The organism is Phormidesmis sp. 146-12 (assembly GCF_052939495.1).
In genome coordinates, this window is the sequence record NZ_JBJPHS010000002.1 from 57,672 (window position 1) to 115,342 (window position 57,671).

Genomic DNA, 57,671 nt, shown 5'->3' on the forward strand with positions numbered 1-57,671 from the left:
ATTAGCGTAAATCCTTGATTTCGAGATGGGCCAAACTGTAGCTTTGAGTCAGGTTTGAATCTTACTCCAATTTTTTGGAAACTTGAAGGGTGCAGATGCATGTTCGATCGCCCTGATGCTGAGAGTATTTCACAGATCAGAATTCCCTAAAAATCGAGCCTGCTTGATCTACCACGCAAGCTTTCTGCATGAGATGCGGTCAGACAGCACTTGAATAGCACAAAGCCCAGTCCTTACAAAAGTTTCAGGCACCGGGCTTCATTTTCAACGCTTCATTCTTAACGATGACAAGTGTCGCTAAACCGGACAGTCGTCTCCAGATCCGTCGATCATCGCTCCTAAGAGCGTTCTGATAGTCACACACCGCCGCGGATTTGGGGCAGCTCCAGGTCGAATCGTGATGGTATAGCCAACCGCAGCAGAAGTTGGAATCAAGTTGCCGTCTGTGTCGAAGATGACTCTGGATGTGGCAGGAGTTGCACTGAGTCGAATCGTTCCGGGCTTGAGGTTGCCGATCGACTGCCAGGTGTTGATCGTCCGGTTTGCACAGGTGACGGTGTTTGTGGTGTATTGAACGGTTGCTACTCGTGGGTCGTTGCCGTTGTTGTCAAAGCAGACTTCTCGACTGAGTTTGGTGCGTTTTGCTTCGGCTTGAGCCGATCGCAGCACTTCAAAAACTTGACCTCTCGCCGCACCGACCCGTTGATTGTTGACAAAAGCGATCCAACTCGGAGAGGCGATCGCAAACAGGACGGCGATCAACAAAATCACAACTAATAGTTCGATCAGGGTGAAGCCTGCGATCGAGTTCTTTGATTTTCGCCTTCTCATCTTCTTCTCCAGTAAAAGCACAGCAAATCACAGCCCTCTAAATCTTATTCAACACGCCACGAACCAACACTCGCGTCTCCATCGGAATCGGAACACTGCCTCTAAGGGGAATTCCAGGTCTCCCTGCGGCGTTGCCTTGAATCCGCACAACAACTTCCTGGTTGAGGGTGCCATTGCTGACCGCTCCTTTGACGCAGACGTAAAACCCTCTTGCAGGCGTATTGGTCAACGGATTGGTCGGCGCGGTAGTTGGGGTGAGTACGTAATCTGTAGTGGGTGCCGGGCAAGTAGGGGTGGCTTGACTGCCACTGAGATCAACAAAATCGACAAGGACTTGGTTGGGTGTATTAACACTCATCCCAGGTCTAGCTACTAAAGGAACTCCGTTAGAACCGAGCGGCCAACGAGAAAATGTAGTGTCTTGACCTGCGGGATAATACCAGCCAGGAGTTGGTTGAGGATTGCCACCTGCACTAGCGGTGGGCGTAAAGGTAAATTGTGGAAGCTGATAGCGCTTGATTCTAGCTTTACCTCTCCAGTTGTTTTCAGCCCGTCCACTCAGTGAGTAGACAACTAACGTGTACATCTGACGAGAAATACAGGGAACCCCAACAATTGCTGGGGGCAAGTTGGCATTGTTTGCAGTCGTGGCGATCGCCCGTGCATTTGTCGAACAAGCTGCAATCAGAGGGTCAGGTAAGGGGTCAACTCTCCAGAACGCTAGAACGGGAATATTTTCCGTGTTTCCGCTTCCAGCAATTTCGGTCGGAAGCGCATTCGTTAGTCCTGGGCAGGTCGGATCACCTGATGGTGTCAAGCATCTGCCGTCATAAACGAAGACCGCCTCACGTAAATCACGGGAGATATAGTCGATCGCCATTTGCATTTCGCGCTGGGTGTCGCTTCGGGAGGCTTCTCGCTGGTTGGTTTGAAGAAGCTGTACTACGGTAAAGAGCAGCAGCGTGACGATGATTCCTCCAATGAATAGGGCCACTAGAAGCTCGATCAGGGTGAACCCTTTGAGGTTGCCCTTTTTCCGATAGAACCAGAGCCGAAGAGGGTGCGATTTTTGTTGTTTAGCCATCATTCTTTCCTGATTCGATCGTCCTGATTCATCGGGTGAGGGACTGCCTTTTAGCATTGTCCAGTCGTCCTGGCGCTTAATGGGCAGAGCGTACGGAAAATTTGCAAGTTTTGGCTGGCACCACTTTTAACGATCGTGGTGTATTGCACTGCTAACGGGCGGATACGTTGAGCACCCAATCCAGAGGTGCCTTTTAAGGTGGCTTGCTGGGTTTGACCGCGACCCGCTCTTAGCGCATCCTCCGCTACGCTGGCATAGACCCGAACGCCTACCACGAATCCATCGGGGACAGCAGTACCAACTGGGGTAAGTTCTCCGTTTGCATCAACACCAGGGCTGCGAAAAGTCTGCATTAGAAATTCGGGTCTACAATCGCCTTCGGTGTCTAGGGGGAGATACTGCGCCACGGGAAGTGGAGTGCCTGTATAAGTGTTGCAGGTTGAGTTTGAGGACAATACAGTACCACTGGAAATCGTTGGGGCAGGCACCGTACCGTCTCCACGAATGGTTGCGTTTGTGGCGGTGGCTGGAGGGAGTTGAGCAAGGGTATATCCTCCCCGTTCGACGAATGTACGAACTCGATCGACTTCGCCTTGAGCGAGTTGAGAGGCTTGCTCGGCTTTGCGGTTTTGGACTCGTGTGCCCGTGGCCCAGAAGATGGGCGGGAGGATGCTAACCAGGGTGACGGTGATCACGATGATGGCTACGAGTCCTTCGATGAGAGTCAGCCCCCGGTCTGAGTGGCGGCGATTTGCGCTTAGTTGGCGGGTGAGACTCAGAGCAAACCGCATTGCCAAACGGGGAGACCGTGATTCTGAGGTCATAGAACTTGAACCTTGTAACATCTCAGTCTCCTTAAGACGGTCTGGGACAGTTGATTCTGGCATCGGCTGGCACCCCAAGGCGCTGACGATTTGCTGAGAGCGCAACGGTCTCACAGAGATTGTTGATGTAGGGGTCGTTGGCGGGTGGCTCAGTGTAGTATTCGTTGCGGTTTTTGCTGGCAGTTACAAATCGAGAGGCTGCGGGGCTGGCAGGATTAAACTGGAGCGCTACGTCATAACCCCAAATCCGAGTGGGCGGTTCATAGTATCTATAGCTGTTGCTGCCAGTTTCAGGGGTTTGTCCAGGCTCCCAGGCTTCTGATTCGTAAGGTGCGGTTGCGTAATTGGTAAAGCTGAGTTGCAGAAATGACCCCGAAAAGTTGAGTCTTCTGTTGTTTCCGGCTCCCCATCGTTCTAAAAAGCGAGGGAAGTTGTGCAATCCACCATAGCCCTGGTTTAAGCGAGAAGGATTGATGCCACCGACGATGATCGTGTTGACCCTAGTATTTGCGGGTAGAGTGAACTGTCTCCCTACGTCAAGGGTCTGTCCAATTGGGAAGTAACTGTCTCTGTTGTAGAGAGTAGGGAGGGGTAATGGGGGCTTGGTGCCAGCCGTCACTTCCGCTGGTGTTGCCGCAGTTGTTCGTGAGGCTTCGGTCAGAGGCAAGCCGAGGCGCGAGATTTTGATCGGTGAAGTGAAGTCAACATGATAGTTAGAACTACGTTGAGGCAGCGTTGAGGGAGAAGAGTTTTCTCTCACCCAGTCGGCGGTAGCGGCGATCGGTTGGCTAGGGCGATTTTGATTATGGAATGAGGTGCCGTAGTTGCTGTTTCCATTAATGCAACCGGGGCCGTACAAGCCAAATTCTCGTCTGCCGTAAGGCGTGTAGTTACCCCCAGGATTATTTACTGCTCCTGCATCGGCGAGAATACCGAAGTCCGGTGATGGATAGGCGGCTGTGGTGCCAGAGGTAGCTGTGGGTGTTGGAATGCTTGCTGCGGGGCGGACAAAAGAGTCAGCGATACTGCCGTCACAGAAGGTGTAAGAGAGGACGGTGATGCTGTCAGCTAAGATTTCTGAGGGTCGCCAACGGTCTTTCTCAGTAGCTGCTCTGCTGGGGTCGGTGTTGGCAAAGCGATCGTCAATGTTTCTCCGACCGTAAAACTGGGCTGGGGTATAGGCAGCGTCAGCAGGGAGGAGGTCTCTAAATTCTTCTAGAATTGTGCCTGCTTCGGTGTCTGCTCCGTTTTGGTGAAGGTTAAAGTCTCCTTGAATGTAGACGGATTGGTCACTAAAGAAGGAAAGACCTCGATCGTTTTGATCGCTGCCGACCCCTGAAATAACGTTGCCTTCAAAACTGCTGTTGCGTTTGACCTGTGAACCGTTGCGAAGGCGGAAACCGTGAACGCGGCGATCGGGATCGGGCAACTGGTCGATCGGTTTATCCGTAACCCCTCGATTGGTCGCAGTTAGAGGAATCGTTGGATCGATTTGGGCTGCTAGGTTGGTGAGATTCATACCAGTGCCAGCAGGACGGGCGATCGCGTCTTCTCTAACCGCATCTTCTCTAAAGGCGTAGACAATACCGCTCTTGGGTAACCAGATGTCTGTTCCAGCTTGCTTGCTGCGGAGCATCCCCAGATCGATGTCCATTGTGCGAGTGAGCATCAGTTGACGACCGTCAAAAAAGGCGCGATCGAGGAAGCCCAACGCAACGGGTCGGGGAGTCATTTTGCTGTCTCTGTCGGTGCCGCTGGTGGGGGCGAGAATGTAATTGGTTGGGATGTTGGGCCCACCGCTAATGGCTGGAGCCGGAGCCGCTGCTAATATCGCTGGGTTTGTCTCGTAGGGCAACTTCCAGTCTGAGAAATCTACCCTTCTTGGAATCAGTGCAACCGCATTCACAGAGCGATCGGGTACAGGAAAAGGAGCCAGATTTTCATCCGGGTAACGGTTGGGTGCGTTGGCGACAGTGCCTCTCAGCGTGACTCGTCCATTGTTGGCAGCGACGCTATCGACAGGAGTCAGTCTAGGGAAGTAGATAGAGGAATTATTTGCTCTGGGGTTTTCGGCGGGAGTGGTTGGAGCCGTCGAGTCTACAACACGGAATCTAGCTCCAGTACTGTTTACCGGACGCACAGTATTTCTGATGTAGTCATCAACTACATAGGGTTCTTTGTCTTGAGCATTGAAAGTTCCAATGGTTGGTTGCGGTTGCTGTGCAGCGACCGTGATACTTCCAGGCTGACGAGTGTCATACTCACCGCGTCTGTCAGCAGTAAAGTTAGCGGCGGGATCGGGAACCGCTGGCGTAAGAGAACCAGCTAGTGGAGGGATGGGTCGTGGCTCATTAGGCTCATTATTGATTGGGCCAGCCAGTTCGTGGTTTTCTTCGGGGAACAGGTAGTAGAGTGCCGGAAACTTGGGTAAGACGGATGCCCTTTCAGCCCTTTCAGGGCTACCAGGTGTGTAATTGTTGATTGCGCCACACAAGCGAGATAGGAAGAACCTGTAGTTACCCAGTCGTCCTCCTTGAGCATACCCAGCAGGGTTAGCGGTTAATGCGGTTGTGCCCTGAGTAGAGGGAGTTGTAGTAGCAGGGGTAGACATGCCTCGACTTGTGGGGGCAAAAGTAAATTCGTCAGGGTCACAAGCGGATGGGAACATGAACAGGCTAGTAGAACTAGAACTAATTGGATTCTCAGTCCGGTTGAAGATGTATTCACCAAATATGGGCGATGGTCGAAACCCAAAGGTACGATCGCGGCGAATCTGATACTTGAGCATGATCAATTCAGCCATCCGCACCACAGGATCTTTGGTGATGTCTATGCCTGCTCTTAGACGAGCTTGTCTGATTGCCCCGACCCAAGCCTCTGGCGGGACATTGTAGTAGTCTTTTGCATTCCAATTATTTTGGCTGAACTGCGCGTCTGTCGCAGCAGGATTGTACCCATAAGATGCCAATTGACCGCGTGGCAAAACGCCGATAAAGGATCTGGTGGCATCGTTGGTCTGCATCAGATTCTCAATGGTTTCTGCCAACTCATACATGACGTTCTTGCTGGCATCGGATGTGACTCCTGTCAGTCCAAAGTTGTACTTAACGTCGTTGGCTGGGTTAGCGGGGTCAAATCTGCGAATCTGCTCAATGTTGTAGGCCAACATACCCACCGTACAAGCAGCCGTCTGCAAATAGGTCTTGTCAGCGATGCTCAAATCTGCGTATGTAGTCCCAGCTTCAAGCCTCTGGAGAACTCGCCGCAAGTTAGAGTAGTTCCCCCACATAGTCAGGGCTGGGTAGGGGTGAATGATCGAACTTCCAGCAGCCTCTTGTCTGGGTGGGTAAGCGCCATCAGGGTCGCCAGCAAAGTTTGCTAGGTTGGTCAGCGCGATTCTCAAAGCACTGCTCGGATCACTGACATTTCTTATAAAGGTTGCAGCACTTTGACCTAACGTACTGGTGTCGCTTGCCGAACCAGGAGGCAGAAACTCCCAGCCGTTGGTGCCCCGACCCGTAAAGAAATCGGTCATTAGCATTGGGTCGGTTGCGCCGCCGATCGTCGTTCCGGTTGCGCCTGACGCAAACAATGTGGGCAAGAAATTAACCGACTGGCGCAGCGTCGTCAGCGTTCCGGGGTGAACCGTGCTGGCAAGACAAGCGATCGGGAAATCAGGATTCCCTTCATTCAAAGTTCTATCTGAGTGATAGACAGCAGTCGCTTGCACAGCGGACACGTTATCTCTCAAGGTGCGACGCTGCAAATCGATGTGACGGACACCACTTGCTCCGGTTGCGGGTGTCGCTGGGTAAGGAATGACAGTTGGCGGAATCAGCGGATCACCTTCTCGCTCGGTAGCCGCATTAATTACATTATCAGCAGCGTCATATCGCGGAGTGACCCATGTGTTGACGTTGCCTAGCTCTAGTCGCTCACCGACGAGGATACGCATCCCTTCATTGCGGGCGCGCCGCTCCCAATAGCCATCCAGCCCGACTCCTTCAGCAGGTTGGTTTGGATTTGAAGAAGCGCTCGAAGTTAACTCAGGCTTGCCAACAATCGGCTCACCCATCCTCAAAGGAGCAGTAATCCTATTTTCTTCTTTTGAGTCATATCTGGGTTTAGGGCCCCAGCGATCGTCTGCCCGATACAAGTCATCCACATAGGGCGCAACCTGCGGGTCTGTACGAAGTCGCTGCGGGAACGTTGCCTCAACTCTTGCCCAGTCGTTGCGGTTTCCTTCCCGATTGTTTCTGCTGCCTTGCCCCGGTCTGACCTGATAGCCGTCTTCAGTCAGAATGAGCGCTGGGTCGATCGAGATTTGGATGGGACTAGCGACTCCGTTGCCCACTCCATCTGATGCCGTATTTAGCGTTACGCCAGTCGGATTGGCAGTAGGAAGATAAACTGTTGAACTGCCGCTGCCAGCAGTATCCGTTACGCGACCAGAAGCCACCAACCCCAGGAAGTCACGATTTGGTTGCTCCGCAGTCGGAGTAATGTTGGTGACGGTGATCTCAGATGCATCGGGCGTAAATAAACAAGATGCAGGAGAGCTAATGAGATGCGCGTTGAAGTTGTTGTCTCCACCGATCACCAGACTCCCCTCGGTGTGCATTGCACCATTCCAGTTAAAGGGGGCACCTGGATAAACTTCCAAGTCGTTGCGGAACCAAGCTCCCCACTTGTTGCCCCGGTTTAGCTGGCGATCTTGCTGAAATTCTAAAGTGACAGCAGTTGCATTAGGGTTATCAGGGACGACAAAAGCATCAACCTGAAAGTTTTTCTTCAAGATTGACGTGTTTGACCTGTCATCAAACCAGCCTCGCAAACCTGATTTGGTGCCTGTATTAAAGTTGCAATTCTGCGCCCTTGTTTCGTTACTGAGTGGCCCCTGCCGAATCCACAAGCTTCTAGCTTTTTCTTGGTCACTCAAACGAAGCAGCAGTTCGTTGGGGTCTGCTTGACTCGCAGGGTTAGCCTGGTTTGCCGTGTCGGTCGGACTGCTAAAGATGACTGAGTAGATGACCGTCGCATCAGCCCTACCGTCTCCATTGGTATCGGTACGGAAAGACCAGGCGTTGTCATTTCTACCGTCGCGATTGATGTCAACTCGCTCCTCATCTGGCAACTGGTAAGGATCAAAAGCATCAGTAACTGCTCCCCCAACTGGGCGAACTCGTAGAGTAGTCACACTACCGCCCCCCGGCAGCGGCTGACCATCATTGAGCATCATCCCCAACAGCGTGGACTCGGACGGCACCCCACCGGGATAGCGTGTGTCTTTGCTAGGGTCAAACAGAAACTCGATTTTGGCACGGGCCCGATCGATCGCTGGCGTGGCGGCGTTGTAGATCACGCGCTGTTGACTTTGCCCGATCACCTGGGTATTGCGGTTAAAAGCCCGAAGGGTCAGGGCCCCCACCGTCAGCGTCACCACCAAAATCAGCAAAACAGTCGTTGGCAAAATAAAGCCCGCAGCCGATCGCGTCCTACGTTGGGTCATCAATGCGGTGCGGATGTATCCCAAGATCACCCGTTTGGTGAGGGATTGGTAGAGCTTCCAGATCTGGCGAAATGGCCCCTGGATTGCCTTAGCGAGTTTACGGTTTGACATAGCTGCTAGTTGTGGCAGAAAGAAAAAGGGTCGGATGCAAAGAGTCTCGTTAGAACGGAGCAGTAGATGGCACGCACAGTCAAGGAAAAAAATTCAGTAATCAGTAAAGCAATCAGTAATTTGATCGCACTGTCAGTATGGTCAGACATTGCCCCGCTATCTAGTCAAGGGGCGATCGGTGAGTTCATCAAAACTCTACATTGGTTGACTTATCTTCTTACTGTCTTAATAACTCAACCTCATCGTCAACGGGGAACTTACGTGAGCGACCTGCTAGAGAAAAGCTTGACTATCCGGCAAGTTACGGAAATTGTCAGTCAGTAGATAATCAGTGGATGTGGAGAAAAGAGGTCAAAATCGATGAATTTTTCATGATCAAGCAGTCGCTCTCGCCAATATCATACTCGGATTGAATTTTATTTTAAGTCGATCAGCGGATTACGGTTGTTGGAACAATATTACCCAGGTGCTTTGAAATAGCGATCAACTGAACGAAAAAAAGCTTGGAATCCGTAGAAATTGGGTTGACTTAACAAAATCTTGACCAATCCTAAGCAGAAGTCCTAACTATATTGAGTTTTCTGAGTTAAATCATAGATTTTGGACAAGATAACTACTTTGAACGGTAGGCAAACAGGTTGACTTTGCCCTAAACCTACCCGTCAAGCGCCATAGATAGATCAAAACTGGGGCAGACGTACTTCATCCACCCCAGAGTCAGGAAAATAAAATGGTTGCAAGCACTGTTGCAAGCCCTACAGACGGCTCAAATCAATCCCGGCTTCTTTAGCAAAAGCACTGAGACTCTTGCGCTCAAGCGTTTTGATGGCTTTGGTCGAAAGGCGCAGTTTGACCCAGCGATTGCCTTCTTGCCACCAGACTCTCTTAGACTGCAAATTGGCTTCTTGCAGCTTTTTGGTGCGACGGTGAGAGTGAGAAACCGCCATTCCATTATTGGCAGTCTTGCCCGTCAGTTGGCATTTGCGTGACATTGTTTGGCTCCGAGTTCGTAGGATGGGTTGGGTACAGTCCCTTATTCTATACAGGTTCTTTCCCGCTGTGAAAGGGATTGCAGAAAATCAGGCTTTGGTCAGGGCGGTGAAGGCTTGATCGAGCGATCTCAGCGCCAGATAAATCTCCTCAGCCGTCACAATCAACGGAGGCACAAATCGCACCACCTTGGGGCCCGCCGGAACCAGAAGAACGCCTTCATTCATCGCTGCTTTGACCACCTCGATCGACGTAAATGATGCATCCGCACTCAGTTCTAACCCGTTGATCAATCCCCAGCCGCGCACTTCTTGAATCAGAGTGGGAAACTTTTTGGCGATCTTTTGCAATCCTAAACGCAATTGTCCGCCTCGATACTCAGCGTTCTTTAACAGATTTTCTTGTTCGATCGTTTCACACACCGACAACGCCACAGCACAGACAAACGGATTGCCCCCAAAGGTGCTGGCGTGATCTCCAGGTTTAAAGACATCACAGAAAGATTTGCAGAGCATTGCCCCGATCGGGATTCCTCCACCCAGTCCTTTTGCCGCAGTGAAAATATCTGGCTCAATGCCCAAATTTTCGTAGCCCCAGAGTTGCCCTGTGCGACCCATGCCGACCTGTACCTCGTCCAGGATGAGCAAAATGCCCGTCTCGTCACAAATTTGGCGAATCCGCTTGAAGTAGTCGAGATCACCCGGACGCACGCCACCTTCTCCTTGAAGCCCTTCGAGTAAGATGGCAGCGACTTGACGATCGCCCTGATCTAGTTGCGCGATCGTGGCTTCCAGCGCGGCAATGTCGTTGTAGGGGACATATTGGAAACCGGGCACCAGAGGACTAAAGTTTTGCTGATATTTGGGCTGACCTGTGGCGGTGATGGTGGCGAGGGTGCGACCGTGGAAGCTGGCGTGAGCCGTTAGGATAATGGGATTCTCAATGTTGAGAACCGTGTGAGCATATTTACGAGCCAGCTTGATCGCCCCTTCATTCGCTTCGGCTCCCGAATTGCAGAAAAAGGCACGATCGGCGCAGGAATGCTCGACCAGCCACTTGGCCAGCGCTCCTTGTTGAGGAATGTAGTACAGGTTTGAGACGTGGTGTAGCGTTTGGATCTGCTGAGTGACCGCAGCAACCATTGCAGGATGGGCATGACCTAGGGTACAGGTGGCGATCCCAGCGACAAAATCGAGGTATTCACGCCCCTGATCGTCCCAGACGCGACAGCCTGCCCCGCGCTCTAAAGTCAGTGAGAAGCGTCCGTAGGTTGACATCACATACTCATCAAACTCAGCCGAAGAGAAAGGGCTGGAAGTAGCGACTGGAGCAACAGTAGGGAGAGTTAGGAGGTCTGGACTCACTGAATTTATTCCTTAAGCGCAAGAATTCTGATCAAGAGGTCATGGGTAAACCTCTGCTCAGTTTAGTTTAAGAAACGGATCGCAGAATAGGGGGTCTGTGTTAGGGATTTTTGACAGGGAGACCGAACCGTAGGTAGGAGATGAGGTGTATGAGACAAGTGATGGCGATCGTCGGCGGTGATCAGGGGCAATTTTCTGAGTTGGTGACGGTGCTGATTGTGTTGCTGCTGGTGGCGACGATCGTGGCGTTGTTGTCTCGACGGTTACGGGTGCCCTATGTAACAGGGTTGGTTGTAGCGGGACTGGCGATCGCTGAGTGGCTCCCGCGTCGGATTGGACTGGATTCTTCGCTAATCATTAATTTATTTCTGCCAATTCTGTTGTTTGAGGCGGCGATCAACACGGATATCAGCCGTTTGCGAAGTACTCTCAAGCCGATTTTGATGCTGGCTGGCCCCGGTGTCGTGATTTCTTGCGGGGTGACGGCGATCGGGCTGAAATATGGGCTGAGTCTGGAGTGGATTCCAGCGCTGTTGGTGGGGGTGATTTTGGCGATTACTGACACGGTTTCTGTAATTGCGGTCTTTAAAGAAGTGTCGGTGCCGTCGCGGTTGATCACGATCGTCGAAGGCGAAAGTCTGTTTAACGACGGGATTGCGCTAGTGATTTTTGGGCTGATCCTTAAGTTCAACAATACGGGCAGCGTCACGGCGATCGAAGGACTTAGGGAACTGGCGATCGTCCTTGTTGGTGGGTTAGCCGTGGGGATCGTTCTCGGATATCTGGGAATTGGGCTGTATGTTCGGTCAGAAGATGACCCTTTAAGCAGCATTTTGTTGACGGTGGCGATCGCGCTGAGTGCTTTTCAAATTGGTCAATTTTTGGGGGTGTCTGGAGTCGTTGCGGTCGTGATTGCAGGCTTGCTGATCGGCAATTTGGAACTGTCTCGCAGTGTGTCTGCCTCTAGTCGAGTGACGGTTTTGAGCTTCTGGGAGTATGCCGGATTTGGGGTCAATACCTTTATCTTTTTGCTGATTGGGCTAGAAATCGATTTGCCGACTCTGGGGAGGACGCTGCCTGCGGTTCTTTTGGCAGTCCTTGCGTATCAGACGGGACGGTTTCTCTCGGTGTATTCGATGTTGGCGGTGGTCGGAAAGTTTGATCGCCCCATTCCCTTTCGCTGGCAGCACGTTTTGTTTTTGGGCAACATCAAAGGATCGCTCTCAATGGCGCTGGCTCTGAGTTTGCCATCTTCTCTGGTGGGACGTGAATTTTTGATCGCGATCGTCTTTGGTACTGTTTTGCTCTCACTGGTCGGGCAGGGAGTTAGTTTGCCGTGGCTGGTACAGCGATTAAAGTTGTCTCACACGTCTGAGTCTCAGCAGTGGATCGAGGGATTGCAGTCTCAACTGATGACCTCAAAAGCCGCGCAAGAAGAATTAGATGCCTTGCTCAAAGGCGGCGTTTTGCCCAAATCGATTTACGAAGAGATGCGATCGGGCTATCAGGTCAAAGTGGCGGCGGCAGAACGATCGCTCCGTGACTTTTATAATCGTCGTGAGGATAAATTCTCCAATTTGGAGACAAGTACTCGATTTGAAGCCGTGCGCCGTCGATTGTTGCTCGCTGAGAAAAATGCGCTCAATGATGCCCTTCGCAAGCGAATTCTTTCAGAAGAAGTGGTGCGATCGAGGTTGAAGGCGATCGATGAACAACTCTTGACGCTAGAAGACGATTAAATCTACTCGAAGACGGTCAAATATACCTGGCCTCGATGAAATTGTTCGCTTCGGTTGTAGATCCTGGTAGCCCCCTAAATCCCGCAATTCTGGGGACTTTGAGAGTTGAGAAGAGAACTTTCAACATTCAAAGTTTTCAAGATTCAAAGAAATTGCCGAGGTTCAAAGTCCTCTAATTTTTGGGGATCTAGGGAGCTGAAGGCGACTAAAACGGAGCGAAAAAACTCCATCAAATGGATGCTAAACGCATTTTTGAATGAAGTCGATAATCTCGTGCATGGCTCCTGGTTTGGTGGCAATTAGCACCGTCGATTCGGGGTCTAAAACTGTGCTGCCGTTGGGGATCATTAAGTCCATGTGCGCTTGGGGTTGGTAGCCGATGATTAGCGAACCTGTGGGAAACTTGGGATCTTGGGCGACTTCGGCGAGACTGCGACCGACCACATTGCAGTTTGCGGAGATGGCAAGTTTGACGACTTCGATCTGACCTTGCTCAAAGTGCATCATCGACTCGACTTCGGGATATTCGATGACGTTGACCATTGTGGAAACGGCGAGGTCGATCGCGTTGATCACATGGGTCGCTCCTGCAAAGCGATAAGGCTCTGCAAAGTCGCGATGGCGCATTCTCACCAAAATGTGAGGCACTCCGTAATGTCTAGAAAGCGTCACCATTGCCAGATTGAGCGCATCGTCTCGCAACACGGCGGCCAGCGCGTCGGCTTTGCGAATTCCCGCTTCGATCAGCACCTCGGTTGAAACGGCACTGCCCTCAAATGCCATTACGCCCAGTTGTTCGCGAGCATACCGACAGGCGGCGGGATCAATGTCAATCAGGGCGATCGTGTGTCCTAGCTCGACTAGCTTTTGCGCCAAACTCAGCCCAATCAAGCCTGCGCCCCCGATGAGTACGTACATGACAAACCCTCTGAAAACTTCTCTATAAGTTAAGAGATCTCAGAGAATGGCGCAGAGAGAATTTTTTGACTCAATCAATTTGACTCAATCTAATTTGAGGGCGTTGACGGGCACTTCGTCCCAGGACTCGACGATGCGAATTCGAGCCGTCCAGCCTGTCGCTTTTTGTGTGTCGGTCAGATTTTCTTCAAAAGATTGGTGACACTGCTGGGCTTGAGTTTCGTCACAGCAAGCAATACATGCGTAGAGCAGTCCACCCGGATCGACCTGTTCGTTTACCCAAATTGCCACGATCGCTTCCTCCCAAAACTCCCGATTCTCTGGTTCTACAGGACAGGGGGCCTGAAAATTAAATTAGCTGGAGTCTCTTAAGGATTCTCATTGGCCATTTTGGCGATCGCTTCCCCTGTGACTCGACAGATTCGCCAGTCTGGAAGAACTGTGGCACCCATGCGCTGATAAAAGGCGATCGAGGGTTCGTTCCAGTCCAAGACGCTCCATTCCAATCGCCCATAATCACGAGAGATTGCTAACTGAGCGAGATGAGACAGCAGCGCTTTCCCAATTCCCTTGCCTCGATAGTCTGGCAAAACAAACAGGTCTTCTAGATACAATCCCGGCTTTGTCAAGAACGTGGAATAGTTGGGAAAAAACAGCGCAAAGCCAATAATTTGCTCCGAAGATTGGGCAACGATCGCTTCTACACAAGGTCGAGATCCAAATAAATGTTCTGCCAGCATTTCAGAACTGCCCGTGACCGCATCAGACAGGTTTTCGTAGTCTGCCAGCGCTCGAATCAGCGAGAAAATTGCCAGGACATCGGTAGAATTAGCCGATCGAATCGTAAAAGAGCTTGTGTCTGACATGAATAATTTTGAGTTGAATCCAAAACGAAAGCGCTCTGCTCACATTACTTCAGAAACGCTTTGAATTCTAAATGTACTTTAGAAAATCTGGTTGACTGATACAGCGCTTAAGCCTCCATTGTTGTCAGTGTTGTCAGTCAATTATGGAACGAGCAGTTTACAAAGCGGAACGATCGAGTTCTGAGCGGCAATGTTTCTGTTTTGAACCGCAACGATCGAGTTTTGAACTGCAATGTTTCTGTTCTGAACCGGAACGATCGAGTTCTGAGCGGCAATGTTTCTGTTTTGAGCCGCAACGATCGAGTTCTGAAGTGGATCGACGGAGAAAAATTCTCAAAGCGCTATCACTTCGTAGCTCAACCTTTCAGTTGAGAGCGAATTCATCCCTTGACATACTCACCGCCATAAAGGAACGGTGATTCTTAACGCTTCACCGACTGACGCTACCGAAGTAGTCTTACTCTGTCTCAGCGTCCGTTTAGAGTCTCCCAATGCCCTGTGGCGACTTTTTCGTTTTGTACGCACAAGTAAAACACTTGTTTGCTTCCAGGGTCGGATTCACCGTTGCCCTTTCTGCTTCCCCTATTTCTGATCGCAACTCTGACAGGACTTTCAACCTTGTTATTTGTTTTGGAGTATCTTAAATCCGGGCGGGTCAGTGACCTTCTGCATTGTAGCTTAAAGCCGTCCTCCGCTTCGCTAAAGGACAGGGTTTTAGACCCATTTTTCTGATAAAAATTCAAGTCCTTCTAATGACGCAAGAGACAAAGGACAAAGGATAAGTGCAGTTTTTAGTTCTTTCTCATCCCTCATCCCTCATCCCTCATCCCTATCCCAACCATTCCTTAAGCCGTTCTGCAATCTGGGGCCGCCGCAGTTTCCGCATCGCCTTACTTTGGATTTGCCGCACCCGCTCCCGTGACAAATTAAACATGCCGCCCACTTCTTCTAGCGTGCAAGGCTTACTCGTCGTCAGCCCATAGCGTAGAGAAATGATGTCCTTTTCACGTTGAGTCAGCACATTACCCAAAACATCCCAGATCTCTTGCCGCAGCATCGTCTCGCTCATTTGAGACTCCGGAGATTGAGTATCGCCGTCCTCCAGCAGATCCATTAGCTCTGTGTCTTCCCCTTTGCCGACCCGATGATTGAGCGAGAGCGACTGACGACGCACCTGTTGAAGATGCTGTAACTGCTCAACGGTCAACTCTAGCGATCGCGCCAGTTCTGCCTCGGTCGGATTGCGGCTCAGTTCCCGCTTTAATTCACGGTGAGCCTTCTTCAGCTTGTTCAGCTTTTCGACGATGTGAATCGGCAGGCGAATCGTGCGGGCATCATTGGCGATCGTGCGCGTGATCCCCTGACGAATCCACCAATAAGCGTAGGTCGAAAACTTATAGCCCTTATCGGGATCAAACTTCTCAGTCGCCCGATTTAGCCCCAAAGCACCTTCTTGAATCAGATCTAGAAACGGGACACCACGGTTCAAATAACGCTTGGCGATCGACACCACCAGCCGCAGGTTCGATCGGATCATCTTACGTTTGGCGACCCGACTGCGATGAAGGCGATGGTCTAGCTGCCGTTCGGTCAGCCCCACCTTTGTAGCAATGTCGTGCTTGGATGGAATCCGCCCCAAATCTTGATAAAGATGGCGCTGCACTTCCTCAATCTCGACCAGATACTGCACCCGTCGGGCCAGTTCCACTTCTTCGTCTGCTTTAAGAAGCGGATAGCGGGCCATCTCTTTGAAAAAAGCGCCCACCGCATCATCCGCGATCGTCTTGCTGTATCCTGACGATCGAGCGCTGGCAATTTGATCAATTTCGGTTTCCTCAGAAGCGGGTTCTTCTCCGATAATTTCGGCAACCTCATCTAACTCCGAAAGATCCGGTTCTTCAATTTCGACAATAGGCGCACCAGAAAAGTCAGCATCTCCTTCCATTTGTAGGGAGTCAACTGAATCTAACTCAGTCACGTCCATTGCAAAGTCCAACTCACGATCAGAGAGGATTCCTGTGTTAGAACTGTTTCTTTGTTCGTTCATAAGAATGCAATATCAATGGGGGGTTTACTGAATACTTGAAGGGGCAACTTCAGACCGCTTGAACAGAGATTCAGGCGCTTAAAGTGCGGAGACGACATCCCGAAAAAACTCAAATAACGACTGAGATTGGGAGCCAATTTGGAGTGATCGAACAGCAAAGGTTCTATCTGAAGAAAGTGAAGAAAATGAAGAGTCCTGTCTTCAAATAAGTTGAAATTGGCTTCAAATGTCCTCCCAGAATTAAGATTTTGAAGTCAGTGATACTCTAAATTTGGTTGCTTGAAACCATTTACAGCTTTTGTTTCAGGAACGGTATGAATACCCTAACAAAGGTTAGAAAATTCTGCCGCCGACGCAGCCTAAACCAACCTTTTGTAGAAGACAGAAACCAGCGATCGCACGATAGGTAATCTGCAAGAGATCTCAGCAACGATCACCTAAGTTTCTGTAGTCTTCACAACAAAATAATTGAGAAGAGGAATCTGCTTTTGGCTGTCATAACAGACTCTCATACCCGATCGGGTTTACATCTCTACCGATAGTGGGAAAATCCGATGGTTATTTTTTGAATTTATCTGGTAGTCTTATCATCTCTTGGGCTGAAGAGAGGTAAAGCGCCCCTGACTCTACCAATACACTCGCTAAAATTAAGGAGATCGTTTGAACTACTTCCTGCGGTTTTTCCCAGACATTGCAGCTTAAATAACGCCTCTTAGAGAACCCTGAATTTGAGCCTGTTAAGTTTTTCTATCACTAGTGACTGACGAATTAGCGCTCTCTGCATCGGATGATCGATTATGTCTAATCCCGCACCGCTTTTAGTATTGGCTGAATCTGAAGGAACTTATTGCCCCGATCGCTGGGTTGAGGTGCTGGTCGATTGTCCCGGAGCGCAAGGACTCTATACCTATCGGCTGCCGATCGACCTCTCAGTACAAACGGGTGACATCTTGAGTGTGCCTTTTGGGCCTCAACAGGTGGGGGCGATCGCGATTCGACTCTTGACCACTCCGCCTGATCTTGATGCGGCCCAAATTCGCACTGTGGAGTCGATCGTCAGTCCAGGGTTTTTTGCGCCGACCTACTGGCAACTGCTCGATCGCGTCGCACATTACTATCACACTTCGCTGATGCAGGTCGTCAAAGTGGCGCTGCCGCCAGGGTTGTTGATGCGATCGCAGCGTAGAATTCACCGAGTCAGAGAAGCCAATGCAGGAATGCTGACCGGAACCGCACAGCAGATTTTAGACTTGCTCAACGACAGTAAGACAGGCGACTATTCCTGGGTACATCTCCAACGGCAGGTGTCTGGCGCGAGTCGAGGATTACAAGAACTGCTCAAAAAAGGGCTGGTCGAAAGCTATTTGCTGCCTCCGAGCGCAGTGCGTCCTAAGCTAAAACAGGCGGTCACCCTCGTCGCCGAAGATAGTTGTGAACTGACTCCCCGCCAAAGCGAGATTTTAGACCTACTCAAGCGACAGGGGGGTGAGGCCTGGCTCAATGAATTTTTGCAACAGTGTCACGTCAGTTCCTCGGTGCTAAAAACGCTGGAGCGCAAAGGCTATTTAGTCATCCAGCCCAGAGAAGTTTTGAGAACCGATCGCGGCATCTTGAGCGATGAAGACCGATCGCGTGCGCTAACTTCCGATCAAATCACCGTTCTCCAACAGATTCAGCAGTGTCAAGAATTTACCGAAATTTTGCTGCATGGAGTGACCGGATCAGGGAAAACAGAAGTCTACCTGCAAGCGATCGCTCCCATTCTAGAGCGAGGAGAATCGGCTTTGGTTCTGGTGCCTGAGATTGGGCTGACTCCCCAACTGACCGATCGCTTTCGAGCCAGATTTGGCGATCGAGTCTGCGTCTATCACAGTGGATTGTCCGAAGGAGAACGCTATGACACCTGGCGACAAATGCTCACAGGCAACCCTCAAGTGGCGATCGGCACCCGTTCTGCAATTTTCGCCCCGCTTCCTAAGTTGAGCCTGATCATTCTGGACGAAGAACATGACTCCAGCTTCAAACAAGACCAGCCCGCTCCCTGTTACCACGCTCGAACGGTTGCCCAATGGCGCGCCCAGCTAGAAAACTGTCCGTTGATTTTGGGTTCAGCCACGCCCTCTCTAGAATCCTGGGTTATGGCCAAAGGGTTATCGCAAGCCGCTAATTCTCGCTATCTGTCTTTACCCAAGCGCGTTTACGATCGACCCATGCCTGCGATCGAAGTCGTCGATATGCGTCAAGAACTGCGGGAGCGAAATGGCTCTATCTTTAGTCGATCGCTGCAAACCGCTCTAAGTCAGCTTCAGGAAACCGGACAGCAGGGCTTACTCTTTATTCATCGGCGCGGCCACAGTACCTTTGTTTCTTGTCGAAGCTGTGGCTATGTGATGGATTGTCCCAACTGCGATGTGTCGCTTTCATACCACCACGTTCACGCTGAGGCGCGGCCGCTTTTACGCTGTCACTATTGCAATCATGTCGCTTCTCAGCCGTCAGCCTGCCCAGACTGTGGATCTCCCTACTTCAAAAATTTTGGCAGTGGCACTCAAAAAGTTGCTCAAGCGTTGGTGCGGCAGTTTCCAGATATTAGAGTCATCCGATTTGACAGCGATACCACTCGCAACAAAGGCGCACATCGGGCCCTGCTAACCAAATTTGCTCAAGGAGAAGCCGATCTTCTAGTCGGGACTCAAATGCTTACTAAAGGGATTGATCTGCCGCAAGTCACGCTAGTAGGCATTATTGCTGCTGACGGATTACTCAATCTGCAAGACTTTCGAGCCAGCGAGCGAGCCTTTCAAACGTTGTTACAGGTAGCAGGACGAGCCGGACGAGGCGACGAACCTGGACGAGTGATCTTGCAAACCTACGCGCCCGAACATCCCGTGATCGAAGCGGTACAGCGGCATGAATACGAACCGTTTGTCACCTCCGAACTGGAGCAGCGATCGACCCTCAACTATCCTCCCTATGGCAAACTGGCGCTGTTGCGCTTTAGTGCGATGAATCCTGCGGTCGTGCAAAAAGCCGCCGAACGAGTTGCCCAAACCCTATCGCGATCGCAAGACTACGAACTTTTGGGGCCAGCCCCCGCTACTATTCTCAGAGTTGCCGGACGCTATCGCTGGCGAATTTTGCTGAAGTTTTCTCAGACCGTCGCCCCCGTCATGCCCGATCTAGACGAACTGCGATCGCTCTGTGGGTCTAATGTCAGTCTCACGATTGATATCGACCCCATGAACCTGATGTGACTTAGACTTCCTCCAACTTTCTCGCTCCGCATTAATATACCTTCCAGGGATAATTCTCTGTGATTAACGTGAATCTGAAGCTTTAACCAACGAAGTGGAAAAACCTTTCTGCAACAAAATCCTGGTTAAGAGCAACATTGATGAGAATTCTGTCAATACCCCCCAGGGGGCTTTAGCGCCTTATTTTTGGCATTCTTCTTAATCTCTCAATCTTCCGTGTCTAACTTTTCAGTAGAACTCATCAAAGTGATGTCAGCTATTTGAGAATGAATTGCAAAAACCTTGACAACCTTATCTGAACCGTAATAAGACAATTAGAGACGAGCGCTTGTAGAATACTCTAGGTGATAATGGTTATCATTACTGTATTCTGCCTGTCAGACTGCGATTTTGCGGGTAGAGCGTTGTCCTAAAAAGTTAAATTGGTGTGAGCCTAGGATGAATATGTCAAAAATTTTCTCTCAAGCTTTGTGGCTCAATCCGCTTGTTTTGGTCGCTAGCTTGACGGTTGCCTCCAGTGCGGCGGCTCAAAGTCAGGCACCTGGTAGCGATGTTCAATCCTCTGTTGCCGAATTGAGTCAGAGCGAACCGACTGCCCTTTCTCAAGTGACCTCCGTTTCTCAACTGTCAGATGTGCGTCCGACAGATTGGGCGTTTCAGGCGTTGCAATCCCTGGTTGAGCGCTATGGCTGTATTGCGGGCTACCCTGACAAAACCTATCGCGGCAATCGGGCCCTGACTCGTTACGAATTTGCGGCTGGGGTGAATGCGTGTCTCGATCGCGTCAATGAGCTAATCGCTGCCTCCACGGCCGATCTGGTCAAAAAAGAAGACCTGGCGACTTTGCAAAAACTCCAAGAAGAATTTGCTGCTGAATTGGCGACCTTGCGAGGTCGAGTCGATGCGCTCGAAGCTAGAACGACCACGTTAGAAAAGCAACAGTTTTCGACCACCACCAAACTCAACGGGGAAGTGGTCATTGGCATTGCAGGCGTTGCTAGTGGCGAGACGATTAACGGTCGAGAAGTCTCAAAGAATACGATTTTGGGCGATCGCGTCCGCTTAAACTTTGACACCAGCTTCACGGGCAAAGATCTGCTGAGAACGCGACTGCAAGCCAGCAATTTGGCCGCATTACCCGCCGCAAGAGACAATGGCGACCTGCTCACCCGCGAAGGCAGTTTCCGTTTTGCTGGAGAAGGCAACAACGAAGTGGGCGTGGATGCCCTGTTGTATCAGTTCCCGCTGGGCGAAAAAACCACCGTTACGATCGAAGCTAATGCAGGGGCGATCGACGACTTTACCGATACCCTCAATCCCTTTTTAGATGGAGATGGCGCGACGGGCGCTTTGACCCATTTTGGCTCTCGCAATTCCATTTACTACCTGGTAAACGGAGCGGGATTAGGCATCAGACACGCCTTTGGTGAGCAATTAGAACTCAGCTTGGGCTACTTGGCAAACGATCCGGCCACTCCTACCAGTGGGTCAGGTTTATTTAATGGGGCGTATGGAGCGATCGCGCAACTCACCTTTAAGCCCAGCGACAAACTGGGGGTCGGATTGACTTACATTCACGCTTACAACAACGACTTCAGTGCAAACGGCAGCGTCGGCAGCACCTTGGCAAACTTTAGAGAAGCCACCGGACTCCCAACGTCAGCCAACGCCTATGGGGTGAGTGCTTCCTTTCAACTCAGTCCGCAGTTTGTATTGAACGGCTCTGTGGGCTACACCAATGCTCGTACTCTTTCTGGACTCAGAGGCGACTTTGACATCTGGAACTGGCAAGTCGGTTTGGCGCTCCCTGATTTGGGCAAAAAAGGCAACCTGGCCGGAATCATCGTCGGTCAAGAACCCAAAGTTACGTCGGCGAGTGGGGGATTTGCGCGCGATCGTGACACCTCGCTGCACATCGAAGGCTTTTACCAATATCGACTCAACGACAACATTGCGATCACGCCTGGAGTGGTTTGGTTAACGGCTCCCGATCACAATAGCGATAACGAAGATGTGGTGATTGGTACGGTGAGAGCGACGTTCACGTTCTAAATCCAACAAATCTACTGTTCATTATTAGTTAAAGCTAGAAGTCATGGGGACTTCCTCGCGGCTTCTAGCTTTTTTAATGTGATTTGCTCAGGAATCCTTGTCTTAGAATCCCTCAGAATTGGGGAGGTGAGGCGCAAGAGATTCAGAAAACGCAGCCAAAGAACTTCATCAGTTCCCGTCTAAAATTCAGCCGTCTCCATCGTTGTCAATTTCCAAGTTCAGCACGTAGCACCCTAGCTGAGTCTGGTCGGCCCAAAGCTCATATTCCAATCTCAACTGCTCAGGGATAGGATAGCCATCTAGATGCAGACTGCGGGTATAGTTGCGGAGCTTGATCTGGCTGCCCTGTCTAATTTGACTACCTTGAAGCCAATAGCGAGTCATCCCATAAACTCCACGCTCCCACAGGTGGCGATAACTCAGCTTGCCGTCTCCCTGCATGGTCATTGTGACGCGGTAGGGCGAAATTTCGAGCCACAGCAAACGAGGGGTCGGCATGGGAGGCGCAACGAGTTGAGGATTTTCTAACGCTCGATTTGCAAAAGCGTCGTGTCGAATTTCTCTGGATTCCAAAACTCTCGGCTCAGTTAGCAAAACGTGAAAGCGTTCTTGGTCTTTTTGATAGAGGGTGCCGATCGTCTGTATGTCTGTCCATACGGGCAAGTCCGTCGAAACGATCGAAAGGTGAACGGGTTTGCGGTGATGGGTCAGCATGAGGTGAGGAGTGAGGAGTGGGACGTAGATCTCATTCAAAACTTTTCAGAAAGCGGTACGATAACAACGCAATCCGATGCCCAGTCTAGCTGATTCCTATGGCAACTCATACCGCGATCGCGCTTAAAATTACAAACGAACAGCATGATTTGATCATTCACCGATCGCGCTCTGGTCAACCATTACACGGGAAAATTCGCATTCCGGGCGATAAGTCGATTTCTCATCGATCGTTGATGTTGGGCGCGCTGGCTGAGGGGGAAACGATCATTCAGGGATTGCTGTTGGGAGAAGATCCGCGCAGTACGGCAAGTTGCTTTCGGGCGATGGGGGCAGAGATTTCGGATCTCAATTCTGATGAAGTGCGGGTTAGAGGCGTTGGATCAGGCAACCTACAAGAACCTTTGAATGTGTTGGATACGGGCAATTCTGGGACGACGACTCGCCTGATGTTAGGGATTTTGGCCGCTCAACCGGGGCGTTTTTTTACGGTGACGGGCGATGCTTCGATTCGATCGCGGCCCATGTCTCGTGTGGTCAAACCGCTTCAGAAAATGGGTGCCCAGATTTGGGGTCGCAAAGACGATTCTCTGGCACCGTTGGCGATTCGAGGACGGGCGTTAAAGCCGATTCACTATCATTCTCCGATCGCCTCTGCTCAGGTCAAATCCTGCATTCTCTTGGCGGGGCTGATGACCGAGGGCCAAACGACCGTAACGGAACCGGCCCTGTCTCGTGACCATAGCGAACGAATGCTACGATCGTTTGGCGCAGATCTCAGCGTCGATCCAGATACCAACAGTGTGACCGTGACGGGACAGGCTCGACTCAAGGGACAAATGGTGATCGTGCCCGGTGACATCAGTTCTGCGGCGTTTTGGCTAGTGGCGGCGGCGATCGTGCCCGGTTCTGAGTTGACGATCGAGAATGTGGGCGTAAATCCGACTCGCACCGGAATTCTGGAAGCCTTGGAACAGATGGGCGCAGACATCACTCTCGAAAATCAGCGCGAAGTGGCGGGGGAACCTGTGGCAGATTTGCGGGTGCGTCACAGTTCGTTAAAAGGCTGCACGATCGCCGGGGACTTGATTCCTCGCTTGATTGACGAAATCCCGATTTTGGCCGTCGCTGCTACGTTTGCCAAGGGAACGACTGTCATCCGCGATGCTGAAGAACTGCGCGTCAAAGAGAGCGATCGCATCTCCGTCATGGCCACTCAACTCAATCTGATGGGAGCCAGCATTACCGAACTGCCCGACGGCATGGAAGTTGTTGGCGAAAGATCCCTAACTGGAACCGAAGTAGACAGCTTTACCGATCATCGGATTGCTATGAGTCTAGCGATCGCCGCGCTCAACGCCCAGGGCACGACCACGATTCATCGCGCCGAAGCTGCGGCCGTTTCTTACCCTGAATTTGTGGAGACGCTGAAGAGAGCGATCGGTGAATAACGGTGAAATTGAAGTGTCCGATGATGATTCAATGGTCTGATGAGGACGACTGTTTTTTGGTCGGGTTTCCTGATTTTCCGAGGCAGCGCTGGCGGACTCATGGTGACACTTACGAGTCTGCGGTTGCTAATGGGATCGAAGCGTTGGAGTCCTTAATTATAAACGAACTGAGTAAAATTACTTCATATATCGCCGAGAGCTTTGTCAAAGGCGAGACGCTTAAAATGGGATTTGAGAAGGTGTTTGAGGGCGGCAAATGTCTGCAAAAGATGTTTTTCACAAGGCTGTTCGGTCAGCCCTCGAAAAGGACGGATGGCTGATTACGGCTGACCCCCTTTATATCAAAGCTTCTCCCCAGATTGCGATGTATGTCGATTTAGGAGCAGAAAAGCTCTTGGCTGCTGAACGCAGTGGGAAAAAAATCGCGGTTGAGATCAAAAGCTTTTTGGGATTGTCTGCAATTCATGAATTTCACTTGGCTTTGGGTCAGTTCCTAAATTATCGATTGGCACTAGAAAAACTAGAGTCAGAACGAACCTTGTATTTGGCGATTCCAGAAGACGCTTATCTAGAGTTTTTTGTCGATGAATTCATTCAGCAAGCGGTAGAAGCTTATCAACTAAATCTAATTATTTTTAATCCTGCCCAGGAGACGATCGAACAATGGAAAAATCAACCTACAGACAGTTAATCATAGATTTGTTGAAAGAACATGCAAGCCATCCAGTCAATGACGAGTCTCTTGAAACACAGCTTATCTTTGATGCCGAGAACGATCACTATCAGCTACTGCGCCTTGGCTGGGAAGGTGAAAAGCGAATTTATGCTTGTCCAATTCATGTTGATATTAAAGATGGCAAACTCTTGATTCAACGTGACTTTACCGAATCAGGAATTGCTCAACAGCTGGTAGAGCGAGGTGTACCTAAGTCAGCGATCGTCCTAAATTTTCGATCACCCTTTGTCAGACAATTTAGCGAGTTTGCGATCGTCTAGCGACAAGAGAATATTGCAAGCGATCGCCTCTTGAGAGTAAAGGAACGAGCGACTTCATCAGGAAATAGAAAATGACTGAGATTGTGTTTTTGGTTGAAGATGATCCTGATGGTGGCTACACGGCTAGAGCATTAGGTGAAGCAGTTTTCACGCAAGCGGATGACTTAAAAACGCTGCGAGAGATGGTGCGCGATGCTGTTCAGTGTCATTTTCCTGACGAGCAAAACCGTCCCAAAGTCATTCGATTACACATTGTTCGAGATGAAGTGATTGCCTCATGAGATTGCCAAGAGACTTATCAGGAGATGATCTGGTAAAGTCACTAACAAAATTTGGCTATGTAGTCACTCGTCAAACGGGCAGTCACACTTTGAACTTGATCGAGAAAAACTTCGTCATGCACTTTTCTCCTAACTCCATTGGTCAGGCAAACTGGTAATCAAGACAGGCATCGGGAACGATCGCTCCACTTCATCTACTTTTAGATCTAAGGATTTTGTGTAAAGTTATACGCAATGCTGTTTAGGGTGGGCAACCACTCTACCCTCGGCTTTGTAGATCCGGGCGTGGGGATTGGGGCCGACTCTGTGCAGCTAGTTGTAATGAGCGGGTCAGGTACCGGAAACGATCGCTTCTCCATCAGCGTAAATCTTCGCAGTGCTGCATTATAGGCAAACACGACTCCAGCTTCAATTTCGTACATCCAGGCGTGGAGGTTGAGCTTGCCGCCGTGTAGCTTTGATCGAATGGCGGGATAGGTTTCTAAATTTTCGATTTGCGTCAAGACATTTTGCTCGATCGCAATCTTCAAGAGTTGGTCGGGTTCGGTTCCGGCATAGTTGTCCATCACCACGCGCCGAGTCGTTTCGCCGTGACGCTTTAGCCAGTCATAGACCGCAGGCATCTTCTCAGCCAGGGTGCCAATTTGCAGCAGTCCTTTCATCGCGCCACAGTGAGAATGTCCGCAAACAATGATGTCCTTGATGCCCAAGGCCTCAACTGCGTACTCAATACCCGCCGATTCAGCGCTGCTGGCTGCCCCATAAGAAGGGATGATATTGCCTACGTTTCGCATGACAAACAGTTCGCCGGGAGCCGCTTGCGTGATTAAACAGGGGTCGATGCGCGAATCAGAACAAGTGATGAACAAAACTTCTGGAGACTGCCCACCCGAAAGCCGTTCAAAAAGATCTCGGTTGTCAGCGAAATAGTTGTCGTGGAAAGAGTTGAGTCCTTGGATCAGTCCTGTGAGCGACATGATTTCTTGCCCTAGTTGCGGTGAAGTAGCGGATTGTGGAGCCGATCGATAGAGCCAAATGATTGTCAACCATCGGCATTATCCTTCCCTTCTACAAGAGCAATGTAACACTTTCCGTATTTTTGTAAAGTCGAGTAAAGCTCTACTATTTGACCTTGAACTCAGCTACCCCTGATCCCCGCTTTTGGCAGCGATTCTAGCAAAAACTCTTTGACGTACATAACCGTTGCGTAGAACTGAAAATCGACGTTTTTCTTCTTTGAGAAGCCGTGTCCTTCATCTTTTGCCATCAGATACCAGACGGGAACATTATTTTTTCGCACCGTCGCCACAATTTGTTCGGCTTCGTTGAGCGGCACGCGAGGATCATTTTTGCCGTGGATTACAAAGAGCGGTTTTTTGATGCGATCGGCGTTATTCACCGGAGAAATTTTCAGCAAAAATTCGCGCATTTTGGGATCGCGCTCGTCGCCATATTCCACTCGTCGCAGATCTCGTCGATAGCTTTCGGTTCGTTCTAAAAAGGTGACAAAGTTAGAAATGCCCACAATGTTGATGGCTGCTCGAATGCGATCGCTATAATTCGTCGCCACCGCTAACGACATGTAGCCCCCATAACTGCCGCCCGTAACTAGAATTCGGTCTTTATCGAGATCAGGCTGAGTCGCAATCCAGTCTAATAGTGCGCCAATATCTTTGACAGAATCCTCGCGCAAAAAGCCATTGTCTAACTTCAAGAAGGTTTTGCCATAGCCCGTCGATCCCCGAACATTGGGGAAGATCATCGCCACGCCCAACTCATTCAAATAGTAGTTAGCGCGTCCCAAAAAGACCGGACGAAACTGACCTTCTGGGCCGCCGTGAATGTCAATCATGACAGGACGCTTGCCCTCAAACTTGGCGGGTGGACGATACAGAAACCCAGAAATCGTTTTATTGTCGAAACTCTTCCAGCGTACCAGTTCTGCGTCTGAAAAATTAGCTGTATTCAAGCCGCCCGTCTCGCTCTCTGTCCAGCGATCGACCTGATTTGTCCCCAGATTGAGCGAATAAATGTCAGCCGTCGATCGAGCCGAAATTAGCGTAAAGCCCAAATCCTGATTATTGCGATGCCAGGTGATGCCATAGACCAGACCGACGGGTAGCTTGGGCAGCGTCCATTCTTTGCGGGTGTCAGTGTCCAGAATATGCAGCACACTCGCGCCGTCTTCATTGGTCACAAACGCCAGATGCTTGCCGTCTTCCGACAAATCAAGATCTTCCACATCCCAGGGAATTTGACTTGTGAGATAAGTGGGTTCAAACGTTGCCAGATCCACGTAAGCAAGCCGAGAAAATTCGGACTCACGATCGCTCACCACGTACAATCCCTTGCCATCTTTACTAAACACTGCGCTCTGATAGGCAATTTTTTCTTGGCCGCCTTTGGGAGTGAGCAGTTTCTTCTCGCCTGATTGCGTGTCAAATAGCCACAAATAGCTTTCGTTGACCGAGACGTACTCCATTGCCAGCACCTGTCGATCGTCCGGTGACCAATCCATCGGCCCCCAGCCGCCCCCTTCAACGGTTGCCAGCAGACGATCGCTCTTGGGGTTTGCAGGCTCAAGACTATAAAAATCAGTGTCCTTTCCAGTCCGGCGCGTCGAAGTGTAGATCATGCGATCGCCGCGATTTGACCAGATGCCTCGACTATTCTTAGACTTGCCATCGGTGAGCAGCGTTACATCGCCCGTCCTCAAGTCATAGCGATAGTTTTGATTAAATTCATTGCCGCCGATGTCTTTGCTAAAAACAAAGTAGTCGCCCTGCCCCGGTTGATAGGTCGCTCCGCCCACCCGCTCAGAGAAAAACGTCATCTGCTTGCGAGCGCCCAACGGAAACTTGACTAAATGTACCTGTGGGGTATCGGCAAATCGAGTCGAAATCAGCATCTCCCGACGGGTCGGATGCCAGCTAGAAAGGGCCGCCGATCGAAACTGGGTGTAGCGATCGACCGTTGTCGCCAACTCAGCAGGAATTGCAGGAATGCCCTCGACTACGAGATTCTCGCCAGGAGCGATCGTTTCTTGAGCCAGTACCATTACAGAGGGAAGCAGCACGACTGCCAAAATTGTCGCTAAAACTTTAGTTAAAAATCGCATAGCTCCATCATCGCAAATCCCTAGCCCTTTGAGAATTAAGGATTATCGAATTTGAAGCAGCGTCAACATTACTGGCTCGATACAGATCACGGTTACTTTGCAAATCAGACAAGGCTTTGCGCTCCCATGAATGAGAGGGGGGTGAAAGGTTGCCCTTACTAGACTGCAAGCATCCTGGAATGGACGGTTGAGAAACCCCCTTCAGACGATTGCATCCTTCACCCCATAGCCAACTCTTGGGAACTGTACTCAGGCACGTTCTGCCGTTCTAGCCAGTTGATATTGCGAAGCCACTTCCAAACGCCTGTAGAACGTCTGACGACCACCCCTTTGCTCTGTTCTGCCACAATCTCTTTTAACTCAGCGGTCGTAAAACAATAGCCCAATTGATCCGAGATTTTGAGAAAGTCTTCGGGCGATCGCACCGCTTCAAACCGCTCCCGAATTGACTCATCCTGAGCCACCGCTTTCAAAAACCGAGTTGCACTTTCTACAGACATGTTACGTTCTCCTTGGGCTAGTCAGTATTTGCACCAGATTGCTCAGTGGGGTCGGGGCGCGATCGCAGTTCTCCAAATCAAAACGCTTTAAGCAATCCTCTTCTCATCCACTTTTTCATCCACCATGACGGTGAGAGATGTACTCAGACTTCATCAAAAAATGGACTTGTGGATAAGTGTAAACTACTACGTTACTTAAGCGCTTAGGTATAAACTTGCACAAATTCATTAAAATTTTTTGCTGAAAGCGTCAAACTACTGATAAAACTATATTGCTCCTTTATAAAAGCTTCATTAAACAAGATTGTGACAGTTTGATCGCTTTCTCGGCCCTCTCTCAAGTCAGATGTTTTCCGGCACTCTTACCTAGATGGGAGACGATCGTTCAGAGAATCTAAAGATTTGGGAAATTTGGGGCGATCGTTCTGCTGGGGATACTGAGTCCGCGAGTCAACCTTGAGAAGTCGATCAGGCGATTTAGAAGGACGGCGTAAAAGCTCTAGCTCTCGATCGAATTGCTCTCGTCCCTTTCTGAAAAAGTCTTCAGAACTTGAGGGCACCAGATCACGAGAAAGCCGCTGCAACTGTACCGAACTCAAACCCGTCAATGACTGCGCCTGAGCAGCAGACCCTATCAGCAGAGGCAGCATCCAAACTACAGAGACCGTCCAACAAGATGCTTTCATGAGGTGCGTCGTGGAAAACACGGTCAGAAACTCTACCTACCAGGCTAACGCGCTCGATTAAGATTGTGTAAAGTAGTCTGCCTATTAAAAGCCGTTGGAGTCTAACTTTTTATCCAAACAGCGATTGACTGTTCACTTGGAGTTCGATCGCCTCAATTTATCGCCTCAGCCCGCTGCCTATCTCGAAGTCGGTGCCAAAACGCCGCTGCTCATGCTGCACGGTTTTTTAGGTGACGGACGATGCTGGCTACCTTTAATGGATCAGTTACAGTCTCAATTTCGCTGCGTTGCCTTGGATCTGATGGGATTTGGTGACTCTGCTAAACCGTCTATTCAATACAACGTGGCTAAAGAAGTGGCGTTTGTGCATCAAGTGATTGAGAAATTGCAGCTTGCACCCTGCTATATCTTGGGGCACTCCTTTGGAGGATGGGTCGCCGCCGCCTACGCTTTGCAATATCCCGATCGAGTAAAGGGTCTCGTTTTGGCAGCACCCGCAGGCATTCGAGATGACAGTTTTGCGGGGCGATATGACCATCTCAGACCGCTTCTCTGGCAGACTCCGATCGTCGATTGGGCCTTGACGCTCCTCAAACCGATCGCCACCCCCTTTGGTCAGCGTCCCACTCTCGAACAACTCGCCTGGTTTCGTCGAGAATTAAAGGCTCAACCTGCTGCCCGATCGTTTCTCGTAGATCGGCTCCGCCCCGAAGATGCGATCGACACGGTTGAAAAAGAAATTTATCGATTGAAAGTGCCAACTTTGGTAATCACAGGCGATCGTGACGAGACCATTCCCATCTGGCACTGCGAAACCTATGCTCAAGAAATTCCCAATGCTCAGTTGGTCGTGATCCCCGACGCTGATCACGCCCTGCCACAAAAATATGCGCCTCAGCTTGCCAAAGCGATCGGCCAATTTTTAGAAACTCTTTCGACTATTTAAAATTCTGGTTGCGGTACGAGTTATTCGCGCTTCCGAAGCACTACCCTGCCGTAGATTTTCATCCTTTTACTCGCTATCCCCAGCGGGTTCTTGGCTGATGGCTTCTATTGACTTTGCTTTGCGCGATTCTAGCCAAAGAGGAACCACAATCCAGGCGACGACGATGAGCAGGGCGGCGATCGTAAACTGGGAAGCCAAACTAATCAACTTCTCCAGAGGCACCACCTGTCCCGCAAAATACGCCAGAGACACCATGACCGATGCCCAAGCACAGGCCCCAGCCACGTTGTAAAGCATAAATTTGAGAAATGGCATCTCAGCGATTCCCGCAAGAGGACTGGCAAAGATTCGCAGCAGGGCAATAAATCGGCCCAACAAAACGGCTTTTCCAGCATTTTCGCTAAACTGGCGGCGAATTTCCTCTAGCTGTGCTTCTTTGACTCGAAACACCCGCCCCAGATTCAGCAGTAATGGCCACCCCCCGTAGCGTCCAATCCAGTAGCCGCAAGTGCCCCCTAGAATCGCGCCAGAGGCTGCGTCAGCCAAAACGTACCAGTAGTTAAGCTGATCGTTTCCAGCTAAAAATCCCCCGGCTAGGGTGACGGTTTCTCCGGGAATAGGCAAACCCAAATTTTCTAACAAAATTCCAAAGAAAATCGCCCAGTAGCCGTACTGTTGAGCAATTTCTTGAATAGCTTCGGGCGAGATAAAGTCAAGAGACATTAGGTTAACCTTTACAAAGCTTCATCTTTCCCGTCGATCTTGACTTGATTTCAGAACGGTGTCAATGCAGGGTAATTTGAATTCTGGCTTTTGTTGTCTTGGATGCGACGGAGAGCTTTCTTAATCTTAGAGACATTTCCTTACATTGAGGGCGGACAAATCAGATCCTATACAAAGCTTCCGATTCAGGCGCGTCAGCAACCAGCCAATCATCCTGCCGCAAAATGAGTTGATCAAAAGCCTATTGGGGCTATTTTCAAAAAAGCTTTCGAGGCAAAAACTGCAATTTTTATCACAAAAGAGAAAATTTTAATATAAAGGAACCCAAACGTGAAGATTTTGTGAATCCTCCGGAGAATTCCTCAAAGCCGACGAAGCTAATCTTTATAGTTGTAGCAGCAAGTTACGTATATCTACTTAGCTTGAAAAGTCCCCTAGTCTCTACATCCCAGCGATTTGATTCGGTCGATCGACTGAGCAGTAAAACAAGGTTTATCGGTTTTGGGTGGGGACGAGCAAGTGCTTTTAAAAGTCAACAAAATCTTTTTTAGGAATGAGGCTATGGGTTCTAAAAGCATCAGTGAGGAGTTTTTACTTCAGCCCCAGGGTCGGCTGGATTTGCGAGGCGGCGGTCACCTTCGGCAACAGCTTGAAACGGTCGCATCGCAGGTTTCTCAAGGTAGCGTTTCTCGTTGCCGCAAGCTGTGGGTGGTGGATATGTCGTGTATTGAATTTATCGACAGCTTTGGCCTCGCTTCGCTGGTTGCAGGGCTAAACGTAGCGACTCAAGTGGGGGCCCGGCTCGTTTTGTGTGGTCTGTGCCCATCTGCCCAACTGGTTTTTGAAATCACACAGCTCGATCGTGCCTTCACGATTTTTGAAAGTTATGATGCACTGCTGGCTTCTTTAGAACTTCCTACCCTTCAGGTCTTGCCTGCTTTAGAGGTGGCGTGAAGCGATCGGTTGAATGATCCCGCCTGATGGCCCTAATCGTTCTTGAAAAAGTACGATCGGGCTGTTTTTTATTTTGAGGCTTATTTTGAGGTGGTGAAGCCTACAGACGATCAAACAAAAGGGAACCTTCCCTCCTCTTAAAAAGACGAACCGTTCCCTCTAGCGTCGTTAAAACTTAGTTCCCATCGAAATTTCAACCTCTGCCAGCCAAAATCTGAAGCCTGGTTGAAAGGCAGCCATCCCAAACGATCAGGCATTCCCAAAGCTGGGTAGCGAGATATCTCCCTCCGATCGGGGGAAGCTGGGCAAATCTAGGTGAGACGTGCGGCGAGTTCTAACCGCCAATCGGTAGCTGACACTCTGCAACTCCGCATGAAGCTGACGGTTTTCTCGCTGCACCAGAGCCACCTTTTCGCGAACGGGAGCCATTCGCTCGGCAAACTTTTGCTTGTAGATCTTGGGTAACTCCTGAACGACTTGCTCTAACATGCGAGAGCGATCGGTCAATTCTTGAACCGACTGCCGCAGTTGATAGATTTCAGCATCGCGTTCGGCAATCTGCTCCTGATAAAACGTAACTTGCTGCTCAACCTGCTGTAGCTGTTCTCTGAGCGCCCGCATTTCTGCCAGATGACGCTCCGCAGAAATTTCCGAAGTCGGCACCGGGTTAGCGTTGCCCTTGACTAGACGAAAGAGTTCTTGCGAAAGCTGTTGGACGAGTTGGTCGCGCATTTGCAATTCTTCTTGCAGCCGCACAACCTCTGATTGCAGTTGTTGAATGTGAGGGGTATCCGCTTGGGTCACTTGTTTGTCACTCCAGATTTTAATGGCTTGCCTGTTTGAGGTGTTCTTCCCAAAGACGAGGTGGGGAAGCGCGACGAATATCACGCCAAATTGCAGTTGCCGCTAATGTACCATCTGCGACGGCAATTGAGATCTGGTTTAGGCCCTCTTTTAAATCCCCCAGGGCAAATATTCTTGGATGAGAGGTGCGACACATGCCATCTGTGGTGAGATTACCGCCTTTCCACTGGAGGTCTAGCCCTTTGAGATACTCGTTGTGATAATGAGACCCCATTGAGATGAGTCCAGTTTCAAGGGGAACGATCGTTCCATCCGTCAACTCCACCCCATTCATTTCGTGATTGTCACCCAAAAAGCGGCGAATGGGCGTTTCGACCAGGGGGTAGCCGTGATCCTGAAGTTTTTGGCGCATCTCGGTGCTGACCTCACATAAGCCCTGCGTGAAAACGGTGATGTAGGGCGTGAACCAGTTCAGCACAAAGGCAGTGTTGATCGCGGCTTCGGTATTTACAAACAGTCCACAGTTTTTATCCCCCATCTCGTAGCCATCACAGATCATACAAACGTGCAGATTGTAGCCCGCGTAATCATAGACGTTTTGCATATCGTCTAGCTTGGGCAGATGGTCGATCACTCCGCTGGCTGCGACGAGATACTTGGCTCGAAGCGTCTGATAAATGCTGTCTTTTTTGCCGACCTTGACCTTGACCGCGAAGGTTTCTCCGTCATCCTGGACATCTTCGACAAAGCCGGGGAGATAGTCGCCGTCGAGTGAGAGAAAATGTTCTTGCCCTTGTTGGAGCATGGTGCGTCCCGGAGTTGTCGGCGGCAAGCCAAGATAATTGCGTAAATCTTGCATCCAGAACGATCGCCCTCGTCCTTTTTCGATCACCAGGCAAGACAATCGATAGCGCTGTAGGTAGAGGGCTGCTGAAAGTCCGCCTGCGCCACCGCCGACGACGATCGCATCGTATACATGGTCAAGGCGCTGATCCAGATTCTTTTTTGAGAGCTTCATGACGTGACTGTAAATGAAAGTTAAAGGCTTAGGACGGAGGTGATCTATCAATCACGTTAAACCCTAAACCTCAAACTTTAAACCTGGCCTCAGTCTAACTAACCTTCGACTGCAACGGCCTCAACGTCTTCAGCTTTGGGCACGTCTTGCTTGACGGTCAGGTAGCGAATGACCTCGGTGCTGATCCGCATGGCGCGCTCCATTCCAGCGATCTGGCTACCGTCGCCTGTGTAGTTCATCTGAATGTAAACGCCTTCGCGGTGTTTGGCGATTTCGTAGGCGAGACGGCGTTTGCCGCGATGTTGAGTTTCGATGATTTCTGCACCGTTGTCTTTCAACAGACTTTGATACTTTTCGATCGCCGCATCGATCGCTTCATCGTTGAGATCGGGGCGCAAAATGTACATCGTTTCGTAAATGAAATTCATACCAGCTTTCTCCTTATGGACAAGTCGGCCTTTTCGATTGGCAAACTCAGTAGCAAATTGGGTCAAAAAAATACTTGACCTGCTACCCAGTTCCCCAATAATGAAAAAGCAAGGACTTACCATTCTATCCCAGTTTCTAGACGATCCAGCTAGAAGGTGCTAGACGTTAAGCCTGAGACTCCAGATTTTGCAAGCATTCGCTGTATGCGAGTGGGCAGTCCACGCCCTGAAGTTTTATACGTAATTAAGGTATCTATCCCGGTATGGCACAGCGCTATGTTCGAGTTCAGACCCCAGATGGCAAGATTTTTTATGGGCTGTTGCAGATCGATCGTCGAGTGCAAGTGTTAGATGCGCCTCCGTGGATGAAGGGACAGCCGACGGATCAAGTTTTAGACGCTAATCATTATCAAATTTTGGCTCCCTGCGCGCCTTCTAAGATTGTGGCTGTGGGCAAAAACTATGCAAATCATGCGGCCGAGATGGGGACTCCAGTTCCAGATGAGCCGCTGTTGTTTCTCAAACCGCCGACGACGGTAATTGCGATGGATGCCGAGATCTGCCACCCGTCTCAGTCAGCGCGAGTCGATTATGAAGGGGAACTGGCGCTAGTAATGGGCGATCGCTGTTCTCACTGCACCCCAGAAGACGCTCACAGCAAAATTTGGGGCTATACGATCGCCAACGATGTGACGGCGAGAGATCTGCAAAAAAAAGACGGTCAGTGGACACGGGCCAAAGGATTTGACACATTTTGTCCGCTGGGGCCGTGGGTGGTGCGCGAGATCAATCCAGGGGCGAGGCTGCAAACCTTTGTGAATGACGATCGTCACCCTGTGCAGTCAGCCGCAATCAGCGAAATGGTGTTTCCGCCTGATGTATTGGTGGCTTACATTAGTCAGGTGATGACGCTATTGCCGGGAGATGTGGTGCTGACGGGGACTCCGGAGGGAGTAGGCGCGATCGGGGTGGGCGATCGCATTCGCATTGAGATTGAAGGAATTGGCTATTTAGAGAATTCAGTGATCGCTCGCACTGCGGCAATTGTCGAATCTCAGGTCTAGCGCACTTGCATGTAGACGGCTTCTGAAATCGTAGGGATTTCTGCATACTTTCCGAGCGCAGATTGAACGATCGAAAACCCAACCGCAACCACCATGCCCAAGAAAATTGTGTTAAACAACGTCTGTGTCAGCAAGACACTTGTCCCTAAAATCGGTGCCAAAACATAAGCCCAAACCAGCCCAATCAGGCTCAAAACAATTCCAAACAAAATTGCCTGCATGGTGTTGAAGCGGATGAAGTGAGGCAAGTTTTCGTTGCGAACCACAAGCAGGTAGAGCGCAAAGAAGACGACAAATGAAACGATGCCGCCCAAACTATTGTAAATTGCCAGCAGTGGTGACAGGGGAACCACCAGGACTCTCAATATAGGAGTCAAAAAAGATTCTGTCAGAATCAGGGGCCTTGTAACCAGTCCGATTAAATCAAGGAGTGGCAGAAGGTAAGCGAGACAGGCAAAGATGCGATCGGAAACAGTTGTTGACCCACGCCAAGACATGCGGATTCTCCTAATTTGAGTGTAGGTTTCTAAAGGCCGTAAGACACAGTAGCCGTTTGCTTTCTTTTAGCGGTTGGCAATTTGATTAATCTCATCCTAATGCCTGGACTCAAATTCTGCTCACTGCCTCACTCGACATTAGCAACTCGAAACCCCATCTGACACTCATATTGATTGGGCTGAGTCTCAGACAACTTACGAATCGCATAGCCGCAGCGAAGTTGTCCCTGTTGCCAGCGAGGTTGGCCACTCTGGTCAGCCAGCAAACAGGTCTGACAGACTTTTTGTGGAGAAATAATTTGATCGCCCATCAGGATGACTAACATGCACCACACCTCCCGTAGACTTGGCTGAGATTGACGTTAAATTGACATGAGTAAGCGCTTTAGTAAGAGTTTTCATTGGCAGCAAAACTCTGCGGATCTCCAGAGGTGTCTCAATTTTAGAGTAGCTCTTAGAAGAAGTCGGACATGCTTTATACAGCTTCATGGGAAGGCGCGATCGACGTTCTCGACATCTAGCCTCAAAGCTTGCGGGCGCTTTTGATGTACTTTTGAAACCAGATTGATAGATCACCCTGTTGAATGGTTGGAGGCGTGGCTGGCTGGATTTCGATCGTCCGAATAAACTCACTAAACTTAGTAATTAGCTCCGGGTTGCGCCAGCCCTTAGCGGTTTCTTCCTCGATAATTTTGAGTGCCTCCTCCGGGGAGAACGCCTTTTTGTAAGGACGCTCACTCGTCAAAGCATCGTAGATATCAACCACTTGAAAAATCTGTGCCAAATGTGGAATCTCACCTTCGACCAGCCCATCCGGGTAGCCCGACCCATCCCAGCGCTCATGATGGTGACGAATAATCGGGACAACTCCACGCATCGTTCTTAGGGGCTGACAGATTTTTTCGCCAATCAAGACATGCTGCTGCATCACTTCCCACTCTTCGGGCGTGAGTTTGCCCTGTTTGAGTAAGACCGCATCTGGGATGCCCACCTTGCCAATATCGTGAAGATAGCCGCCCCACATCAAATCGCGGACTTCGGGACGAGACAACCCTAAGAATTCACCAAAGGCTTTGCCCCGCATCACGAGCCGTTCACAATGATCCCCGGTGTTGGGGTCGCGACTTTCGACGGTGCGCGCGATCGAGAACAACACTTTTTCGGCATGGTCGAGATCTTCGTTCAGCCGTTTTTGGCGGATTAGCGACTTGACCCGTGCTGAGAGTTCTAATTGATCAAATGGCTTGGTCAGAAAATCATCGCCCCCTGCTTCGATGCCTCTGAGTCGGGCACGACGATCGTCCAGTGCGGTGACAAATACGATGGGTGTCAAACGAGTTTGTTCATCCGCTTTGAGGCGACGGCAGACCTCGTAGCCATCCATTCCGGGCATCATCACATCCAGAAGAATCAAATCTGGGTTAGTCGCAAAAACCTGTGAAAGTGCCGCAGAGCCGCTTTCTGCCTCCAAAACATCGTAACCCTCAACCGACAAGAGGGCAACGGCGGTCATCCGACTGGACGGGTGGTCATCTACCACAAGAATTCTAGGTCGCTCCAAATCCAGGTCGTTCACGTTGGAAAAACCCTAAACAACTGAGTCAATAAGAGTATGAATAGAGCCAAATTTTTGAGGGAGAACTGCGATCGGGCGTGATCAGGCGTTTTAGACAGCTTTCGACTGAGTATTTACGCACTGTTAACCAACTGCTCATCGCTCAGTGCCTACCTTTATCAACCCTGCGACGTGGCTCCCAAAGTTTAATTTCAGCCATCTAAGTACGCTAAATCGCTCTAGCGCTCTTTTCCCAGTATGGGCAAATGTTTTTATGAAGCAATCAGGCTTTTTACGGAGATCAAGAGATTTTGTACGGAGAAGTTTTGTCTGCTTATTCACGGCTGAATTGAGTACAGGGAAGGAGCTTCGAGAATCATAGCTGAGTTATGCCAGTAGATGGAGATTATAAATTTTACATTAACTAGCTCAGTACTACGGTCTTTGGGGGGTCATTACTCAACCCCTTCGTTGACTGGGAAGCGATCGATGAGCGCGATCGCCCGAAGCGCGTTGGTTTGAATCGGTCTAGCCGCATGGGGAATGTGAGGAATTTGCGACAGAAAATCGAGGGTACGGCGCAAAATCCGCACCACATCGCCTTCATCTAAGCTGGTATTGGCGCAGAGTTCTGTCCATTCGGTGCCTAGGGCCCACTGCTCGACCAGTCCGATAAAATCATATTCGAGCCAGACAGGGAGGGTGACTTGGTGACGACGCTGAAGCTGAAAAAGCTGTCGCCGAATGCCTCTGAGTTCGCTTAGGGCATCCTCGACCTCCGAAGAAACGTCGCAGCGAGTCCAACTATCGGGGCGAGAGACCTCAGTTACCAGAGCTGCACAAGCGGCTGCTAGATGGTGGGGATCAAGGTGGTCAAGATCACCCGACATGATGGCCAATCCGAGCCAAAGTTCGTTGTCTCCCCGAATGGCAGCGGTTGCTTGCCCTAGATCGGTTGGCATGAGTCCCTGGAGACATCCAAAACTTTGCAGAATGGTAATCAGGCTGAGAAATTCTTCCCAATGGCGTTGGGCTTGGCGATCGAGCTTTTCTTGGCGATCTTGAATTTCTGCTTTGAGGGTTTGAATGCGTCGCTGCCGTTTCATCAAGTAGCTGCGATCGCCCCAGGCGTGAACCGGATGAGACTCAATTTGGGCATGGACGGCCTCCATGCGTTGCAGTTGGGCGTAGACTTCGGGGGCATCTTCGTCTGAGCCGGGGACATCGGGAATTTTGCGAGCGATCGCGTCGGTTATTTCGTTACCGCTGCGAGACTGACCGGGTTTGGGTGGCAAATCTGAGGGCGGTAAAATTTCGTCTACTTCACGCAATCTGGGAATATCACCCCGTAAATTCACTACATCGCCGACGGTTGAGATGTACCAGCGATTGTTTTGCCCCAAACAGACGAGATAGGGGAACTGCCCAGATCCCTGAACTTTGGTTACTAAGACCGCTGGAAGGGGATAAGCCATCCGCACATGGTCGCCTTTGAGTGAGACGAGGGTTCCGGCGACAGCAAACGAGAGGGCGATCGCCAGTTCTCCGGAGTGCATTTCGTCGGCTTGATGTTGCAGCGTTTTGAGCAGGCGCTTTTCTTCTTTGAGGCGTTCTTGCAGTTTTTCGTATTGCTCCATCAGCTTCCAATCGACCGAGGCAACCTGGGCTTCGAGTTGGGCAAGTTCGGCTTTGGCGCGATCGACTTCTTGCTGCTGAGGACGTAGATATAGCGTGGAGAGATATTGTCCAAAACTGCGCTCAACGAGTTCTTTGGCTTCGTCAATGGTGTGGGTTTGCAGGAGATTGAGCACCATTCCGTAGCTGGGTGTGAACTGACTCACCAGGGGGTCGGCTCCCGTTGTCGCCAGATAAGAGGCTTCTTTTGCGCCTTCAAAGGGCGTTTGGACGGTCACCACATAGCCTTCCTTATCCATCCCACGTCGGCCAGCCCGTCCTGCCATTTGCAGAAACTCTGAGGGATTTAGCAGGCGATGACCCAAATCGGTACGTTTGGAGAGGCTGGAGATTACGGTCGTGCGGGCAGGCATGTTGATCCCGGCGGCCAGGGTTTCTGTGGCGAAGACCACTTTGATCAGCCCTTGTTGAAAGAGTTCTTCGACCAGTCCTTTCCAGGCGGGCAAAATCCCAGCGTGATGGGCGGCGATGCCTCGATAGAGTGGCTCAACCTGTCCAGCCCGGCCAGCATCTGGATTTCTGCTGAGGAATTCGTCGATCGCCTCCTTTAGTCGCGCCGCTTCGGACGGATTCACCAGAGATAGCGGCCCCAGATTTGTCACCGCCTGATCGCATCCCTTGCGGCTAAAGATGAAGTAGATCGCAGGCAGCATGTCTTTTTCGCGTAGCTTGCTCAAGACAAAAGCAATGTTGGGGGCTTCGGGTCGGGGTGCGCCTCGCTGATTGGCTCCTTTGGGTCGATATTGCCCGCGTTTGGGCTTGAGGCGGGGGTTAATTTTTTGCTGGTCGTCGTCTAGTAAAGGAAACAGCCCTTTAGTATTGCAGAAAGAAAAATGGAGTGGCACAGGGCGAAAATCTGAGTAAATCAGATCAGTCGGGCCGTGAACTTGAGCAATCCAATCGGTAAGCTGATCGCTGTTGGCCACCGTAGCCGAGAGGGCAACGAGTTGAATCTCAGTTGGGCAGTAAATAATCGACTCTTCCCAGACCGTTCCGCGCTGGCGATCGTTCATGTAATGACATTCATCCAGCACGACGGCTTCGACCCCGGTGAGGGAGGTGCCCACTTCTCCGATCGGCGTTCCGTAGAGCATGTTGCGAAAGATTTCGGTCGTCATCACCAGAATTGGCGCGTCTCGGTTGATCGACACATCCCCGGTCAGCAGGCCCACTTTATCGGCTCCAAACTGATCCCGAAAATCACGGAGTTTTTGGTTAGACAGCGCTTTGAGCGGCGTGGTATAAAAGACGCGACCATTGCCCGCCAAGGCCCGATGAATGGCATATTCCCCGATCAGCGTTTTCCCCGAACCTGTGGGCGCACAGACCACAACGGACTTGTCTGCATTGAGCGCATCGATCGCCTGTCGCTGAAAGTCGTCTAGCTCAAAGGGAAATAGGGTTTGCAGATCAAGCCGAGCCGAGGGAGGGGAATTGTTCACACCCAAAAGTCCGAGAAGGTTACTGGAATCAGCCGAATTACCTGAGATTTGGGCAAAAGTTTCAGCAATTTGCTGAGAAACTCGCCGTCTGTGGTAGACGCTAATCTAAATATTAAACCCTTCTGCTAAGACCTGTAGAAAAGCTGAACCCAGGATTTGCAGCGTCTTGAGTCAGCAGTCTATAACGATCGCGAAATTCAGAAAAAAATGGAGTAAATTGTTTTATGCTTTTAGTCCCTTGTGGAAAACGACAGAAGACTAAAGGATGATCGTCTCGATGCTGTCTTCTGTTTGGCTTCACAGTTTGGTGGTCAGTTAGAGGTTTAACCGTGGAAATTGCGATCGAAAGTCTCTGGTCTCAGGTGCTAGAGCGGTTACAAGTTAGATTGAGTCGCCCCACGTTTGAGACTTGGATCAAAACTGCGATTCCAGAACAGCTTGACGATCACTGTCTGGTTTTGCGAACGCCGAATCCGTTTGCGCGGACTTGGATTCAAAAGTACTACATGAAGACGCTCACCGAGGTTGTCCACGATGTGTTGGGGCGGGCGGTTGAGATTCACATCACGGCCGCTCAAGGCGAAGATGGGATGGACATTGACTCTGAAATGTTTTTTTACCCGTTGCCGATCGAGGTGAGTGTTCCTGATCCCGCGCCTTCTGGTCAACGTCGCAATTCTGACCTCAATCCGAAGTACATTTTTTCGCGTCTGGTGGTCGGGCCCAACAATCGGATGGCGCACGCGGCTTCGCTGGCCGTTGCAGAATCTCCGGGACGCGAGTTTAATCCGCTCTTTTTGTGTGGCGGTGTCGGGTTGGGTAAGACGCATTTGATGCAGGCGATCGGGCATTATCGGTTAGAAATTTGCCCCAATTCTAAAGTTTTCTACGTCTCGACTGAGCAGTTTCAAAACGATCTGATTGCCGCGATTCGCAAAGATAGTATGCCGAGCTTTCATGAATTGTATCGGGCGGTAGACGTGCTGTTGGTAGACGATATTCAGTTCATCGAAGGTCGGGAGTATATGCAGGAGGAGTTTTTTCACACCTTCAACACGCTGCATGAGGCGGGAAAACAGGTGGTTTTGGCTTCCGATCGTCCCCCAAATCAAATTCCCAAACTTCAAGAGCGCCTTTGCTCTCGGTTTTCAATGGGGCTGATTGCTGACATTCAACTCCCCGATCTGGAAACGCGCATGGCGATCTTGCAAAAGAAGGCGGAGTATGAAAACATGCGTCTGCCGCGTGAGGTGATTGAGTACATTGCATCAAGCTATACGTCCAACATTCGAGAGCTAGAAGGGGCGCTGATTCGAGCGGTGGCCTACATTTCAATTTCGGGTCTGCCGATGACCGTGGAGAATATTGCGCCTGTGTTAAATCCGCCCGTTGAGAAAGTTGAAGCGTCTCCCAAGGCAGTGATCATGACGGTAGCGGAGGTGTTTGGTGTGTCGATCGACGACCTCAAAGGCAATTCTCGCCGCAGAGAAATCAGCGTGGCTCGACAGATTGGCATGTATTTGATGCGGCACCACACCGAGTTGAGCCTGCCCAAGATTGGGGAAGAGTTTGGCGGCAAAGATCACACCACGGTGATGTATAGCTGTGACAAAATTTCTCAACTCAAAGAGAACGATCCGAGTATGGCTCAAACCTTGAGACAGTTGGGCGATCGTATTAATCTAGCCAGCCAGCCGCGCAAATGATTTTTAGGATCGTGAATTAACGTCAGTCTCCACTGAACGCGCACCATCCGGAGGGACGAAACAAATCTACGGTTTCTCAGAAGTTCGACGATTTTTTCGCTGCCGTGTTCAAGTCTTCTGCCCCGCAAGCTGTCAATTCTGGGGGACTTCATGACCAGATCCGTAGTTCAAAGCTCTCACTCGTGGGGGTTTAACTTGCTCGCCCAAATAGCTTATTCAAGGAAGTACCTTCACAGGCTTGTTGGAGGGCCGAGGTGATTTTTTGGGAGTGGGGGAAGGCGGCAGTTCGATATCTGGCTCTAGCTCACTTGAATCTAGCTGACTGAGCAGTTTGATAATCTGGGCACGGCTAGTCGGTCTTTCTTGAGGCTGTTTTTTGAGCCATGCGATCGCGCTCGATCGGCTTTGTCGAGCGGCCAAAATCAATGCGCCCCAGGTTTGCACATCCTGTCGGACGGGATTGATCCGCAGTGCTGCACTGACTCGCTTCCATAAGCGGCCCGAATCTGTCTTTAACAAGCTGGCCACTTCATTCAGGTCAGTTGGGTTTTGTAAAAGCTGTTGTGCCCTAAACCATCGACCATCTGTGAGATTGACCAGGGCTTGTTGTCCGGCACTGACCCACGGTTTTTCGGCTTGCGATCGCGTCACTTGAGCATGTTTTTCTACCAAAGTCATTTGAGCTTGAGCGGTTAAAGTCCACTCTGAAGGGTTGCGCTGCTTGACCGATTGCAGAATTTCTAAAGCAGTAGACCACAGACCATTTTGAGCCAGATAGAGCGCATCGACGTAGGCTCCATTCTCTAAAGCAGGCTTTTTGAGGTCGATCGGCTGAAGAACGGGGTCAGACCCTTTGCGCGATCGCAGTTGATACACTTGAAAGTCGGGTTCGAGTCCGACGGTTTGATTGACCGATAGCTCAGATGGGTTACCTTTGGCGGGTTTTTGCCAGGTCGGAGGTTCTCCGGGGGGACTTGTCCAACGCAGCATGACGCTCAGGCGAATGCGATCGGGGTTGTAGTGAATAACTTGCCCATAGGTAACAGCGTTGTCCCCAGCATCCATCTGTCCGCTTAGATTGAGCCAGGTGCCCCGTGGAGTGGTCTTGTCTTCAAAGCGCTGTAAAGTGCCCAAAGGAAGCGCGCGATCGGCGGACTGATATCCAGGTCTGGCTTTGGCGATCGGGGCAACGACAAACGATTCTTCTAGCTCATCGACGTTCATCTGACTGATCATCTGTACGGTGTCTCGCGATCGCCCACGGGAGTTGTTGACCGGACGGTAGACGCGCAGTTCAGTAATGCGATCGCAGTTGAGATCACAGTTTTCTTTGCGCTTCAAAACGGGCAGCAAGAGATCGGTTGCTTTGGTGTTGGATCGTTCGAGCAAAATCGGATCGCCTGTTGTCAATCCTGCTTTTTTGAGGGCTGCTTGCACTTCTGCTAGCGTTCGCGGTTCATCGGCTCCGACGGGAATTTTTGCCCCTGCGGGAAGATATTGATTGAGCCAGACAACCGATCGCGGATCGACAATAAACTGCACACTAAACCAGGCACTTCCGGCGACTAACCCGGCTGCACCAATAAGGACGACGATCGCGCCTACGGTGCCCCACCGAATTCGCAAAAGTGTTCTGGAAATGGAATGGTATTTCATGCCCGATCGCGACCAAGTTTAGAGGGGGATTGTTACACGATGGTATACGCGAAGAAAGAATTTTGGACTAAGTTTTGACGGAATTGTTGACTTTTGCGCTTTGCCTCGATCTTTAGGGAAAGTGTTGACTCAGGCGTTCTTTTGCAAGCACTTTCTGAAATGAGAGATGTGCTGAGTGTATGGAACGGTGACAGGGTGAAGACGACTCCTAGTGAATTCCTAGTGTGGAGGTAAGCCGATGTCAAATTTATTGCAAGAAGCCTTGAATGGATTGGCGGCGATCGCGATTGTAGTCGGAAGTCTCGCCATCGTGGTGGTGCCCATAGAGTTAGTCAGACGCTCAGACCTCAAGCAAAAGAAACGCCTCGCCATTCGCACCTATGCCAAACGCCTAGGCCGATTGCTCCGTGCCCGCTATGGGTCACAAAAGAGCTACACACCTGCTCAAGTCAAAAGTATGACTAAAGAGTGGGGATATAGTACTCGTCATGATTGCTATGGGTTAGCGATGTATTGTGATGCGGTTAGCTTTGTGGACTATCACCGAGCGATCGGAGAGTCTTGTAATTATGAATTAATGCGCGGCGAGATCAGGGATTGCTTGTTTCTGGCTGACTCTGCATTTGATATCTCGGATGTGATTGATGCGGGGACTAATTTTGACCAGAGTGGACATCATTATCCCGATCACGGTGGAGATGGCAGTGGGCATCCCGATCACCAGTCCGGCGACTACAGCGGACATCACGATTATGACTTTGGCAACCACGATGGGGGGCACGACGGCGGAGACTATTAACCGTTTGGAAGAGCACCTAGCCAAAGACTCTCATCCTGCTAAAGCTTCTTCATAGAGTCGTCCGGCTTGCTCCCAGGTGTAATCGGCTTCGATGAGCGATCGTCCCGCTTGTGAAAGCTGTTCTCGCAGGGATGGGTCTTCAAATAATCGCCCGATTGCTTGTACATAGTCTTCGACTCGATTGGCTCTCAACGCCCGCAGCGGAACGTCTGATCCATCGACGGTCATGCCTTCTAAGCCACGATCGCTCGATACGACTGGCGTTCCGGCGGCCATTGCTTCTAGCGTTTTATTTTTGATTCCATATCCCGTTCGCATGGGGATGACGCAAACCGTTGCTTGATGAAGATAATCTGACATTGAGGGAACGCGACCTGTAACCGTAATACCGGGACGATCGCCCAGTTGCAGCACTTCTGGAGTCGGACGCGCCCCCACTAATGCCAGCGTAGTGTCGGGGTATTTTTGCTGTAGGACGGGCAGAATTTCTAAACTCAAAAATTGCACTGCGTCAATATTCGCCAGGTTATCCATCGCGCCAATAAAGATCAGTTTGTGACCACCTGGATCAGCCGTCCGATAAGGAAAGTCAGCAAAATCAACTCCGTTGGGAATCACTTGAAACTGAGCCGTTGGATTGAATGCTTGCAGTTGCGATCGATCTTCCTCAGTCGTCACGACAATGTTGGTAAATTTTTTGCAGTAGCGTTGTTCGTAGCGTTTTAGAAGCGGCAAATTTAAGCGATCGCGCAGTGTGTTTTCTGAAGTTCCCGTTTGCAGTTGATTTTTGCAAGATCCGTAAACAGAACTGTGAACATTCACAACTGTGCGGTGTGTTTTTCGAGATTCGGGACGAACGTAAATTTCGTTGACGCTGTGTTCACAGGTGATTACATCATATTTTCCCGACTGCATCGCTCGATCGACATATTCCTGCATCTCTGGCAGATAGCTAGACAAGACATTGGGCGGCGTTCCGGCGTTGAGAAACGTGGCAAAACGACCCAGCTTATCTAAAAATTTTTGAGTCGGCACTGTGTCAGGGCGAGCAAACACCACTAATTCTGAAACCTGATCATGCAGCGCTGCGACTTCAGTATCCGTGGTTTGGGGCGGTCTTTGAGTCAATAAGGTGATTTGATGGTGCTGGCTGAGATATTTGAGCAGATTAAAGGTGCGAACCTGAGTTCCTCCGCCTGTGGGGGGATAGGGAAACGTCGAGGAGAGCATCAAAATATTCATAGTTTGAGGAGCGATCGCATACAACGTTTGATGACGGTCTGCAACCAGAGTTCCCTAAAATTTTTGGAAGTCCAATTTTATGAACTTGATCCGTCGATCGGGTGCCAGCGCCAATCTATTGTAGTGCCGCGATTCAGATGAGGTGAACGATGCCCAATCAAGAATGTCCTCACTTTAGCAATGCGCTCTTTAACGACATCCCACAAGATGGTCGATCGAATTATTTTTCTCCTGTCTGGGAGCAAGTTCTCAGCAAAGTTAAGATTCACAATTTGTTGGATGCAGGCTGCGGAACGGGGGTCTTTTCTTGCGCGGTCAAACCTCAAATTACAGGGCAACTGATTGGCATTGATGCCAGTCGTTTTGCTTTAGAAAAAGCAAGGCAATATGGATTTGATAAAACTCATTTGGTAAAAGACTTCTGCACTCAACCTTTTCCCTTAGAGAATGCGTCTGTTGATTTCATTCTTTGCAAAGATGTGTTTGAGCATCTTCTTGATCCATTACATTTGCTAAAAGAATTTAGACGAGTTTTAACCCCAAAAGGTTATTTATTAATTAACGTGTCCAATCATTTTCCTTTGATGGCTAGGATCAAGTTTTTATTCACTCAAGATATCGGCACCTGGAACTATTTTCCGAGTGCAAACTGCTGGAATTTTCCTCACATTCGATTTTTTAACTATAAGACCGTTTTAGAGTTTTTATCTCAAGAGAAGTTCGACCTGATTGAGAATTACTGTGGCTTTTTTCCAAGTGTTCCTTTAACAAGGCTGTGACGACGATTACCAGGAGCGATCGAGAAACGATTAGCCGCTCAAAATCCAACTCAGTTTGCTGAGGGACTGACAATATTGGTGCAATATTAGTGCAGTAGAAAACGTTTTAGAAGAGAGCTATTTCTTTATTCATCGATTAACCATCCTTAATCTTAGCCTCTTGCCTTGACGTTAAAGTTAAATCAGGGTTAGCCTCATGTACATCCTTTGTGAGCCAAAAGTTAGACGCTATTTTGGTTAATCAAAAACGGTCAAATCATGATTCAAGTATTGATTGATACCTTAATTTAAGAGCTTGCTCCCAGTGTCAAACTTTTCGTCAAACCTTCTACAACTGCTCGACTTTCTACCTTTACTCAGCGAGTTTTAAGTAAGTATGTCTAATCTGCGCGATCGCCCCCCGTCTGAGCCGACCCGCAACAGTGGCAACGGTCTACGTGGCTTCTTGTATGGAATATTATTTACTGCTCTGATCGGTATCGGCGGAGCCGCCTACTTCTTCTTAAATCAGCGCCGTCCTGCGGCTACCGAAGTCGTCACCCCACCCACCACCGCCGTTTCGCCCCAACCTACTACAACGGTCGCTCCTAGTCCACCTGCTGCCTCGGTGGATAGTGGATCGCTCCCAGCCGCTCAAACTTTAAATCTTCAGGCTAACCATCCCAACGGCTCGACTTTGCGCCTGACGCAGCTTACGTTTGCAGAAGATAGTATTACGGCAAGCATCGCGATTACCAATGGTTATAAAGAGGCGATCAAGTTAAATGGCTCTGATGATATGCTGCTTTCGGACAGTTTAGGAAATCAGTATAATCTCGCCGCTCCACCGGAGAATTCTGAAATTACAATTCAACCGGGAACGACGCTCAAAGGGCAGTTTGTCTTTAAGGGACGCATTGCCCCAGGAAATAATACAGTCACGCTAACAACCAATTCTAAATTTGGTAATGATGCATCCTTTAGCACCTCTCCAAAATTTGTTCTTTCTAATATTTCGATCGGAGACACGGCCAAATGATTGAGCGACCGTTCATTTTGGGTGCGATCGCTTCGTGGTTACTGCTAACAGTTTTCGCGTGCTCAAAGCAACCCGAAAAAGCTCCTCAAACGACTACAATTACTCAAACAAGTCAGCCTGCGGTCACTCAGTTAGAACCTCCTCAAGCGATCGCCAGCACTCAACTCGAAGTTCAGCAACCTTTGCAAACTACAACAACTAGCGTTCAGGTTGAGAAGACGCTTTCAGAATTGCAGGCCGAGAAAACTAGTAGTGGAATTCGGATTAATTTGCCCGAAAACATTTTGTTTGACTTTGATAAATCTGAACTGCGACCCACGGCTAAACCGACACTTGCCAAACTAAGTTTGTTGTTAAAAAACTATAAAAACGCTCCGGTTGCAATCAACGGCCACACCGACAGCAAAGGCAGCGACGAATACAATCAGACGCTATCTGAGAAGCGTGCGGAATCCGTCAAAACTTATTTAAGTCAGAACTTTGACATTAATACCAACCGTCTTGAATCTCAGGGATTTGGTAAGAGTCAACCGATCGCGCCCAATGCGAATCCTGATGGTTCTGATAATCCTCAAGGCAGGCAAAAAAATCGTCGAGTTGAGGTGATTATTCGCAATCAAACAGCAACAGGTGGCTAATCATTTAGAGATCGAAAAGAAAAGAAGCATGGGGCTAACTTTTTTCTTGTTTTTAGCTTTTCACCTAACTTCATCCAAACAGATTTCCATCTTTTACCTCATTTTTCATTCGAGAATTGCAAGAGCAAGATGGAATTTCAATTGCTTTTCGCCACTCAATCGAAATCGACAGAAATTTCGACCTTTTAGAGGAAACTACTGATCCTTCTGCGAGAAATCACTTTTGCTCCATAAAAAATAGCTGAAGTTGAAGAGGTAAGGGGAAAATTTCGGGGGAGCATCCGGAGCAGGTTGCGATCGCCCTGAAGCATTTTCTCAGTACATTCACATTTTTGAGAGCCTCCTGCCACAAATTAAGGAGATTGTCATCCGGGTTTGTCGGCTACCTGAGAAGACTTTCAAGTTTTACGATTGAGGCGCTGTGGACGTGCAATTTGGCAGATTCATAGTGTTTCATTCAAAAGGGAGCTTTTTTTATGCGATCAAGAGGCATTTATACGCTGGCAAATGATGGGGTGTACGACCAACTGGTTGCTCTCCTCAACAGTATCGAAGTTAACGTGGGTTCTGATATTCCGGTTTGTGTTATTCCGTTTGATGATCGTCTCGATCGCGTCAAGCAAGCTATTCGCACTCGTCCCAATGTGACATTGTTTGACAATCAGGAATCCCTCGATCGTTGGGAAGAATTTGCGCGTCAATTTGCTCAAGCTCACCCCGAAGCCAACCGCACTCAGCAATCACATCCTCGCTGGTATAAGGGACATTTACATCGAAAGTTTGCGGCATTTGATGGCGTTTTTGACGAGTTTGTTTTTTACGATGGTGACAGTTTGGCGATGAAGCCAATCGACGATATTTTTGAGAAACTACAAAGCTACGACTTTATTTTTAACGATTGGGAACACAAAAAATCTCGTGAAGTTGCGGCTCTAAATATCGCAGAAATTGAACGATCGAGCGATCTTAAAGAATCGGAAATCCGTCCAAAGTTACACTGCTCTAGCTTTTTTGCATCGAAGCGAGGATTGTTCGATCGCCAGGAAATTGCTTCAATGAAAAATCGCCTGATTAACCACCAAGAAGCGTCCTGGGTGAACGGACAGGGCTGGTGGGATGATGCTTTTTTGTTTAACTACATGACGCTAGTTTGTAACCGTCCACAGTTTAACTTTACGCTCAGTGAAACGGGGAGCGATCGCACCGGAAACTGCGCTAATGTTGACCCTTTTGTGGCAATCAATCACGTTCTTTACAATGAGCAAGGCTTAAAGCCAATTCACCGTATTCACTATATGGGGTATTCGTCTAATAGTTTTGCTCGTTTATGTCAGGGAGAACTGAATGATATTCCCTACAAAGAAGTGTTTTTACACTACCGCTTCTTAAAAGAACCCGAACAAAAACCAGCCTTGTTAAAGCCTGCAAGTCCTATTATCCAAGTCGGTCGATTGCTAAATAAAACTGCGGCTAAAATCAAAAAAGTTTTGCGTTAGAGAAGGGGATTATTTCTAATTAGTTGTTATCAATAAATCTTCGTGTCTATCGTTTATGCCTAAAATTAGCGTCTGCATTCCGACCTTCAATCGTGTATCCCTGTTGCCTCTAGCGATCGACAGCGTACTTCAGCAAACCCACTCAGATTGGGAGCTAATTGTTTGTGATGATGGCTCGATCGACAAAACGCCTGAGCTAATGTCTCGCTATCAAGATTCTCGAATTCGGTACATTCGACACCCTCAAAATGTTGGAAAAAGCAATAATATGCGCTCCGGATTTGAGGCAGCGATCGGTGAATATTTTATCAAGTTTGACGATGACGATCGTTTGACTCCAGACTACTTGCTAAAAACGAGTCAAATTCTAGATGAGAATCCTCAAATTGATTTTGTGGGAACGGATCACTGGGTCATTAATTCTGACAATCTTCGAGACCAAAACGCCACTGAACTCAACTCAAAAAAATGGGGGAGAACAAGTCTTTCAGAAGGAATTGTTGATAACTTACTAGAAGTTGTATTTGTCAAACAGAGCTTTCAAATTGGAGCTACCCTGTTTCGACGTAAGGCTCTTCAAGAGTTAGGTTTCATGCGGGCAAATATTCAAAACTGCGAAGACAATGATCTTCTGGTTCGGTTAGCATTAGCTGGAAAGCGAGCCTATTATTTGCCAGAGCGTTTGATGGAGTATCGATTTCATCCTGAACAGCAAGGAATTGATCGAGCCATTCCCTATCTCAAAGACAAACTCAACTATCTAAAAAGCTTTGAATTTGAATCAGAAAATTTGGAAACTGTGCGGCGATCACGCATTGCAGAAACTCAACTTTTACTAGGATTACGGTTAATTGAAAAAGGAGAGACGGCAACAGGTCGAGATTTGGTCTTAGCAGGTCGATCAAACGCTTCATTCAAAGCCTATTCTGGACTGCTGTTATCTTTTATTCCCTCCTTTGCTCGTCAACAAGCCTTTGAGCTTTTGCGGAAGGCCCGAACATAGTTCAAAATTTGGTTTCTTCTAACAAAACTACTGTTGAACATTAATCAGTGATGAAGCGAATCGCGATGCCCAATTGAGCAATATTTGATTGAACTCATGGAAAAAACAGCCCCCAAAGTTTTTGTTCTAATTCTAAACTGGAACGGTCAGAAAGATACGATCGAATGCCTGGAGTCAGCTAGTAAAATTGAATACTCAAACTACGAAACAATCATCATTGATAACGGCTCGATCGACGATTCAGTCATCGTCTTTAAAGAGAAATTCCCTAACATCAAGCTTCTAGAAACAGGAGCAAATTTGGGATTTTCTGGCGGGAATAATGTTGGTATTGAGTACGCTTTAGCCCACGGTGCTGATTATGTTTTCTTATTGAATAATGATGCGATCGTCGATCCTCAAGTTCTCTCAACGCTGGTCGAAGCAGGCGGGCAAAACTCAAAAGCAGGCGTGTTGGGTTCAAAAATCTACTTCTATAAAGAGCCGAATAAAGTTTGGTTTGGGGGCGGAGAATGGCTAGGCAATCAGGCGGAGTTTAATCATATTGATTATGGGAAAATTGACGAATTAAAACCTGAGTTGCCCCCTCAAGAGATTGATTTCGCCTGTGGCTGTGCCTTCTTTATGAAAGCTGAAGTGATTAAAGAAATCGGTCTGCTCGAAGATAAATTCTTTTTGATGTGGGAAGAATCTGACTGGTGTTATCGAGCCAGGAGAGCGGGCTATACCTGTCTTTTAGTCTCTGCTTCAAAAGTCTGGCACAAGATTTCGGCGAGTTTTGAGGGAGGAAATCGATCGCCCCACTATGAGTATTTTTGGTGGCGAAATCGCTTTCTCTGGATCGAACGCAACGCCCCTTCTACGATCGCTGCCCTTCAGTTCTATGCATTTGCCTTTAGAGGCATTTATCGTGAATTACGGAACTATTGGAATCCCCAAACAACCGATCGTCAAAGATTGGCTAAAAAAGCGGCTTTAGAAGGCATCAAAGATTACTTTTTGCGTCGATTTGGTAACTGTCCTGAGTGGGTGATCTCAGCAGCAAGCCAAAAATAAAGACACCTGTTACTTGGGCTTGACTACCCACACCGAACAGGGCGCATCTGCAACAATTTGACCGCTGACTGACCCCAACAAAATACGCTGCATTCCGGTCAAACCTCGGCTACCAATCACGATCAAATCAGCATTATAAATGTTAGCCAACCGAATAATTTCTTCTGCTGGGTCGCCCATTACAATCTCTAATTCGCTGGCACAGGGCAAACTTTTTTGATACGTCTGCAACTGCTTCTCAATTTGGCCATAGGGGAAGCTTTCGAGATCTGCCTGGGGGCGATCTACCATCACATCCACTTCAGCCTCGTTAGCAGGAACGACATAGGAAAAAATCACCTTCATCTCCGATCGCAGGTGCAAATCTCGCAAAGTCTGGATTACTTGTTCAGATTGCGCTTTGGCAAACGATGAAGAATCTCCAACATCCAAAGCCACCAAAATTGTGTTGAGCATGGTCGCACTCCCGCCATCGCGCCAATTCTGTTTGACACGCAGCACTTTCAACCCTACACCTTTCCAAATCTCACTTCAGCCTTCTCGTTGAATCACTTAACACAACTCATTCCCCTTTACATAGCAGAACGAAGTCATCCCTCCCCAAGTGGTGTACTGTAAGGTGAAGAATTATGAACTCCCGTGCAGCAGACTTCTACCGTCTCAAACTCCCCAAGCCGCAGTCAACTCGCCGCCATCCTCTATGATCTCGACGGCACCCTCGTTAACACCGACCCGCTCCACTTTCGAGCCTGGCAAGAAGGATTACGACCCTTTGGGTTTGATATCGACGAAACATTCTACAAAACTCGCATTAGCGGGCGGCTTAACCCTGCGATCGTGCTAGATTTGCTTCCCCAATTGTCCCTAGAAGAGCGCCAAGATTTCATCGATCGCAAAGAGGCTCGCTTTCGAGAATTGGCTCCGCAGCTAATGCCAATGGCAGGTTTGAGCGCTCTGATTAAGTGGGCAACTGATCGTCACCTCAAACAAGCAGTGGTCACCAACGCTCCAACAAAAAATGCTCACTTTATGCTGAAGGCATTGAAGCTAGAAACCACGTTTGATCGCCTGATTGTCTCTGAAGAATTGGGAATTGGTAAACCTGACCCTGCCCCTTATCGACACGGATTGGATGAATTTGGGCTAAACCCTGAGCAAGCGATCGCCTTTGAGGATTCGCCTTCTGGCGTACGATCGGCGGTTGCTGCGGGGATTTTTACGATCGGCATCGCTTCAAGTCAAGATCCTCAAGATTTGTATCAAGTTGGAGCGGCGATCGTCATTCCAGACTTTACTGCTCCTGAGTTGTGGAAAATTTTAGAGTGAAAAATTTGGAACGCTGAGGGCGAAGTTTGAGCTTTTTTCGAGCTTTTAACGATGCAGCATTCGCCCGGATGCGCTGATCGCTTTGATCAAGCTTTAGGCGAGAGCAGAACTTGAGGATTTTGGACTCGATGGAGATTTTGGACAGGGAACTATCACACTTTCTTTCTCGACTTGGCTAGAGTAAGGGACTCCCCAGGACGCAGCCAAAACTTCCATCCAATCCAGTCCAGACTCAATTTCTTCGAGGCTCGTGAAGGCATCAAAGGCCCCCGCAACTTCTATGTGGTGCATGGTCGGTTGATTTGTATTCTGACGATGTTGAAGCAGGGTCTTGAATGAAAATCTCATGAAACGCACCTTAACCTGACTAGTGTTGAAACCGTTGCAGATAAACTGGAATCTTCAGCCGCACAATTGCGTGAAGCCAATGAGGAATCTACGCAGCCTAGTTGCTCATTCTACCAATCTATCTTCCTTAAAGGGCAAACCGGGTTCAGTGAATTTTCAGAAGCTCTTCTGAAAGAATACTTAGAATTTGAAGTCCGCGTCAAGTGTTCTCTCGCGCTCGTGACATTAATCACTAAAACTACAGAGGCTTTTTAAGAATAAATACTGAGACGAAAAGACTAAGAGAAAAAGCTTGGGGTTCTCAACTAATCAAAATAAATATTAGAGTTCGCGGTTTCCTGATCGTCTGAGCCAGGTGACGTAATCTCCATCTTGCAAGCTCAATTTGCTGATCAAGGTTTGGATAGAGACAATCCCTCGATCGCCGACAACTTCTTGAATCGGATACCAGGTACTGCGATCAAAGATCAAGACATCCAAACGAATGTCACGACAGTTAAAAGATCTCACACTATCCGACCAGACTTCCCAAAGACTCCTGGCTTCGGTGCAGTGCATTGTGTAACCGACTGGAATCATCTGCGCCTCGTAACGCATAAAGCCGATTTGAGGAGACAGCCCAGCCATCATAAATCCTTGACTAGACAGCGCCTCATGCAGCAGCACCCAATAGTCACAGCCCTGACGCACATTGACAATGATAGGCTTGGTCGTCAGGTCGATCGTGGCTAACAGGGTTCCAGTTGTGGTCAGCAGGCGATTTGTCCCAAACGCAGGTTCGATCTTTAGGGTTTGATTGGCGGTCAGGATTGCACTTCTAGATAAGAATTGCTCGATCAGAGTCACATCATCGGGGGTGTTCATAGCTCAACGTACAAACGACAAGTCGGTAGACTCCCCAGGTAGAGGTTCGCTCGATTCTATTTAACGTCAGTTCGATGAACGCTTCGCTTCGCTTTTAGATCCAGGAACGCCCCCTAAATCCCCCACGAGTGAGGGACTTTGAACCAGAATTCCTCTCTTAAAGTCCCCCAAAATTGGGGGGTTGGGGGGCAGAAGCCGTGAACAATGAAGCGGAAAACCTCTTATCGAATTCACGTTATTTAGCCTATTTGTTTAACGTAAATTCAACGTAAATTCAATGAGGCTTTTTCGTGTCGTCTTTTTGATGTCTAGTTCGATTGAGGTTTCCGTCAATCTAGAAAGAGCCATGCTTTAGGTATGCGGCTGACGCTTCCGTATTACTCCTGATTTATACTGAAGTATTGTTACATAGTCGGCTCTGGAACGGTGCAAAAATACGGAGTCTTTTGAGAAAAATTGATATTGAATTGATGAAGCTTCTCGCCGTCACGCTTTTCTGACAAAACTAGATTGGCGATCGCCAGTGCGGTATTCTGCTCCTTACTCTTCAAGAATTCGACTTCTTTGCGAAACATTAAGCTTTGTGAGACTCAGCCCTCACAACCGCTTTTGAAGAATCGACAATAGAAATGGAAGCTTTTGAAGCCAGCAATTAGGAGACTGTGGAATATGGTTAGCCAAGCAGATCGCATCTATGAAACCCAAACGCAAGCGATCGCCCGTCAGCTTTTGGCCGCGACGAGAGAGGGGCGCTCTCTGTTTGCCCAGATGCGAGATCAGATGCGTTGGGATGACAAACTGTTGGGCTGGACGATGGGCAACCCCAATCTCAGGGTGCAGCTATTTCGCTTTATCGACTGTCTGCCTGCCTTGAGAAGCAAACCTGAGATCGCCCGTCATTTGCAGGAATATTTGGGCGATGCCAGCGTCGAGTTGCCATCTGCGCTCAAGGGAATGCTCAATTTTGCCAATGCCGCCTCGATGCCGGGACAGGTAGCCGCGACGACCGTTTCTACAGCAGTTGAGACGCTGGCTCACAAGTACATTTCAGGTGAAAACACCAAGCAGGTTCTCAAAACCCTGGAGCGGTTGCGTAAAGACAAGATGGCGTTCACGGTGGATCTGCTGGGCGAAGCGGTGATTACGGAAGCGGAGGCTCAGTCTTATCTCGATCGCTACCTCGACCTGATGACCCAACTCACCGAAGCTTCGCAAAATTGGGGAACGGTGCCTGTGATCGACTTGGCGGACGGGGAGCCGCTCTCAAAAGTGCAGGTATCTGTCAAGCTGACAGCGTTTTATTCGCAGTTTGATCCGTTGGATGCTGAGGGCAGTGAAGCACGGGTGAGCGATCGCATTCGCATTCTCTTGCGGCGGGCTAAGGAGTTGGGGGCGGCGGTGCATTTTGATATGGAGCAATACGCTTACAAGGATCTGACGCTCTCGATTCTCAAGCGGATTTTGATGGAAGCGGAGTTTCGCGATCGCTCGGATTTGGGCATGACGCTTCAGGCTTATTTGCGAGACAGTGAGCAGGATTTACACGATTTGATCGCTTGGGCAAAACAGCGGGGCACACCGTTAACGGTTCGGCTAGTCAAGGGCGCTTATTGGGATCAGGAAACGATCAAAGCGGTGCAAAAAGATTGGCAGCAGCCCGTTTACAATCAAAAGCCTGCAACGGATGCCAACTTTGAAACGATGACAAGACTGTTGCTGGAAAATCACGAGCATTTGTATGCGGCGATCGGCAGTCATAATGTCCGCACTCAAGCTCACGCGATCGCCATTGCCAAAGCGTTAGAGATTCCGCGCCGTCGGATTGAGTTTCAGGTGTTGTATGGGATGGGCGATAAGTTGGCGAAAGCGATCGCCGATCAGGGCTATCGAGTCCGCGTCTACTGTCCCTACGGCGACCTGATTCCTGGCATGTCTTATCTGATTCGTCGTTTGTTAGAAAACACCGCCAACAGTTCTTTTCTCCGCCAAAACCTGGAAGAACGCCCCGTCGAAGAATTGTTAGCGCCGCCGATCGCCGAACCCGCCCCTTCAGAACCCTCCTCACGCCTCACGCCTCACGCCTCACGCCTTACCCCTCTCTTCCAAAACGTGGCGGATACCGATTATGCAGAAGTCGAGGCGCGCGATCGTATTCAAAACGCCTTACAGTCCGTGCGTCAGCAGTTGGGTAAAACTTACTTACCTCTCATTGATGGGGAATACGTCGAAACTGTTGAGAAACTGGATTCTGTCAATCCGTCTCAATTTAATGAGGTCGTAGGACGGATTGGCATGATTAGTGTGGAACAGGCAGAAGGAGCGATCGCCGCCGCCAAAACAGCCTTTCCCGCGTGGCAAAAAACGCCAGCCACTGAGCGGGCTGGAATTCTCAGAAAAGCGGCCGATCTGTTGTCACAACGCCGCGAAGACCTGATCGCCTGGATGGTGTTGGAAACGGGAAAACCAGTCAAAGAAGCCGATGGAGAAGTGTCAGAAGCGATCGACTTTTGCCGCTACTACGCCGATGATATGGAACGGCTGAATCAAGGCTATGCCTACGATCTGCCCGGTGAAACGAACCGTTATCACTATTATCCTAGAGGCATTGTTGTCGTCATTTCTCCGTGGAATTTTCCGCTGGCGATTCCGATGGGGATGGTCGTGGCGGCTTTGGTAACGGGCAACTGTGCGCTGCTCAAACCTGCGGAAACCTCGTCAGTGATTGCGGCAAAAATTACAGAAATTCTCGTGGATGCGGGCATTCCTCGTGGCGTGTTTCAGTTTGTGCCGGGAGATGGTGCGTCTGTGGGTGCCCATTTGGTCAAGCATCGCGACGTTCACATGATTGTATTTACCGGATCTCAGTCCGTCGGCTGTCAAATCTATGCCAATGCGGCCGTTCTGCAACCAGGGCAAAAACATTTGAAGCGCGTCGTTGCAGAAATGGGCGGCAAAAACGCCATCATCGTCGATGAAAGTGCCGATTTGGATCAGGCCGTTCAGGGAGTCATCCAGTCTGCCTTTGGCTATAGCGGTCAAAAGTGTTCGGCTTGCTCACGGGCGATCGTTCTCGACTCGATCTACGACACCTTTTTGAATCGGGTAATTGAAGCTACTCGATCGCTCAACATCGGACTTGCCGAATCGCCCAGCACGCAAGTCGGGCCCGTCATCGATGCCGAGGCTCAACGTCGAATTCGAGACTACATCGAGCAGGGCCGCACCGAAGCAGAAGTCGCCCTCGAAATGCCCGTTCCCGACTCTGGCTATTTTGTCAGT

General features: G+C 49.6%; 54 protein-coding genes (2 of these 54 cut by a window edge). 24 read left to right on the plus strand and 30 right to left on the minus strand.

The genetic code is table 11. The annotated features are described in order from the left end of the window. The 5 genes from ACKFKF_RS01445 to hpsA all read right to left on the minus strand — a co-directional run. Positions 1-101 carry the start of a pilus assembly FimT family protein gene (locus ACKFKF_RS01445; protein ID WP_446866043.1) on the minus strand. It extends 487 nt beyond the left edge of the window, so 101 of the gene's 588 nt are visible here — the first part of the coding sequence; it begins with the start codon at positions 99-101; its stop codon lies beyond the left edge, outside the window. A 196-nt stretch (positions 102-297) separates the two neighbouring features. Continuing rightward, positions 298-831 carry a prepilin-type N-terminal cleavage/methylation domain-containing protein gene (locus tag ACKFKF_RS01450; RefSeq protein ID WP_446866044.1) on the minus strand — a complete coding sequence of 178 codons (534 nt, stop codon included), beginning with the start codon at positions 829-831 and terminating at the stop codon, positions 298-300. Between the two features lie 37 nt (positions 832-868). Continuing rightward, complete coding sequence (locus tag ACKFKF_RS01455) at positions 869-1,915, minus strand: PilW family protein (protein WP_446866045.1); 1,047 nt, start codon at positions 1,913-1,915, stop codon at positions 869-871. Between the two features lie 50 nt (positions 1,916-1,965). Continuing rightward, a complete protein-coding gene (locus ACKFKF_RS01460; RefSeq protein ID WP_446866046.1) occupies positions 1,966-2,739 on the minus strand; it encodes a type IV pilus modification PilV family protein in 774 nt (257 codons plus the stop codon). A 31-nt stretch (positions 2,740-2,770) separates the two neighbouring features. Further along, on the minus strand, positions 2,771-8,359 hold the full coding sequence (hpsA, locus tag ACKFKF_RS01465) for a hormogonium polysaccharide biosynthesis protein HpsA (RefSeq protein WP_446866047.1): 5,589 nt from the start codon (positions 8,357-8,359) through the stop codon (positions 2,771-2,773). Between the two features lie 66 nt (positions 8,360-8,425). On the opposite strand from hpsA, the gene ACKFKF_RS01470 reads away from it, so the two are divergent. Then, positions 8,426-8,683 carry a hypothetical protein gene (locus tag ACKFKF_RS01470; RefSeq protein ID WP_446866048.1) on the plus strand — a complete coding sequence of 86 codons (258 nt, stop codon included), beginning with the start codon at positions 8,426-8,428 and terminating at the stop codon, positions 8,681-8,683. Positions 8,684-9,114: 431 nt separating this feature from the next. Here the strand turns inward: ACKFKF_RS01470 and rpmB are convergent, their stop codons facing one another. Then, positions 9,115-9,351, minus strand: coding sequence for a 50S ribosomal protein L28 (rpmB, locus tag ACKFKF_RS01475; RefSeq protein WP_446856624.1), 237 nt, complete (start codon positions 9,349-9,351; stop codon positions 9,115-9,117). A gap of 87 nt (positions 9,352-9,438) precedes the next feature. Then, positions 9,439-10,713, minus strand: a complete 1,275-nt coding sequence (locus tag ACKFKF_RS01480; RefSeq protein ID WP_446866049.1) for an acetylornithine/succinylornithine family transaminase — start codon at positions 10,711-10,713, stop codon at positions 9,439-9,441. A gap of 149 nt (positions 10,714-10,862) precedes the next feature. Between ACKFKF_RS01480 and ACKFKF_RS01485 the strand changes: the two genes are divergently transcribed. Beyond that, positions 10,863-12,452, plus strand: coding sequence for a cation:proton antiporter (locus ACKFKF_RS01485; RefSeq protein ID WP_446866050.1), 1,590 nt, complete (start codon positions 10,863-10,865; stop codon positions 12,450-12,452). A gap of 240 nt (positions 12,453-12,692) precedes the next feature. Here ACKFKF_RS01485 and ACKFKF_RS01490 read toward each other — a convergent pair whose 3' ends face one another. From ACKFKF_RS01490 to ACKFKF_RS01500, 3 genes are all read right to left on the minus strand, one after another. After that, complete coding sequence (locus tag ACKFKF_RS01490) at positions 12,693-13,370, minus strand: potassium channel family protein (RefSeq protein WP_446866051.1); 678 nt, start codon at positions 13,368-13,370, stop codon at positions 12,693-12,695. An 84-nt stretch (positions 13,371-13,454) separates the two neighbouring features. Next, a complete protein-coding gene (locus ACKFKF_RS01495; protein WP_446856628.1) occupies positions 13,455-13,661 on the minus strand; it encodes a glycogen debranching protein in 207 nt (68 codons plus the stop codon). 77 nt (positions 13,662-13,738) lie between these two features. Then, a complete protein-coding gene (locus ACKFKF_RS01500; RefSeq protein ID WP_446866052.1) occupies positions 13,739-14,236 on the minus strand; it encodes an N-acetyltransferase family protein in 498 nt (165 codons plus the stop codon). Between the two features lie 143 nt (positions 14,237-14,379). On the opposite strand from ACKFKF_RS01500, the gene ACKFKF_RS01505 reads away from it, so the two are divergent. Beyond that, entirely contained in the window at positions 14,380-14,655 is a 276-nt protein-coding gene (locus ACKFKF_RS01505) for a hypothetical protein (RefSeq protein ID WP_446866053.1), read from the plus strand. A gap of 410 nt (positions 14,656-15,065) precedes the next feature. Here the strand turns inward: ACKFKF_RS01505 and ACKFKF_RS01510 are convergent, their stop codons facing one another. Beyond that, positions 15,066-16,283, minus strand: coding sequence for an RNA polymerase sigma factor, RpoD/SigA family (locus ACKFKF_RS01510; protein ID WP_446866054.1), 1,218 nt, complete (start codon positions 16,281-16,283; stop codon positions 15,066-15,068). A gap of 797 nt (positions 16,284-17,080) precedes the next feature. On the opposite strand from ACKFKF_RS01510, the gene priA reads away from it, so the two are divergent. Then, a complete protein-coding gene (gene priA / locus ACKFKF_RS01515; RefSeq protein WP_446866055.1) occupies positions 17,081-19,537 on the plus strand; it encodes a primosomal protein N' in 2,457 nt (818 codons plus the stop codon). Between the two features lie 444 nt (positions 19,538-19,981). Then, the gene (locus ACKFKF_RS01520) at positions 19,982-21,589 is read left to right on the plus strand and encodes an iron uptake porin (RefSeq protein WP_446866139.1); all 1,608 of its coding nucleotides are present in this window, start codon (positions 19,982-19,984) and stop codon (positions 21,587-21,589) included. A gap of 186 nt (positions 21,590-21,775) precedes the next feature. Here ACKFKF_RS01520 and ACKFKF_RS01525 read toward each other — a convergent pair whose 3' ends face one another. Beyond that, positions 21,776-22,303, minus strand: coding sequence for a hypothetical protein (locus ACKFKF_RS01525; protein ID WP_446856632.1), 528 nt, complete (start codon positions 22,301-22,303; stop codon positions 21,776-21,778). Positions 22,304-22,401: 98 nt separating this feature from the next. On the opposite strand from ACKFKF_RS01525, the gene aroA reads away from it, so the two are divergent. The 6 genes from aroA to ACKFKF_RS01555 all read left to right on the plus strand — a co-directional run bounded on the left by aroA (position 22,402) and on the right by ACKFKF_RS01555 (position 25,189). Further along, the gene (gene aroA, locus ACKFKF_RS01530; RefSeq protein ID WP_446866056.1) at positions 22,402-23,754 is read left to right on the plus strand and encodes a 3-phosphoshikimate 1-carboxyvinyltransferase; all 1,353 of its coding nucleotides are present in this window, start codon (positions 22,402-22,404) and stop codon (positions 23,752-23,754) included. Positions 23,755-23,774: 20 nt separating this feature from the next. Next, positions 23,775-24,074, plus strand: a complete 300-nt coding sequence (locus tag ACKFKF_RS01535) for a type II toxin-antitoxin system HicB family antitoxin (protein ID WP_446866057.1) — start codon at positions 23,775-23,777, stop codon at positions 24,072-24,074. Next, entirely contained in the window at positions 24,011-24,445 is a 435-nt protein-coding gene (locus ACKFKF_RS01540) for a XisH family protein (RefSeq protein WP_446866058.1), read from the plus strand. Before ACKFKF_RS01535 ends, ACKFKF_RS01540 begins: the two co-directional genes overlap by 64 nt. After that, complete coding sequence (locus ACKFKF_RS01545) at positions 24,418-24,750, plus strand: element excision factor XisI family protein (RefSeq protein ID WP_446866059.1); 333 nt, start codon at positions 24,418-24,420, stop codon at positions 24,748-24,750. The genes ACKFKF_RS01540 and ACKFKF_RS01545 overlap by 28 nt, the downstream gene beginning before the upstream one ends. Positions 24,751-24,821: 71 nt before the next feature. Further along, positions 24,822-25,031 (plus strand): 2-oxoisovalerate dehydrogenase, encoded by a 210-nt coding sequence (locus ACKFKF_RS01550; protein WP_446866060.1) that lies wholly within the window; start codon positions 24,822-24,824, stop codon positions 25,029-25,031. After that, a complete protein-coding gene (locus ACKFKF_RS01555) occupies positions 25,028-25,189 on the plus strand; it encodes a type II toxin-antitoxin system HicA family toxin (protein ID WP_446866061.1) in 162 nt (53 codons plus the stop codon). Before ACKFKF_RS01550 ends, ACKFKF_RS01555 begins: the two co-directional genes overlap by 4 nt. Positions 25,190-25,237: 48 nt before the next feature. Here the strand turns inward: ACKFKF_RS01555 and ACKFKF_RS01560 are convergent, their stop codons facing one another. From ACKFKF_RS01560 to ACKFKF_RS01575, 4 genes are all read right to left on the minus strand, one after another. Further along, on the minus strand, positions 25,238-26,077 hold the full coding sequence (locus ACKFKF_RS01560) for a carbonic anhydrase (RefSeq protein WP_446866062.1): 840 nt from the start codon (positions 26,075-26,077) through the stop codon (positions 25,238-25,240). Between the two features lie 92 nt (positions 26,078-26,169). Continuing rightward, positions 26,170-28,149 carry a S9 family peptidase gene (locus ACKFKF_RS01565; protein ID WP_446866063.1) on the minus strand — a complete coding sequence of 660 codons (1,980 nt, stop codon included), beginning with the start codon at positions 28,147-28,149 and terminating at the stop codon, positions 26,170-26,172. Between the two features lie 218 nt (positions 28,150-28,367). Next, the gene (locus ACKFKF_RS01570; protein WP_446856640.1) at positions 28,368-28,649 is read right to left on the minus strand and encodes a Nif11-like leader peptide family natural product precursor; all 282 of its coding nucleotides are present in this window, start codon (positions 28,647-28,649) and stop codon (positions 28,368-28,370) included. Between the two features lie 362 nt (positions 28,650-29,011). Then, positions 29,012-29,335, minus strand: a complete 324-nt coding sequence (locus ACKFKF_RS01575; RefSeq protein ID WP_446866064.1) for a hypothetical protein — start codon at positions 29,333-29,335, stop codon at positions 29,012-29,014. 124 nt (positions 29,336-29,459) lie between these two features. Between ACKFKF_RS01575 and ACKFKF_RS01580 the strand changes: the two genes are divergently transcribed. Beyond that, positions 29,460-30,281 carry an alpha/beta fold hydrolase gene (locus tag ACKFKF_RS01580; protein WP_446866065.1) on the plus strand — a complete coding sequence of 274 codons (822 nt, stop codon included), beginning with the start codon at positions 29,460-29,462 and terminating at the stop codon, positions 30,279-30,281. A 66-nt stretch (positions 30,282-30,347) separates the two neighbouring features. Here ACKFKF_RS01580 and ACKFKF_RS01585 read toward each other — a convergent pair whose 3' ends face one another. Further along, the gene (locus ACKFKF_RS01585) at positions 30,348-31,004 is read right to left on the minus strand and encodes a DedA family protein (RefSeq protein ID WP_446856643.1); all 657 of its coding nucleotides are present in this window, start codon (positions 31,002-31,004) and stop codon (positions 30,348-30,350) included. Positions 31,005-31,565: 561 nt separating this feature from the next. On the opposite strand from ACKFKF_RS01585, the gene ACKFKF_RS01590 reads away from it, so the two are divergent. Continuing rightward, on the plus strand, positions 31,566-31,958 hold the full coding sequence (locus ACKFKF_RS01590) for an STAS domain-containing protein (protein WP_446856644.1): 393 nt from the start codon (positions 31,566-31,568) through the stop codon (positions 31,956-31,958). Positions 31,959-32,207: 249 nt separating this feature from the next. Here ACKFKF_RS01590 and ACKFKF_RS01595 read toward each other — a convergent pair whose 3' ends face one another. The 3 genes from ACKFKF_RS01595 to rpsF form a co-directional block, all read right to left on the minus strand. Continuing rightward, a complete protein-coding gene (locus ACKFKF_RS01595) occupies positions 32,208-32,762 on the minus strand; it encodes an Npun_F5560 family protein (RefSeq protein ID WP_446866066.1) in 555 nt (184 codons plus the stop codon). Between the two features lie 19 nt (positions 32,763-32,781). Next, on the minus strand, positions 32,782-33,780 hold the full coding sequence (locus ACKFKF_RS01600) for an NAD(P)/FAD-dependent oxidoreductase (RefSeq protein WP_446866067.1): 999 nt from the start codon (positions 33,778-33,780) through the stop codon (positions 32,782-32,784). Positions 33,781-33,878: 98 nt separating this feature from the next. Next, a complete protein-coding gene (gene rpsF / locus ACKFKF_RS01605) occupies positions 33,879-34,208 on the minus strand; it encodes a 30S ribosomal protein S6 (RefSeq protein WP_446866068.1) in 330 nt (109 codons plus the stop codon). A gap of 263 nt (positions 34,209-34,471) precedes the next feature. Between rpsF and ACKFKF_RS01610 the strand changes: the two genes are divergently transcribed. Beyond that, positions 34,472-35,272, plus strand: coding sequence for a fumarylacetoacetate hydrolase family protein (locus tag ACKFKF_RS01610; protein WP_446866069.1), 801 nt, complete (start codon positions 34,472-34,474; stop codon positions 35,270-35,272). Here the strand turns inward: ACKFKF_RS01610 and ACKFKF_RS01615 are convergent. The 4 genes from ACKFKF_RS01615 to ACKFKF_RS01630 form a co-directional block, all read right to left on the minus strand. Then, on the minus strand, positions 35,269-35,769 hold the full coding sequence (locus tag ACKFKF_RS01615) for a Tic20 family protein (protein ID WP_446856649.1): 501 nt from the start codon (positions 35,767-35,769) through the stop codon (positions 35,269-35,271). The genes ACKFKF_RS01610 and ACKFKF_RS01615 overlap by 4 nt on opposite strands. 128 nt (positions 35,770-35,897) lie before the next feature. Continuing rightward, positions 35,898-36,095, minus strand: a complete 198-nt coding sequence (locus ACKFKF_RS01620) for a hypothetical protein (RefSeq protein WP_446866071.1) — start codon at positions 36,093-36,095, stop codon at positions 35,898-35,900. A 197-nt stretch (positions 36,096-36,292) separates the two neighbouring features. Beyond that, the gene (locus ACKFKF_RS01625) at positions 36,293-37,345 is read right to left on the minus strand and encodes a response regulator (RefSeq protein ID WP_446866073.1); all 1,053 of its coding nucleotides are present in this window, start codon (positions 37,343-37,345) and stop codon (positions 36,293-36,295) included. 434 nt (positions 37,346-37,779) lie between these two features. Next, the gene (locus tag ACKFKF_RS01630; RefSeq protein WP_446866074.1) at positions 37,780-40,461 is read right to left on the minus strand and encodes a DEAD/DEAH box helicase; all 2,682 of its coding nucleotides are present in this window, start codon (positions 40,459-40,461) and stop codon (positions 37,780-37,782) included. A gap of 329 nt (positions 40,462-40,790) precedes the next feature. Here ACKFKF_RS01630 and dnaA point away from each other — a divergent pair, with 329 nt between their 5' ends. After that, complete coding sequence (gene dnaA / locus ACKFKF_RS01635; RefSeq protein ID WP_446866075.1) at positions 40,791-42,167, plus strand: chromosomal replication initiator protein DnaA; 1,377 nt, start codon at positions 40,791-40,793, stop codon at positions 42,165-42,167. A gap of 216 nt (positions 42,168-42,383) precedes the next feature. On the opposite strand, the gene ACKFKF_RS01640 is transcribed toward dnaA, so the two are convergent. Beyond that, positions 42,384-43,823 (minus strand): hypothetical protein, encoded by a 1,440-nt coding sequence (locus ACKFKF_RS01640; protein WP_446866076.1) that lies wholly within the window; start codon positions 43,821-43,823, stop codon positions 42,384-42,386. Between the two features lie 238 nt (positions 43,824-44,061). Here ACKFKF_RS01640 and ACKFKF_RS01645 point away from each other — a divergent pair, with 238 nt between their 5' ends. Next, complete coding sequence (locus ACKFKF_RS01645) at positions 44,062-44,622, plus strand: DUF6559 family protein (RefSeq protein WP_446856655.1); 561 nt, start codon at positions 44,062-44,064, stop codon at positions 44,620-44,622. A gap of 30 nt (positions 44,623-44,652) precedes the next feature. Here the strand turns inward: ACKFKF_RS01645 and ACKFKF_RS01650 are convergent, their stop codons facing one another. Then, positions 44,653-45,864, minus strand: coding sequence for a glycosyltransferase family 4 protein (locus ACKFKF_RS01650; RefSeq protein ID WP_446866077.1), 1,212 nt, complete (start codon positions 45,862-45,864; stop codon positions 44,653-44,655). A gap of 149 nt (positions 45,865-46,013) precedes the next feature. Here ACKFKF_RS01650 and ACKFKF_RS01655 point away from each other — a divergent pair, with 149 nt between their 5' ends. The 6 genes from ACKFKF_RS01655 (at position 46,014) to ACKFKF_RS01680 (ending at position 51,854) form a co-directional block, all read left to right on the plus strand. Beyond that, positions 46,014-46,643, plus strand: coding sequence for a class I SAM-dependent methyltransferase (locus tag ACKFKF_RS01655; protein WP_446866078.1), 630 nt, complete (start codon positions 46,014-46,016; stop codon positions 46,641-46,643). A gap of 376 nt (positions 46,644-47,019) precedes the next feature. Beyond that, positions 47,020-47,661 (plus strand): hypothetical protein, encoded by a 642-nt coding sequence (locus ACKFKF_RS01660; protein ID WP_446866079.1) that lies wholly within the window; start codon positions 47,020-47,022, stop codon positions 47,659-47,661. Continuing rightward, on the plus strand, positions 47,658-48,299 hold the full coding sequence (locus ACKFKF_RS01665; protein ID WP_446866080.1) for an OmpA family protein: 642 nt from the start codon (positions 47,658-47,660) through the stop codon (positions 48,297-48,299). The genes ACKFKF_RS01660 and ACKFKF_RS01665 overlap by 4 nt, the downstream gene beginning before the upstream one ends. A 476-nt stretch (positions 48,300-48,775) precedes the next feature. Continuing rightward, entirely contained in the window at positions 48,776-49,795 is a 1,020-nt protein-coding gene (locus tag ACKFKF_RS01670; RefSeq protein ID WP_446866081.1) for an Npun_R2821/Npun_R2822 family protein, read from the plus strand. A gap of 55 nt (positions 49,796-49,850) precedes the next feature. Then, positions 49,851-50,798 carry a glycosyltransferase family 2 protein gene (locus ACKFKF_RS01675; protein ID WP_446866082.1) on the plus strand — a complete coding sequence of 316 codons (948 nt, stop codon included), beginning with the start codon at positions 49,851-49,853 and terminating at the stop codon, positions 50,796-50,798. A 96-nt stretch (positions 50,799-50,894) separates the two neighbouring features. Further along, positions 50,895-51,854, plus strand: coding sequence for a glycosyltransferase family 2 protein (locus tag ACKFKF_RS01680; RefSeq protein ID WP_446866083.1), 960 nt, complete (start codon positions 50,895-50,897; stop codon positions 51,852-51,854). 9 nt (positions 51,855-51,863) lie between these two features. On the opposite strand, the gene ACKFKF_RS01685 is transcribed toward ACKFKF_RS01680, so the two are convergent. Continuing rightward, positions 51,864-52,355 carry a universal stress protein gene (locus tag ACKFKF_RS01685; protein WP_446866140.1) on the minus strand — a complete coding sequence of 164 codons (492 nt, stop codon included), beginning with the start codon at positions 52,353-52,355 and terminating at the stop codon, positions 51,864-51,866. Between the two features lie 138 nt (positions 52,356-52,493). Here ACKFKF_RS01685 and ACKFKF_RS01690 point away from each other — a divergent pair, with 138 nt between their 5' ends. Next, positions 52,494-53,180: an HAD family hydrolase gene (locus tag ACKFKF_RS01690; RefSeq protein WP_446866084.1), complete on the plus strand. Its 687-nt coding sequence runs from the start codon at positions 52,494-52,496 to the stop codon at positions 53,178-53,180. A gap of 93 nt (positions 53,181-53,273) precedes the next feature. Here ACKFKF_RS01690 and ACKFKF_RS01695 read toward each other — a convergent pair whose 3' ends face one another. From ACKFKF_RS01695 to ACKFKF_RS01705, 3 genes are all read right to left on the minus strand, one after another. After that, positions 53,274-53,528, minus strand: coding sequence for a hypothetical protein (locus tag ACKFKF_RS01695; protein WP_446856664.1), 255 nt, complete (start codon positions 53,526-53,528; stop codon positions 53,274-53,276). Between the two features lie 321 nt (positions 53,529-53,849). Further along, the gene (locus ACKFKF_RS01700) at positions 53,850-54,392 is read right to left on the minus strand and encodes a hypothetical protein (RefSeq protein WP_446866085.1); all 543 of its coding nucleotides are present in this window, start codon (positions 54,390-54,392) and stop codon (positions 53,850-53,852) included. 404 nt (positions 54,393-54,796) lie between these two features. Continuing rightward, entirely contained in the window at positions 54,797-54,967 is a 171-nt protein-coding gene (locus ACKFKF_RS01705) for a hypothetical protein (protein WP_446866086.1), read from the minus strand. 94 nt (positions 54,968-55,061) lie between these two features. On the opposite strand from ACKFKF_RS01705, the gene pruA reads away from it, so the two are divergent. Further along, on the plus strand, positions 55,062-57,671 hold the 5' portion of the coding sequence (pruA, locus tag ACKFKF_RS01710) for an L-glutamate gamma-semialdehyde dehydrogenase (RefSeq protein WP_446866087.1). Its footprint extends 387 nt past the window's final position; the window shows 2,610 of its 2,997 coding nt (coding positions 1-2,610); the start codon lies at positions 55,062-55,064; the stop codon falls past the right edge of the window.

Coding starts and splice junctions, on each gene's coding strand:
- ACKFKF_RS01450 (WP_446866044.1), bottom strand. CDS start 831: ATGAGAAGGCGAAAATCAAAGAACTCGATCGCAGGCTTCACCCTGATC.
- ACKFKF_RS01455 (WP_446866045.1), bottom strand. CDS start 1,915: ATGGCTAAACAACAAAAATCGCACCCTCTTCGGCTCTGGTTCTATCGG.
- ACKFKF_RS01460 (WP_446866046.1), bottom strand. CDS start 2,739: ATGACCTCAGAATCACGGTCTCCCCGTTTGGCAATGCGGTTTGCTCTG.
- hpsA (WP_446866047.1), bottom strand. CDS start 8,359: ATGTCAAACCGTAAACTCGCTAAGGCAATCCAGGGGCCATTTCGCCAG.
- ACKFKF_RS01470 (WP_446866048.1), top strand. CDS start 8,426: ATGGCACGCACAGTCAAGGAAAAAAATTCAGTAATCAGTAAAGCAATC.
- rpmB (WP_446856624.1), bottom strand. CDS start 9,351: ATGTCACGCAAATGCCAACTGACGGGCAAGACTGCCAATAATGGAATG.
- ACKFKF_RS01485 (WP_446866050.1), top strand. CDS start 10,863: ATGAGACAAGTGATGGCGATCGTCGGCGGTGATCAGGGGCAATTTTCT.
- ACKFKF_RS01490 (WP_446866051.1), bottom strand. CDS start 13,370: ATGTACGTACTCATCGGGGGCGCAGGCTTGATTGGGCTGAGTTTGGCG.
- ACKFKF_RS01500 (WP_446866052.1), bottom strand. CDS start 14,236: ATGTCAGACACAAGCTCTTTTACGATTCGATCGGCTAATTCTACCGAT.
- ACKFKF_RS01505 (WP_446866053.1), top strand. CDS start 14,380: ATGGAACGAGCAGTTTACAAAGCGGAACGATCGAGTTCTGAGCGGCAA.
- ACKFKF_RS01510 (WP_446866054.1), bottom strand. CDS start 16,283: ATGAACGAACAAAGAAACAGTTCTAACACAGGAATCCTCTCTGATCGT.
- priA (WP_446866055.1), top strand. CDS start 17,081: ATGTCTAATCCCGCACCGCTTTTAGTATTGGCTGAATCTGAAGGAACT.
- ACKFKF_RS01520 (WP_446866139.1), top strand. CDS start 19,982: ATGTCAAAAATTTTCTCTCAAGCTTTGTGGCTCAATCCGCTTGTTTTG.
- ACKFKF_RS01525 (WP_446856632.1), bottom strand. CDS start 22,303: ATGCTGACCCATCACCGCAAACCCGTTCACCTTTCGATCGTTTCGACG.
- aroA (WP_446866056.1), top strand. CDS start 22,402: ATGGCAACTCATACCGCGATCGCGCTTAAAATTACAAACGAACAGCAT.
- ACKFKF_RS01535 (WP_446866057.1), top strand. CDS start 23,775: ATGATGATTCAATGGTCTGATGAGGACGACTGTTTTTTGGTCGGGTTT.
- ACKFKF_RS01540 (WP_446866058.1), top strand. CDS start 24,011: ATGTCTGCAAAAGATGTTTTTCACAAGGCTGTTCGGTCAGCCCTCGAA.
- ACKFKF_RS01545 (WP_446866059.1), top strand. CDS start 24,418: ATGGAAAAATCAACCTACAGACAGTTAATCATAGATTTGTTGAAAGAA.
- ACKFKF_RS01550 (WP_446866060.1), top strand. CDS start 24,822: ATGACTGAGATTGTGTTTTTGGTTGAAGATGATCCTGATGGTGGCTAC.
- ACKFKF_RS01555 (WP_446866061.1), top strand. CDS start 25,028: ATGAGATTGCCAAGAGACTTATCAGGAGATGATCTGGTAAAGTCACTA.
- ACKFKF_RS01565 (WP_446866063.1), bottom strand. CDS start 28,149: ATGCGATTTTTAACTAAAGTTTTAGCGACAATTTTGGCAGTCGTGCTG.
- ACKFKF_RS01570 (WP_446856640.1), bottom strand. CDS start 28,649: ATGTCTGTAGAAAGTGCAACTCGGTTTTTGAAAGCGGTGGCTCAGGAT.
- ACKFKF_RS01575 (WP_446866064.1), bottom strand. CDS start 29,335: ATGAAAGCATCTTGTTGGACGGTCTCTGTAGTTTGGATGCTGCCTCTG.
- ACKFKF_RS01585 (WP_446856643.1), bottom strand. CDS start 31,004: ATGTCTCTTGACTTTATCTCGCCCGAAGCTATTCAAGAAATTGCTCAA.
- ACKFKF_RS01590 (WP_446856644.1), top strand. CDS start 31,566: ATGGGTTCTAAAAGCATCAGTGAGGAGTTTTTACTTCAGCCCCAGGGT.
- ACKFKF_RS01600 (WP_446866067.1), bottom strand. CDS start 33,780: ATGAAGCTCTCAAAAAAGAATCTGGATCAGCGCCTTGACCATGTATAC.
- rpsF (WP_446866068.1), bottom strand. CDS start 34,208: ATGAATTTCATTTACGAAACGATGTACATTTTGCGCCCCGATCTCAAC.
- ACKFKF_RS01610 (WP_446866069.1), top strand. CDS start 34,472: ATGGCACAGCGCTATGTTCGAGTTCAGACCCCAGATGGCAAGATTTTT.
- ACKFKF_RS01615 (WP_446856649.1), bottom strand. CDS start 35,769: ATGTCTTGGCGTGGGTCAACAACTGTTTCCGATCGCATCTTTGCCTGT.
- ACKFKF_RS01620 (WP_446866071.1), bottom strand. CDS start 36,095: ATGTTAGTCATCCTGATGGGCGATCAAATTATTTCTCCACAAAAAGTC.
- ACKFKF_RS01640 (WP_446866076.1), bottom strand. CDS start 43,823: ATGAAATACCATTCCATTTCCAGAACACTTTTGCGAATTCGGTGGGGC.
- ACKFKF_RS01645 (WP_446856655.1), top strand. CDS start 44,062: ATGTCAAATTTATTGCAAGAAGCCTTGAATGGATTGGCGGCGATCGCG.
- ACKFKF_RS01650 (WP_446866077.1), bottom strand. CDS start 45,864: ATGAATATTTTGATGCTCTCCTCGACGTTTCCCTATCCCCCCACAGGC.
- ACKFKF_RS01655 (WP_446866078.1), top strand. CDS start 46,014: ATGCCCAATCAAGAATGTCCTCACTTTAGCAATGCGCTCTTTAACGAC.
- ACKFKF_RS01660 (WP_446866079.1), top strand. CDS start 47,020: ATGTCTAATCTGCGCGATCGCCCCCCGTCTGAGCCGACCCGCAACAGT.
- ACKFKF_RS01665 (WP_446866080.1), top strand. CDS start 47,658: ATGATTGAGCGACCGTTCATTTTGGGTGCGATCGCTTCGTGGTTACTG.
- ACKFKF_RS01670 (WP_446866081.1), top strand. CDS start 48,776: ATGCGATCAAGAGGCATTTATACGCTGGCAAATGATGGGGTGTACGAC.
- ACKFKF_RS01675 (WP_446866082.1), top strand. CDS start 49,851: ATGCCTAAAATTAGCGTCTGCATTCCGACCTTCAATCGTGTATCCCTG.
- ACKFKF_RS01680 (WP_446866083.1), top strand. CDS start 50,895: ATGGAAAAAACAGCCCCCAAAGTTTTTGTTCTAATTCTAAACTGGAAC.
- ACKFKF_RS01695 (WP_446856664.1), bottom strand. CDS start 53,528: ATGAGATTTTCATTCAAGACCCTGCTTCAACATCGTCAGAATACAAAT.
- ACKFKF_RS01700 (WP_446866085.1), bottom strand. CDS start 54,392: ATGAACACCCCCGATGATGTGACTCTGATCGAGCAATTCTTATCTAGA.
- ACKFKF_RS01705 (WP_446866086.1), bottom strand. CDS start 54,967: ATGTTTCGCAAAGAAGTCGAATTCTTGAAGAGTAAGGAGCAGAATACC.